Source organism: Kineosporiaceae bacterium (genome assembly GCA_016713225.1).
GTDB lineage: Bacteria > Actinomycetota > Actinomycetes > Actinomycetales > Kineosporiaceae > JADJPO01.
Genome location: JADJPO010000006.1, coordinates 170,966 through 228,636, shown reverse-complemented (window position 1 = coordinate 228,636; position 57,671 = coordinate 170,966). Strand labels below are relative to the sequence as shown.

The 57,671-nt window shown below is 70.3% G+C and carries 47 protein-coding genes, 1 tRNA gene and 1 riboswitch (1 of these 49 cut by a window edge); of the genes, 10 read left to right on the top strand and 38 right to left on the bottom strand.

All coding sequences use genetic code 11. The features are described 5' to 3' along the window. Nucleotides 1–61: 61 nt before the first annotated feature. From IPK24_21425 to IPK24_21410, 4 genes are read right to left on the bottom strand one after another with little or no spacing between them, the layout of a single operon-like run. Nucleotides 62–1,129, bottom strand: a complete 1,068-nt coding sequence (locus tag IPK24_21425; protein MBK8078050.1) for a DegT/DnrJ/EryC1/StrS family aminotransferase — start codon at nt 1,127–1,129, stop codon at nt 62–64. Next, nucleotides 1,116–2,912 (bottom strand): AAA family ATPase, encoded by a 1,797-nt coding sequence (locus IPK24_21420; protein MBK8078049.1) that lies wholly within the window; start codon nt 2,910–2,912, stop codon nt 1,116–1,118. The genes IPK24_21425 and IPK24_21420 overlap by 14 nt, the downstream gene beginning before the upstream one ends. Next, nucleotides 2,909–3,649, bottom strand: a complete 741-nt coding sequence (locus IPK24_21415; protein MBK8078048.1) for a hypothetical protein — start codon at nt 3,647–3,649, stop codon at nt 2,909–2,911. Before IPK24_21415 ends, IPK24_21420 begins: the two co-directional genes overlap by 4 nt. Nucleotides 3,650–3,672: 23 nt before the next feature. Next, nucleotides 3,673–5,160 (bottom strand): hypothetical protein, encoded by a 1,488-nt coding sequence (locus tag IPK24_21410; GenBank protein MBK8078047.1) that lies wholly within the window; start codon nt 5,158–5,160, stop codon nt 3,673–3,675. Between the two features lie 143 nt (nt 5,161–5,303). Between IPK24_21410 and IPK24_21405 the strand changes: the two genes are divergently transcribed. Next, the gene (locus tag IPK24_21405) at nt 5,304–5,450 is read left to right on the top strand and encodes a hypothetical protein (protein ID MBK8078046.1); all 147 of its coding nucleotides are present in this window, start codon (nt 5,304–5,306) and stop codon (nt 5,448–5,450) included. Between the two features lie 86 nt (nt 5,451–5,536). Here IPK24_21405 and IPK24_21400 read toward each other — a convergent pair whose 3' ends face one another. From IPK24_21400 to IPK24_21390, 3 genes are all read right to left on the bottom strand, one after another. After that, a complete protein-coding gene (locus tag IPK24_21400) occupies nt 5,537–5,704 on the bottom strand; it encodes a hypothetical protein (GenBank protein ID MBK8078045.1) in 168 nt (55 codons plus the stop codon). Between the two features lie 926 nt (nt 5,705–6,630). Next, complete coding sequence (locus IPK24_21395) at nt 6,631–7,032, bottom strand: hypothetical protein (protein ID MBK8078044.1); 402 nt, start codon at nt 7,030–7,032, stop codon at nt 6,631–6,633. A gap of 604 nt (nt 7,033–7,636) precedes the next feature. Next, a complete protein-coding gene (locus IPK24_21390; GenBank protein ID MBK8078043.1) occupies nt 7,637–8,311 on the bottom strand; it encodes a hypothetical protein in 675 nt (224 codons plus the stop codon). A 547-nt stretch (nt 8,312–8,858) separates the two neighbouring features. Between IPK24_21390 and IPK24_21385 the strand changes: the two genes are divergently transcribed. Then, complete coding sequence (locus IPK24_21385; GenBank protein MBK8078042.1) at nt 8,859–9,158, top strand: transposase; 300 nt, start codon at nt 8,859–8,861, stop codon at nt 9,156–9,158. A 207-nt stretch (nt 9,159–9,365) separates the two neighbouring features. Further along, nucleotides 9,366–9,872, top strand: a complete 507-nt coding sequence (locus tag IPK24_21380) for an IS3 family transposase (GenBank protein ID MBK8078041.1) — start codon at nt 9,366–9,368, stop codon at nt 9,870–9,872. Here IPK24_21380 and IPK24_21375 read toward each other — a convergent pair. The 6 genes from IPK24_21375 to IPK24_21350 all read right to left on the bottom strand — a co-directional run bounded on the left by IPK24_21375 (nt 9,795) and on the right by IPK24_21350 (nt 16,259). After that, on the bottom strand, nt 9,795–10,403 hold the full coding sequence (locus tag IPK24_21375; GenBank protein MBK8078040.1) for an IS110 family transposase: 609 nt from the start codon (nt 10,401–10,403) through the stop codon (nt 9,795–9,797). The genes IPK24_21380 and IPK24_21375 overlap by 78 nt on opposite strands. A gap of 727 nt (nt 10,404–11,130) precedes the next feature. Beyond that, nucleotides 11,131–11,868, bottom strand: coding sequence for a CHAP domain-containing protein (locus IPK24_21370; GenBank protein ID MBK8078039.1), 738 nt, complete (start codon nt 11,866–11,868; stop codon nt 11,131–11,133). Nucleotides 11,869–11,973: 105 nt separating this feature from the next. Then, nucleotides 11,974–12,663: a response regulator transcription factor gene (locus IPK24_21365; GenBank protein MBK8078038.1), complete on the bottom strand. Its 690-nt coding sequence runs from the start codon at nt 12,661–12,663 to the stop codon at nt 11,974–11,976. 161 nt (nt 12,664–12,824) lie between these two features. After that, nucleotides 12,825–14,117, bottom strand: coding sequence for a hypothetical protein (locus IPK24_21360; protein MBK8078037.1), 1,293 nt, complete (start codon nt 14,115–14,117; stop codon nt 12,825–12,827). 1,017 nt (nt 14,118–15,134) lie between these two features. After that, nucleotides 15,135–15,225: transfer RNA gene (locus IPK24_21355), tRNA-Ser, on the bottom strand. Nucleotides 15,226–15,353: 128 nt separating this feature from the next. Continuing rightward, nucleotides 15,354–16,259, bottom strand: a complete 906-nt coding sequence (locus IPK24_21350; protein ID MBK8078036.1) for an NAD(P)-dependent oxidoreductase — start codon at nt 16,257–16,259, stop codon at nt 15,354–15,356. Nucleotides 16,260–16,411: 152 nt separating this feature from the next. Here IPK24_21350 and IPK24_21345 point away from each other — a divergent pair, with 152 nt between their 5' ends. Next, entirely contained in the window at nt 16,412–18,718 is a 2,307-nt protein-coding gene (locus IPK24_21345) for a bifunctional diguanylate cyclase/phosphodiesterase (protein ID MBK8078035.1), read from the top strand. Here the strand turns inward: IPK24_21345 and IPK24_21340 are convergent. The 7 genes from IPK24_21340 to IPK24_21310 form a co-directional block, all read right to left on the bottom strand. After that, nucleotides 18,700–19,872: a glycosyltransferase family 39 protein gene (locus tag IPK24_21340; protein MBK8078034.1), complete on the bottom strand. Its 1,173-nt coding sequence runs from the start codon at nt 19,870–19,872 to the stop codon at nt 18,700–18,702. The genes IPK24_21345 and IPK24_21340 overlap by 19 nt on opposite strands. Nucleotides 19,873–19,899: 27 nt before the next feature. Further along, nucleotides 19,900–20,169, bottom strand: coding sequence for a hypothetical protein (locus IPK24_21335; GenBank protein MBK8078033.1), 270 nt, complete (start codon nt 20,167–20,169; stop codon nt 19,900–19,902). 129 nt (nt 20,170–20,298) lie between these two features. Further along, nucleotides 20,299–20,925 carry a serine O-acetyltransferase gene (gene cysE, locus IPK24_21330; GenBank protein MBK8078032.1) on the bottom strand — a complete coding sequence of 209 codons (627 nt, stop codon included), beginning with the start codon at nt 20,923–20,925 and terminating at the stop codon, nt 20,299–20,301. A 38-nt stretch (nt 20,926–20,963) separates the two neighbouring features. Beyond that, on the bottom strand, nt 20,964–21,893 hold the full coding sequence (gene cysK, locus IPK24_21325) for a cysteine synthase A (GenBank protein ID MBK8078031.1): 930 nt from the start codon (nt 21,891–21,893) through the stop codon (nt 20,964–20,966). A 100-nt stretch (nt 21,894–21,993) separates the two neighbouring features. Further along, nucleotides 21,994–22,881 (bottom strand): hypothetical protein, encoded by an 888-nt coding sequence (locus IPK24_21320; protein MBK8078030.1) that lies wholly within the window; start codon nt 22,879–22,881, stop codon nt 21,994–21,996. A 57-nt stretch (nt 22,882–22,938) separates the two neighbouring features. After that, the gene (locus tag IPK24_21315; protein MBK8078029.1) at nt 22,939–23,922 is read right to left on the bottom strand and encodes a hypothetical protein; all 984 of its coding nucleotides are present in this window, start codon (nt 23,920–23,922) and stop codon (nt 22,939–22,941) included. A gap of 125 nt (nt 23,923–24,047) precedes the next feature. Next, a complete protein-coding gene (locus IPK24_21310; GenBank protein MBK8078028.1) occupies nt 24,048–24,953 on the bottom strand; it encodes an alpha/beta hydrolase in 906 nt (301 codons plus the stop codon). 115 nt (nt 24,954–25,068) lie between these two features. Between IPK24_21310 and IPK24_21305 the strand changes: the two genes are divergently transcribed. Continuing rightward, nucleotides 25,069–27,438 (top strand): patatin-like phospholipase family protein, encoded by a 2,370-nt coding sequence (locus IPK24_21305; protein ID MBK8078027.1) that lies wholly within the window; start codon nt 25,069–25,071, stop codon nt 27,436–27,438. 31 nt (nt 27,439–27,469) lie between these two features. Here IPK24_21305 and IPK24_21300 read toward each other — a convergent pair whose 3' ends face one another. From IPK24_21300 to IPK24_21290, 3 genes are all read right to left on the bottom strand, one after another. Continuing rightward, nucleotides 27,470–29,038: an NAD(P)/FAD-dependent oxidoreductase gene (locus IPK24_21300; GenBank protein ID MBK8078026.1), complete on the bottom strand. Its 1,569-nt coding sequence runs from the start codon at nt 29,036–29,038 to the stop codon at nt 27,470–27,472. Nucleotides 29,039–29,167: 129 nt separating this feature from the next. Further along, a complete protein-coding gene (locus IPK24_21295; GenBank protein MBK8078025.1) occupies nt 29,168–30,037 on the bottom strand; it encodes a DUF559 domain-containing protein in 870 nt (289 codons plus the stop codon). Nucleotides 30,038–30,192: 155 nt separating this feature from the next. Beyond that, complete coding sequence (locus IPK24_21290) at nt 30,193–30,711, bottom strand: methylated-DNA--[protein]-cysteine S-methyltransferase (protein ID MBK8078024.1); 519 nt, start codon at nt 30,709–30,711, stop codon at nt 30,193–30,195. Nucleotides 30,712–30,809: 98 nt separating this feature from the next. Between IPK24_21290 and IPK24_21285 the strand changes: the two genes are divergently transcribed. From IPK24_21285 to IPK24_21275, 3 genes are all read left to right on the top strand, one after another. Continuing rightward, on the top strand, nt 30,810–32,012 hold the full coding sequence (locus IPK24_21285; protein ID MBK8078023.1) for an FUSC family protein: 1,203 nt from the start codon (nt 30,810–30,812) through the stop codon (nt 32,010–32,012). Next, entirely contained in the window at nt 31,978–33,117 is a 1,140-nt protein-coding gene (locus IPK24_21280; GenBank protein ID MBK8078022.1) for a hypothetical protein, read from the top strand. The genes IPK24_21285 and IPK24_21280 overlap by 35 nt, the downstream gene beginning before the upstream one ends. Before the next feature lie 155 nt (nt 33,118–33,272). Continuing rightward, the gene (locus tag IPK24_21275) at nt 33,273–36,824 is read left to right on the top strand and encodes an ABC transporter ATP-binding protein (protein ID MBK8078021.1); all 3,552 of its coding nucleotides are present in this window, start codon (nt 33,273–33,275) and stop codon (nt 36,822–36,824) included. 11 nt (nt 36,825–36,835) lie between these two features. Here the strand turns inward: IPK24_21275 and IPK24_21270 are convergent, their stop codons facing one another. From IPK24_21270 to IPK24_21245, 6 genes are all read right to left on the bottom strand, one after another. Continuing rightward, complete coding sequence (locus tag IPK24_21270; GenBank protein ID MBK8078020.1) at nt 36,836–37,285, bottom strand: GNAT family N-acetyltransferase; 450 nt, start codon at nt 37,283–37,285, stop codon at nt 36,836–36,838. Nucleotides 37,286–37,322: 37 nt separating this feature from the next. Beyond that, nucleotides 37,323–38,750, bottom strand: a complete 1,428-nt coding sequence (locus IPK24_21265; protein ID MBK8078019.1) for an MFS transporter — start codon at nt 38,748–38,750, stop codon at nt 37,323–37,325. Between the two features lie 73 nt (nt 38,751–38,823). Further along, nucleotides 38,824–40,500 (bottom strand): adenosylcobinamide amidohydrolase, encoded by a 1,677-nt coding sequence (locus IPK24_21260; GenBank protein ID MBK8078018.1) that lies wholly within the window; start codon nt 40,498–40,500, stop codon nt 38,824–38,826. 18 nt (nt 40,501–40,518) lie between these two features. Next, a complete protein-coding gene (locus IPK24_21255; GenBank protein MBK8078017.1) occupies nt 40,519–41,544 on the bottom strand; it encodes an iron ABC transporter permease in 1,026 nt (341 codons plus the stop codon). A 45-nt stretch (nt 41,545–41,589) separates the two neighbouring features. After that, nucleotides 41,590–42,555 carry an ABC transporter substrate-binding protein gene (locus IPK24_21250; GenBank protein MBK8078016.1) on the bottom strand — a complete coding sequence of 322 codons (966 nt, stop codon included), beginning with the start codon at nt 42,553–42,555 and terminating at the stop codon, nt 41,590–41,592. A 99-nt stretch (nt 42,556–42,654) separates the two neighbouring features. Continuing rightward, a riboswitch (cobalamin riboswitch) is annotated at nt 42,655–42,735 on the bottom strand. Between the two features lie 152 nt (nt 42,736–42,887). Continuing rightward, a complete protein-coding gene (locus IPK24_21245; GenBank protein MBK8078015.1) occupies nt 42,888–43,289 on the bottom strand; it encodes a YjbQ family protein in 402 nt (133 codons plus the stop codon). Nucleotides 43,290–43,411: 122 nt separating this feature from the next. On the opposite strand from IPK24_21245, the gene IPK24_21240 reads away from it, so the two are divergent. Together IPK24_21240 and IPK24_21235 are read left to right on the top strand one after the other, a co-directional pair. Further along, complete coding sequence (locus IPK24_21240) at nt 43,412–47,749, top strand: hypothetical protein (protein ID MBK8078014.1); 4,338 nt, start codon at nt 43,412–43,414, stop codon at nt 47,747–47,749. Between the two features lie 142 nt (nt 47,750–47,891). After that, nucleotides 47,892–48,467, top strand: a complete 576-nt coding sequence (locus IPK24_21235) for a DUF4291 domain-containing protein (GenBank protein MBK8078013.1) — start codon at nt 47,892–47,894, stop codon at nt 48,465–48,467. A 9-nt stretch (nt 48,468–48,476) separates the two neighbouring features. Here the strand turns inward: IPK24_21235 and IPK24_21230 are convergent, their stop codons facing one another. The 9 genes from IPK24_21230 to IPK24_21190 form a co-directional block, all read right to left on the bottom strand. Continuing rightward, a complete protein-coding gene (locus IPK24_21230; protein ID MBK8078012.1) occupies nt 48,477–48,770 on the bottom strand; it encodes a hypothetical protein in 294 nt (97 codons plus the stop codon). Nucleotides 48,771–48,786: 16 nt separating this feature from the next. Beyond that, nucleotides 48,787–53,319, bottom strand: a complete 4,533-nt coding sequence (locus IPK24_21225; protein MBK8078011.1) for an RHS domain-containing protein — start codon at nt 53,317–53,319, stop codon at nt 48,787–48,789. Between the two features lie 5 nt (nt 53,320–53,324). Beyond that, nucleotides 53,325–53,615 (bottom strand): WXG100 family type VII secretion target, encoded by a 291-nt coding sequence (locus tag IPK24_21220; protein MBK8078010.1) that lies wholly within the window; start codon nt 53,613–53,615, stop codon nt 53,325–53,327. 71 nt (nt 53,616–53,686) lie between these two features. After that, on the bottom strand, nt 53,687–54,256 hold the full coding sequence (locus IPK24_21215; GenBank protein MBK8078009.1) for a hypothetical protein: 570 nt from the start codon (nt 54,254–54,256) through the stop codon (nt 53,687–53,689). Continuing rightward, nucleotides 54,253–54,534, bottom strand: a complete 282-nt coding sequence (locus IPK24_21210) for a hypothetical protein (GenBank protein ID MBK8078008.1) — start codon at nt 54,532–54,534, stop codon at nt 54,253–54,255. Before IPK24_21210 ends, IPK24_21215 begins: the two co-directional genes overlap by 4 nt. Before the next feature lie 119 nt (nt 54,535–54,653). Then, entirely contained in the window at nt 54,654–55,241 is a 588-nt protein-coding gene (locus tag IPK24_21205; protein ID MBK8078007.1) for an ATP/GTP-binding protein, read from the bottom strand. A gap of 55 nt (nt 55,242–55,296) precedes the next feature. Then, nucleotides 55,297–55,677 carry a DUF742 domain-containing protein gene (locus IPK24_21200; protein ID MBK8078006.1) on the bottom strand — a complete coding sequence of 127 codons (381 nt, stop codon included), beginning with the start codon at nt 55,675–55,677 and terminating at the stop codon, nt 55,297–55,299. A 7-nt stretch (nt 55,678–55,684) separates the two neighbouring features. Then, the gene (locus IPK24_21195; protein MBK8078005.1) at nt 55,685–56,125 is read right to left on the bottom strand and encodes a roadblock/LC7 domain-containing protein; all 441 of its coding nucleotides are present in this window, start codon (nt 56,123–56,125) and stop codon (nt 55,685–55,687) included. A gap of 5 nt (nt 56,126–56,130) precedes the next feature. Next, nucleotides 56,131–57,671, bottom strand: partial view of a nitrate- and nitrite sensing domain-containing protein gene (locus IPK24_21190; protein ID MBK8078004.1) — the 3' portion only. 1,540 nt of this gene lie beyond the right edge of the window; only the last 1,541 of its 3,081 coding nucleotides appear in the window; its start codon lies off the right edge, out of view; the stop codon is at nt 56,131–56,133.

The following is a 57,671-nucleotide window of genomic DNA, read 5'->3' as shown; positions in this document are numbered from 1 at the left end:
GGCTTCGGGCTGTGGGCCACCTCCTCGGTGCCGATATCCCTGATCACGGCTCGTATGGTAGTCATGATCGCGCGGATTCAAGGGTTACTCTCGAGGACTCAATGACCGGAAGCAGCCGGACTTGGCGGAGAAGGTCAGCCGCGACGGCGCTCGCACCAGGAAGCACCTGTGCGCCGCTGCTGGCGCCGGACAGGGGCTGCATCGAGACAGGTCCGCACATGACCGTCGGCAATTGCCCGGAGGCGTTGCCGCGCCGCCCGTCGGCCCCCAGGACCCGCTGCGCCGGTTCTTTGCTGGGAGTCAGCCTGGCAGCGGACGCATGGTCCTCCCGGCGTCTGTCAAGGTCGGCGGATGCCAGCGCGTGCACGAGTAGGACGGCGGTCAGCCGAGCGGGCCGAACTGACAACCCGTAAGGATCTGGCGACAGGCCCGCCAGCACCTGACGGATCGGGTGGCACACGAGCGACACGGCCCGCGAGTGCAGGTCCGGGTTCGCGGCAACGAGCATGCCGCCCTCGTCGGTGGTGAGCGTCTTGCCCGGCCCGAAGCTGAAGACCGCGAGATCGCCGAGTACACCAGCTGGCACGCCGTCCAAGGTGCTGCCCAGGGCACCGGCACAGTCCTCCAGCACAGGCAGGCCGGGAAGTGCCTGTCGCAACCTCGGCACGTCGGCGCACACGCCGTGCAGGTGGCAGGCCACTACGCAGCGCGTTCGCGGGCCCGTGGACGCCGAGGCTGCGCGAGGGTCGATTGTCAGCGTCTCAGCGTCGACGGGCACTGGAACGGGTACGGCTCCGAGCGAGAGGACTGCGGCTCGCGTCGCTGGCCAATCGATCTCCGGGACGAGCACCTCGTCACCTTGGCCTACGCCGATCACTTGAAGAGCTACTCGCAGGCCGGATGTTGCGTTCGGGAGCAGCAATGCGGGCCGGCCCCGTACCAGCGCCGAGAAGCGTCGCTCCGCCTCGGCGATTGCACCACCACCGGTGATCGCGCTGGTGGGTGAGGCACTGTTAATCGAGAGCCAGTAGTCCAGAGCGGCGCGGACCCCGTCCGCCCAGACCTGGTCGGGATGGTCTGCGCGCTGTGTCACCGGTAACTCAGGAAGTGACCCCTCAGCGATAGACACCCGCAGTCTCCAATTCGTGGATTCTCGTCTGGACGGCGCCGATGTCCACCGCGCCAGAGGGCGTCAGGTATGCCTGCAGCCTTGCCGGTGGGTCATAGCTCTCGCCGAGCAACTGTGCGGCGATCCAAGGCAACACGCTCGCGTCCGGTGCCATGCTCAGCGCACTCAGCGTGGAGTACTCGGTGGCTGCGTTCCAGTCCTGGTTGGCACGCAGGGCCAAGGCGGTCTCGATGTCCTCGGGGCGGACCACGCGCTCCCCCGCCCGCAAGGCGTTCCGCCACGCTGACTCCAGAACGGACTGAGCGCTCCGGCCAGATAGCACTCCGCCCGCCGCAACGAACCGGGTGAGCACGCCTACGTGGTCGCCGTCGATCGGGATGGCCTCCGGCTGCCGCCGAGCGTGCATGGCCATGATCTTCGCGAGTTCGGGGCCGGAGCCGAACAGGACCGGCAGGAACGCAGAGAAGCGGGAACGTGCCGCCGGGTCCAGTCGCTGTGGCACGTTGGTCGTTGCGACCACTGAGATCCCGTCGTCGGCGTTTGGGTCGCTGAGAAACTCGAACAGCATGGCGCGCAGTGCCAGGTGTGCCTCATTGCCGGTCCGGCCGGACCCGTCCCTGGCTCCGAGCGGCCCTTGGTCGGCTTCGTCGATCAGCACGGTTACCGGAGCCATTGAGCACAGCAGGCTGAGCGCGCGCCGCATGTTGGATTCGGACTCGCCCAGCAGCGAACCGTGCACTTGGCCGAACCGCACCAGGGGCACGCCGAGGAACCCGGCGATCCTCTGCGCTGCGTATGTCTTACCGGTCCCGGGCGGCCCGGCGAGGCAGATCCGGACCGAGCCACGTCCGGCGAGGCGTAGGTCGCTCAGATACAGTCTGAGGCCCGGAAGGCCGGCGATGTCATCCATCACGCCCGCGCAGTTGAGCAGTTCCAGCGCGCCGCCGCTTCTCTCCTGGATCCTGCTTGCCTTCAGCGCCGCCAGTGTGTGTACCGTCACCGGATTTGCGTTGCTGCTCACGGCCAGCTCATGCAGATCGCGTAGCAGCAGCCCACCGGTGACTCGCGCCGCTCGCTCGACCGTCACGTCCCCGTCCAGGCGAAGTGCATGAACGCGCCGCGACTCCGTGCGCCGGCGCACGAACAGCACCCGTTCGGTCTGGTCCGGTGGGTCGACGGTGATCGTTCGGTAGCCGGGCTGGTTCCGCAACTGCGCTGGCAGGCTGTCGGATCGGTCCACCAGAACCGCCTGGAGGCCGTGACGCTGCCAGCCCTTGGCGTCGGCAGTCAGGCACCTGAGGTTCTCGAGGAGACTCGCCCGGCCGTGGTCGGCGGCGGCCAAGCCTTCGGCAGGGAGGACCGAGTCGAGGTAGTCGAGCAACAGTACGGACGGCACCGCTGCGGACCGCAGGTCCTGGATCACCCGGGTGATCGTCTCGTCAGGCAGCTCCTCGGCTGGACCTGGTCGCAGCGCCACACTGCCACCGTCGCGGAGGGTGGGCAGCGACTGGGCACCCACGCCCAGGCGGTAAAACACGAGACCGAGCCCACGTCGGGCGCAGTGGCTGCGGATGGCATCCACGAGCCACAGCGCTCGCCCCTGGGCGTCGATCAGCAAGTCGTGTACACCTGGACCGGTGAGCAGCACTTGACTGCTGGCCGCGCGGGCCTGGTCCAGGGCCGTCTCCAGCGCCGCCGTGCGGCCGCGCATCCCGTGCGGAGTGCGTGCGCTGACGCTCCCGCCGTTCGGGGTGACAGCGCGGACTTGAGCGACGCCGTTCACGCCGCCCCACCACTAACCCGTCGCCGGCTCGCCGGGGCCGCGTCTGCGCGGCGCCGCACCCGGCGTTCATCCGCGTTCAATGCTCCGCCGCGGGCCGGGCACATGGGATCTCGGTGTGACGCGGCGACAAGCAAGCGCAACCCGTCGTTCCGACCGTCGTGCCGGTCCTCGTACGTGGTCTCGAGCGCGATCCCCGCGGCGGCCAGCGTGTGCACCAGGTCGGCGTCCACAGCCTGGCAGGAGTTTCCGGCCAGGCCCGCGTACTCTCGCTCGACGCTGCCGTCGTCGCGCACCTCGACATACATGACCTCGTCCCCCCGGCGCAAGTCGAGCACGGTAGCTGTCTTGCCCTCGCAGATCGTCGTCGCGAATCCTTGGGCCGGGGAGGCGCCGAAGTCCCGGATCGCGTCGGCGACCACGCGCCGGGAGGCCCCAGCCATTGCAGCCTGGGCCGTCGCGACGGCCCGCTCGGCGTTGCGGCGCATCTCTGCCATGCCCGCCGTGCCGGATGCTCTCGAATTGAGCACCCCGACCCATGCCTCGGGCGCCAGGGCCTGCAGCACCCCAGCGGACTGCTGCAGCGCAGCATTCAGTGCCTCCGTTTGGGTGTGCATTTCGACCGCCCGGCGTGCCTGAGCGACGAGCTCTACGCAGTCGGTGCTGACGGCCAGTAGGGCACAGGCTTGCTCGGCGGCACGGGCCACGATCCGGGAACGAGCGGAGACAAAGGTACTCATGGTGTGTCCTTCCGGCTGGAGGGTCAACGCGCGTTGTCGAGGTAGTCGAGTTCGTCGGCGGGCCGTGGCTCGGGAACATGGCCGACGGCCTGCTCGACGGGGCATACCGCAGGGGACTCAGCGGGCGAGTCCAGCGAGTCCAGCGCATCGGTCAGGTCGACGACCTCGGCCGGCCGTGCGGGCGGCCGCGCCCGTTCAGGGACCGCGATGCCAGGTCTGTCTTGCTCCGCGGCCGGCGTCGCGGTGTCCGGGATGCCGGGCGGCGGCGGCCCAGCACGATCCGCTGCTGGATTCGTCCCGGCGTCCAGAGCCGGCTTGGGACCGTGGCTTCCCGATGGCTCCCCTTCCGTGATCCTGATGAGCATCTCGGCAGCCACCCGTGGCAGCTGCACCCGCGCCATCGCCTGCTGGATGACGCCCTCAGGGTCGGGCACGCGGTACGAGACGAGCGTGTCGTAGAGGGCGGCACACATCTGCGCGACGCAGGCGCGCAGTTCCTCTTGCGCCGCGGCTTTGTGGTCCGCGAGCACAAGCGTCTTGTCCTGCGCCGCCTCGAGCCGGCGCCGAGCAGTTCGCCAGGGAAGCATGGCGGAGGCCCAGAGTCCCCCCTCGACCAGCGGCAGTTCGGCGATCGTCATGATCAGCACGAACAGCCGGTCCGTTTCGGCTGCGGCCTTGGCCTCGGCGTTTGCCTTGCTCAGCTTGGCCTGTGCTGCCGTCAGTGTCTGGTTCGCACCCGCTACTCCTGATGCCATCTGCGCCTTCGCCAGGTCGACCTCCGCCTGCGCATTTAGGGACGCCGTGCGGTGTTCCGGGGCGGAGCGGTTCGGTGCCAGGTAAGCCAGGAACAGCACGCCCAGTGCCAGCGCCGCCGCGCTCAGCAGTAGCACGTTGGTACGAACGAATGTCCGGTCGGCGAGCGCCCCGTGAAGCCCGAGTCCCAAGCTGAGGCCGACGCCGCAGACCGCCACATACAGCACGCTCACGGGAGCGAAGAAGGCCGCGAGCAACTGCCCCTGCACCGGCGCAAAGATCTGGAAGTCGAGCAGACAGGCTACGATCCCGAATGGGACGAGCAGTGCAGCAGCAAACACCACAATGCTGCGGCCCGCGCCGCTGCGCAGCCAGGTAGGCAGGCGATCAAGCGCTTCATCGGCGCTGGCACGGAGTGTGTCAACGCTCTCTCGTGCGACCTGCGCGTGCCAATCGGCCCGCTGCCCCCTCTCGATCAGTCCCGAGAGCCTGCCTGCGAAGCCGTGCAACACCGCCGTGGCGGCGTTCTCGACCGGCAACGCTCGCCAGTTCTGAGCGGTTTCCCCAGCCAGGGCAAGCGCTGTCCGCTGCGCAAGCGCCTCCCTCTCGCGGAGATCCTGCTCGGCCACTGCTGCAAGCTGACGTTCGGCTGCCAGTTCCTCAGACCGCCGCTCCGCGCGCCGGACGTAGCCGGCATACAGGCTGGCCATGGCGATACAGGCAGGAACGGCCAACAGAACAAGGACCACTGTGGTCACGGGGCTACCTCCTCGGAGGGGCGGTAGGCCCAGTTCACCGGGGCGCGGCCCCGTGGGAGTTCAGGCCGGAATCCGCCCAGGCGCGCTGGAGTCGACACTCAACTCACCGTGGCAGGCGCGACACCAAGACGGAGGTATGGCCGATGGCCGGGAACAAGAGCCAACAGGCAAAGGCGCAGAGCACCGCTCGCAAGGCTGCGCAACAGGACCGCGGATCGAACAAGTTCAAGAACAACAGCAACAAGCACAACGGCGGCAGCCGCGGCCAAAGCGGTCAACCTAAGCACTGAGCTTGCGTAGACGCCGACAGCGAGCAACGGGTTTCAGTATCGGCCCACTTCGCCCAGCTATGGGCCTTGGTCGTGCCACTGGCACCTCAGCATCGAACATCAATCGACGCCTTCACACCGACGAAATCGATGAATGCCTCGACAGCAGCTGAACTTTGAGCGATCATCATGGCTGCCGTCAGTGTCCAGTCGAGATCAACTCCATGATCAAGGCCCCCGGCATCAGAGGAAGGAACCCAGCGTGGCTTGTGCATGCGAGAAGGACCGCGGGAAGGGTAATATTTGCGCTCACTGCAAGGAGGGCAACCATAAGGCATGCTCTTCATTCGGACGTTGCTCCTAACCCTGAGCAATGGAGCGGTGGAGTGTCAGGCGGTCGTACTCGAAGCCGCCTGACACCCACGAGCAACAGCACCAGAAACGTAAGGCATGCTTCATTTGGGGACGTTCAGCCAGCAAGTGGCAAGTGACCAAGCTTATGGCCCGGGAGTCTTCAATACTGTTCCCTGACGTCTGCCTCAAGAGCCTCCATTCCATTCCTGCGCAAGCCGGCGACCGAGCACAATGGTCAATGCAGTCGGGATGCTGACCACTCCGAAAGGAAACGGAAGAATGACCGGATATGACCCGTCATGCGGGAACTGTCACCGGTGCCCGAAGTGCGGTGGTGACGGCACTGTGACGAATGTCAAGTACGAAAAGAATTGGAAGGGTGAACAGGTTCGAGTCGAGCGGCGGGAGACGTGCCCGTCCTGCCGTGGTGTCGGCGGTCGCGTCGGTGTCGGCCCCCACAAGCACCGCTAGCCGCGGCGACAAGTACGTCACCGTGATCATCGCTCTGACCCGATCCGAGATGGAAACGGCACCGCGCGGTTACTGGACATGGCCGAACGCCGCTAGAAGCGGGCGCTCACGATCAAGCTCACCGATCGGACGAGACCTGGCGCCAAGGGCTAGAAATCGTTGCGATGGAGGGTTCACCGGGCTCAAGACCGCCACCACCGAGGAGCTACCCAACGCGCAGGGGTGTGTCCACCAGCGAATGATCGCCGTTTACCGCGAACCCGACCGCGGGCAGTGACGCCGGCTGATGGCGGCGCTGATCGACTCCGCCCCGACACAGGGGGTGAACATCCACAATACCCGACCGTGAACGCAGGCTCACCTCACCCGTGAATGATCAAGATGAGTGATAGAAACCGGCAGCCATGCCGAGGGCCAATGCCGTCTGCACGACATCGGCCGGATCAACGTCTGGAAGTGGCCACGACTCCTGATACATCACGGGGAAGGGTTCCTTCTCGTGTATCACGACACCGCCGCGCAGCATCCCCGCCATCGAGCAGGCCAGGGGGAGATTCACGTGTTCCAGCGACCCCAATATGACCTTCATCTCTAGATGGAAATGGCTGGACCAAATGCGTGTCCCCACCGAAACCATGAGCAGGATCACTTGATCCTGCTTCGAACCGGGGACTTGAAACATCTCGAAATTCTGTGATTCCGGCCCTCTGGGATAAGCGGCTTCAAGGGCGTTCAGGGCACTCGAGTAGGCCTCGAAGTCCGCCTCGGTTGGTTCCACGTCCTTCATCATTTCCTTTCAACTTCGGTTGATGCTCCCGTGGGCGCTTGACTCGCCCCAGCGGTCGTTCTCTGGCCACAAGCCCGCGAGGTTAGTGCTTGGTCACACTCAGCGAGGAGTCGATCTGGCGGAGGCCAGCTTCGACGCGCTGCATCGCGGGACGTATGAACCGTGCGTCAGAGGTGAACCCCACCCGTCTTCCGGACTGGGCGAGGTGCATCCGGCAAATGGTCCGTCCATCTCCACTGGGTTGGGTCCGGAACTCGACCTTGCTTCCCACGGCAGAGTCTTCTTCCGGGCCGCCCTGACCGGTCAGCGCTGTCAGGGCGCCGATAGCGCCGCCCCGGCCCTGATATACGGCATCCGCGCCGCCGCCGAAAGGGACGACCTTCCAGGACGACGCCGTCAGGCTGAACTTCGACCCCCCCGTCATAGCCTGGGCGAATGCAGTGATGCAATCGCTGGCGGGAGCGTTCACATGGAACTCCCAGCTGGCCCTGTGGTCCATCAGACCCATGGTGATCAAACCTCTCTGTTGTGTTTCTCGATGCCGATCAAGGTTGCGTGCCCGTAGACCGAGGGTGTCCCCGCCGGACCAGGGTGGTCAGGGAGTGAAGTTCGGGAGGTCCAGCGGGATGAACGCCTTGAGCTGTTGCTCGCACCATGGCGGCTCACAGCGCATGGCCTCTGCTACCTCGACATAGAGCCCATACAGGTCCGGGGCGCTCTGCCAGGGCCGTCGCACGGCATCGGCCCAGCTCGCCCCTGGGGTGACAACGATGGCCTGGAACGCACCTGGCGCTGCGAACACATAGATGTCGTTGTTGTTGCCGTCTGGCCCCATGTGCGCCAACCGACGGCGTTCACCTGGGGCTAGTGGCGTCACCGACCCCTCCCGCGGTGGCCGAGGTGCCCGACGCGTCAGGTAGTCCTCACCGGGGTGGTGGGCGACCCACCAGTCGATCTCCCTCATCGACAGGTACACGAAGTTGATGTTGCGTGAGCGGAGGAAAGCGAAGGCGAGATCGCTCACCTCGTCGAAGACCGCCTGGATCTCCCCGGGTCCCAGCAAGGAGTTCAGCAGCCGCATCCCCCCATAGGACACCCAACCACCACGGTGACGGGCCGCCGTCATGACCTCCTGCGCAAACCGGGTCGGTCCCGCGATGGCTTGCCGGTAATACTTGAGTTCGATCTGAGGGCCGACAGCACGCGCCCGATCAGGAGCCTTCAGGGGCCGGACCTCATACAGCCCGAACTGATACAGGTCCTCCTCCAACTCACCCCACCCGCGGGTGACTGTTCCCGCGCCCTGGCGGCCACGGCCGAACCTGTCAAGCAACCCCATGTACCCTCCGCCCTCCGATCCCCCTATTGCACGAGCAAACGGCTCTCCACAGGTCAGCGACCTTCATCGGAACCCGCGCGCTGGCCTTGCCTGCATGGCCTTCCCTCAAACTCAGGCGCCCCCAGGCAACCCAGCCAGCTGGTGCACCACCGTGTCGCCCACGACAGACCCCTCCCCTGCCCGGCGCTCGTGTCGTTGACTGCGGGGCTAGCCAATGCTACGGATCAACAGCGGCCAAGTGTTCTCGTTCGCCCATTTCAGTGCCCCGCACCGAGGTACCCGCTGTTCACAGGTGGGCCGAAGTCCTTGCGGTGTCGACCACAGACGATGACCGTGGGTCCGGGCATCTGGAACATCAGGAAGGAAGGGGCGAAGCGAGGACTTCCCCACATTGGTAGCAGGTAGAGTTCGGAGCTTGACCCGGTTTCCCGGACACCTGATCTGAGATGATGATCTTCATCTTGGGAAGGAGTCCTGTATGCCTGCAGCACACCCACCGGAGTTCCGTCGCCGAGCGGTCGAGTTGGCCCGCCTCGGGGACAAACCGATCGCGGCGATCGCGAAGGATCTGGGGATCAGTGAGTCGTGCCTGCGGAACTGGATGGCCAAGGACGATGTCGACGCCGGCCGCGCCGAGGGCCTGAGCAGCCCGGAGCGGGCCGAGCTGGTCCGGTTGCGCCGCGAGGTCCGGGTCCAGGCCATGGAGATCGAGATCCTCAAACGGGCCAGTGCCTACTTCGCGCGGGAGAACATCCTGCCCAAGAGCGACCCAAAATGACGTACCGGTTGGTCCGTGAACTCGCCGACGACAGCGACCTGGAGGTCGATGTCGCGGTGGCCTGCCGGGTGCTCGAGGTCTCACGCTCGGGCTACTACGAGTGGCGCGACCGGCCCGATTCGGCTCGTGCGGTGGCCGACGCCGAGCTGGTGGAGACCATCACCGCCGGTCCACGAAGGCTCCCGCGGCACCTACGGGTCCCCGCGGGTGCACGCCGAACTCCGGCTCGGCCTGGACCACCGGTGCGGCCGCAAACGGGTGGCACGGTTGATGCGCGCGAACGGTCTGGTCGGGGTCGGCGGGAAACGCAAGACGCGCCGACGCCCCGACACCGCCACCCACGACGACCTGGTGCAGCGCCGGTTCGTCGCCGACGCCCCGGACCGGTTGTGGTGCACCGATGTCACCGAACACCCCACGGGTGAGGGGAAGGTGTACTGCTGCGCGGTGCTGGACGTGTTCTCCCGCACCGTGGTGGGCTGGTCGATCGCTGATCACATGCGCTCGGACCTGGTCGTGGACGCCCTGGAGATGGCCCGCTGGCGGCGCCGCCCCGAACCCGGCGTGATCGTGCACTCCGACCGCGGAAGCCAATACACCAGTTGGGTTTTCGGTCACCGACTCCGCACCGCGGCGCTACTCGGATCCATGGGACGGGTCGCCTCGAGCGTGGACAACGGCATGATCGAACTTGGGAGGAGCGCAGGCCGCTGAGTGGAGTTGATGCTTGCCGCCGCGTTCGAAAGCCGCCAACGCGGCCGGGAAGAACGACTTGAGCAGCGCACGGATCCGATTGCACAGCTCGGTGCGTTCCCAGATCGCGTCCTGCTGCGCCCGCGTCAGCACCCGCAGGGCCTGCACCTGCGCCGTGTCCTGGGGCAGCGGCCGGTGCGCCGACCGATCGGTGCGCAGCACATCGGCCAACACCATCGCGTCGAACGCGTCGGACTTGCCGCCGCTGGAACGGTACCGGTCCCGGTACCGCGAGACCGCCAACGGGTTGATCGCGAACACCATGCGGCCCGCGGCCCGCAACCCAGCCACCAGCAGGCCACCACTGGTCTCGATCGCCACCGGCAACGCTCTCGGAGCCCGATCATGAGCAGCGAGCAGCTCCAGCAGCCGGGTCAACCCCGCCGCATCATGAGTGATCCGCTCCGCCACCACCACGGCACCGGTCTCGTCGACGATCGCCACATCATGGTGATCCTCGGCCCAGTCGATCCCGCAGGCCACACCCGTCATCGGTCAGGCTCCCCTCTGCTGCATCGAATTCACCCGGGGGTCACAGCGCCCTAATGGACAGTGCTCCAGGCACGACATCCCACGAGCCGTTACCCCCGCTGCCTGCGGCGCCTGCACCCGAGCAAGACTCTGCGGTCTACGAACAATCGATGACTGAACCCCGCCGGCCAACCCTGCCAGCCTTCAGCGAACAATGATCAACGCCGTGCAGACACGCCGCCCGACTGAACCGAACAGCCGGACGGCGAGCCGCGCGGGCGCCCCTCTCGATCTCAGACCTGACCGGCCAAGCGTTCTACAGGCGTCCCTACAGATGCCATTAAGGGTTCTACAACCGCACCCGCCGCCACTCCGCCCTGGGCTGGATCAGCCCCCTACAGTTCGAGAACACCCACCACCAACGAACCCTCGACTCCTCAGCCCCGTGTCAGTAGAACCGGGGCAACATCAAGGTGTCCGGGAAACCGGGTCAAGCTCCATGCCCTCCCCCATCGAACTCATTCCCCGTAGCCGATTCTGAACGAGATGGACCGAGAATGCAGGAGAGTCGGCAAATCCCACCGAACGTTCTCTTCTCGCCACCACCGCATCAGAACTCACGATGAGCTTCAATCAGGACATTTCATATCGTTTGTGGAAAATGACGGCGAGTAGCGGGCGCCGCGGAAACGCAGACGCGAGCCGGGCAGGCCCTCGGGGGCCTGCCCGGCTCGCGTGCTGTCGGAGATCACCGATCGCCGTAGATGTACTTCGTTCCCGCGGGGACGGTCACCCAGTGGTCGGTCATGACGGCGCCTTTGAAGTTCCAGTTGTAATCCTGGATCCGCACGGAGGTCGCGTTGTAGTCGATCACCCAGGCGACGTGGCCGACACTCGAGCCGAAGGCTCCGGCAGGGAAGACCGCGACCGAGCTCAACGCCGGGGCGCTGCTGACGTGCCAGCCGGCTGCGGCCGCCTGCGAGGCCCACTGGTAGGCGTTCCCGTACACGGGCATGTAGAGCCCGGTGAAACCCTTCATGCGTTGCTCGGCGTAGTAGGTGCACTGATTGGAGTAGTTGGCCGCGAAGGGGTTGTAGCCGATGGACTGTGCGGACGAGGGTCGCCCGCACCCGGGGATGCGGCGGTCGAACTGGGCGTATGGCGTCTCCTGCACGAACAGATCGGAGATGTAGCCACCCCAGGCCGGCACACGGTCCCACACCGGCGAGGTGCCGAAACCTGACTGTGTGACGGTCTGCCCCGGCGTCTGGCAGGCGATGTCGATCGCCGTGCCTGAGGCGGTGATGGTGTTCACCTGGGTGGTGGCAGTGGAGGCTCCACTGCGCACCCGAACACCGGCGGCGCTGGTGTGGTAGCCCGCCACCGCTTGAGCCATGGGGGCGAGAGCGACGAGACCGGCCGTGGCCAGGCTCGCGCCGGTGATCAGTAGCCGCGGCCTGCGGACGGTGCGGGTCGTGGGCATCATGCTGGCACTACCTCCTCATCTGCGGCCGCTCGGCCGCATGAGGAGACCCTCCCGCCGCCGCGGAGTCGATCACATCCGGCAGATCACCCAACTTGCGCGGCATGCTCAGCTCAGGCGTCGACGGCGCCGTCGCGGCAAGTGCCTCGGGTCGACGAGGTCGCCGTCCTCGAGACCGAGGTCATGCAGCAGTTGCCCCGTCCCATGCTCACGCAGGTAGTCGGCGTAGACGAGCCCGACCGCCGCGATATGGGATTCAACCGTCTTGGTCGAGAGGCTGAGCCGCGAAGCAATGCGTTGGCGGTCGAATCCGCTCGCCCTCAGCTTGAGGACATCGATCTGACGGTCGGTCAGTGCAAGACCATTGCTGCGCAAGGCATTCAGTCGGGCGAGCAGACCGGCGGCAGCAGGCGTTACGAACGTGGCGCCCTCCCCGACCTGAAGCAGCCCCTCCACTAGGTCCTCGAGCGAGTCCGCCTTGAAGACCAGACCTTTGGCTCCGATGGCCATGCATGCCGCCAAGACCTCGAGGCGCTGCTCGTTGGTGTAGATCAGGATCGGCAGCCCGAAGCGCAGCGCGTACAGCACTGCCGCGGTGCCCTGGACGACGTCCTGGTCGGGACTCGAGGCGGTCCGCAGCCGCAGATCGACAACGATGGCCGAACAGTCCGTCGCGACCGTGGCGGGGAGGTGTTCCACCCTGGGCACGACGGCCACGGCCCTGACACGCGGATCGATGCCGTCCAGAAATGCCCTGCGCATCAACGTGTCGTCGTCCACTACCGCGATAGCGATCACTGTCGTGTCCTTCCCCGGGTTCGCACCCAGGGCGGCGCGAACTACCTGGCGGGCGAGCTACCGGTCGTCAGCCATGGCGCCCCATGATGATCCAACGCTGCGGCTTTCGCATCCGGCAGATGCCCCAAGCGCACACGGTGCGAGCAGCACGCCTGCGGACATCAGCTCGACGGCGGACCGCCGCTCGGTGGCCCGGACAGTTCGACACTCACGCCTTGCCGCGGCACCGCATCGATCACCACCTGTCCGCCGACCTGGCGAATGGCCTGAACGACTTGAGCCGACAGACCGTGACCGTAGGAGGTGCGCCTCGGATCGAAGCCTGGCCCTCGATCGGTGACCCGAACGGTCCACTGCCCTGGGCCGACCTCGGCGAAAACGTCGACGGGCGTTCCCCGCCCGGCGTAGCGCAGCGTATTGGCGAAGACCGTCCGCACGGCCGACTCGATGGCGATGAGAACGCGCGATTCCATGGCGCCATGCAACTCTCCCAAGACGAGATGGATGGGCAGATCGGGGAACTGGTCACGAAGACGCACGAGCACGTCCTCGAGGTCACCGACGGCGCGGGCGCGGCCCTGGAGGAACGTCCGGAAGTCAGAGGCGCTGTGGCGCGCCCGGACGACCTCGTCCTGCAATCGACGACACAACACCAACCCGGTCTCGGACTGGGCCGCCTCGGCTGACGTGGCCGGGGGTGTCGATGCCTGCAGCAGGTGTTGCAGCTGAAGACCGACCCCCTGGGCAAGGTCGGCGAGCCGTTCTAGCGTGCCGGCCGGATCGTGTACCAGGTCCCGCGCCCGGGCCTTCTCCAGCTCGGCGGAGGCCCGAACCGCCTGGTCGTGCGCGTGTTCGGCCTCCAGGGCGATCTGCCGCACGAAGCGAATCACGAACCAGCCCGCCACGGCCAAACCGCCGAGTCCGCCGGGGTTCTGCACCAGCCAGGCCAGGGACGTATCGGGCTGCAGGGCAACGGCGGTCAGGGTTGCGGCGAGCAGCGTTGTCCCAACCACGACGAGAACCACGCTGCGCGCCAACGGAAGTGCAGCGACGACGTTCACTGCCATCGGTTGAAACCAGCCGCGGATGCGGTAACGATCAGTGCTCGTCGTCGCCAGGTGTGAGGCGACCATCAGAGCTGCCTGCACGCACGCGTCTAGGGCCAGCAGCCACCACTGATCCAGCCGTCGCCGACGGACGATGAGGACGGTCAGGGCCAGATTCTCCACCAGGCTCACCACCACACAGACTGTGGCCAGCCCCCGACTGTCCAGATGCCGGTACTCGGATGCCAGCGAGGCGACGGCCACGATCAGAGTGGGCACCCTGACCGCCAGGAACAGGCGTGACATCGCCAGCTCCACCCGCGCTCTCAGGTCGAGACCATGGCCGTTGCCGAGGTCGTCGTTGCCCTCCGGTCGGAGCTTCTGGCCACTGACCGTTTCGATGGTCACGTTCACGGGTCTACCAGATGGAGGCATTCGGACGCCGCTCCCCGAGGTGCTTCGTCCCATTCCTGCCACCACGCCCGGGTTGGTCAGCCGGGCTGCCCTGCAATGCGGAGCGTTGAGAGAGGATGCCCCACAGTTCGTCCTTCACGCCACAACCAAGCCGCACATGACAGTGCGGGCACGCTGTGCGAGCCGCCGCCGACGAAAACGTCGATGGGGCTTGGTACGCGGGTCTGATTCCGCGGCGCTCGCAGGTGGCGCCGTTCGTCAACGAGACGACCCTGGTTCCGGTGATGCCGTTGGCACAGGCAAGAACCTTCGCGAGCGGTTCCCGTCGCGCTCGCAGAGGTTCTGAGGCGCTCGGGACGCCCGGGTGGTTCATCCACGTGGAATCTTCCGAGATGGCCGCGTTCACACTGGCCAAGACCGTCAACCGCAGCGCCGTAGCAAGTTGACCCGAGTTCGGATTCCTCGCCGACGCCTACCGAAAGGTATCGGCACGCGGACGCCGGACCCGCCAGCGCTCGCTCTCCCTCTGGTCCACATTCCATGCTGGCCGCCGTAGGCAGGTCTCCCCGACCGCGCACTGCGGGGCCCCATCTCGTCGAACACCTGCCGTCCGCCGCATCGCCTGATCCACCCACGAACGCGAATAGGCGACGGACACGGAACTAAGCTCACGACATTCATCGCCGACCTGCGGTGCCCGCCACGGACCCGGCTTCTCCCCGTCGGATACCCCTCCGGGTACCTGACGCCGGGCTGATCAGACCACAAATGGGCCACTGGCACGACCACTCACTAGTCGATCAGTCACCTTCCATGATCGGCGTCACCGTGAGCCATCGGGGCGCTGACCAGCACGAACGCATTTCGAACACCTCCTGCGGACGTGCCTTCCGGCCACATGGGGCCGTGACCAGCGGTTTCGCACGGCGCTATCGCGCCCACACTCTCAAGATCTTTTATTGATCTTGAAAAGCCGCATAACTGCACGTCAAAGGCATGATCATAAGTCAGCGGAGGGCGAGGGATTCGAACCCCCGAGCACGGATGGTTACGCGCTAGCGGTTTTCAAGACCGCCACCATAGGCCTCTCGGTCAGCCCTCCTCGGTGCGACCCCATTCTGCCGCCCACGGGCCGAGTGCTGTCCAATCGACTCACCCCCACTCTGGCCCACGAACTCGATGCGTTGTCGACCGCCCGGTTCACACAGCAAACGTGCACGGATTACATGATCACCGAGGGGTGGCGTGGTCGCGCCACGAGTGCTGCGGCTCGTACCCCAGCACCCGCCGCGCCTTGTCGATGCCCAGCAATGTCTCGTGCTCGCCCAGCTCGCGACGCACCTCCACCCCGGGGAACACCTCGGCCATCAGCGAGGCACTCGACCGCGACATCACGGTGTCGGCATTGGCGATGATGAACACCTCGCACCCCCGCCCGTCCCACTCCAGGCCCCGGCGCACCGCCTGGGCGCCGTCCCGGGCATCGATGTACCCCCACAGATTCCACTTGCGCGCCAACGGATCTGCATCGAACGCGGGGAACGCCGCATAGTCCTCGACGTCCATCACGTTCGAGAACCGCAACCCCACCATGGTTCGCTCCGGATCCCACCGGCACAGCTGGCGGGCCATCTCCTCCTCGAGCACCTTGGTCAGCGAGTACGTCGACTCCGGGCGCGGCCAGTACTCCTCGTCCACCGGCGCATACGGCGGCGGCACCTCGAACGGCAACCCCAGCACCGTCTCGCTCGATGCCCACACCACCCGCTGCACCCCACACACCCGCGCCGCCTCGAACACGTTCCACGTCGCCACCGCGTTGTTCGCGAAGACCGCCGAGTTCGGCACCAGCCCGGGCGCCGGCACCGCGGCCAGGTGCACCACGGCGTCCGCCCGCGGCCCGCGCTCGTCGACCGTCCCGCCGATCACCGACACCACTTGGCCGTAATCGGTCAGATCGGTCACCACCCAGCTCACCGACCCACCCCCAGCCGCGCCCCCCGCCGCCCCGGCCGCGACGTCCGCGCCCCGCACCCGGTCGACCGCCAAAACGTCCCAGCCGGACGACGCCAGCTCGGCCACCACCGCCCGGCCCAGCTTGCCCGCCGCCCCGGTCACCACCACTCGTCTGTTCACGCCCCCGACCCCACGCCCCCGCCCCCGCCGTGTCAAGCCCACCACCCCGTTACGCCGAACGGGTCTGCTTCTCGTGCCGCTCCCACAGACGGGTTCGCCGCCTACCGATGCCGAGAGGAGAACTTGACTCGACTCGTGGGGGGCCAAGACCCGTGGCACCGCAGGCCAGCCGGCGCTCTGCGCTCGACGCTGTCCTGGCGCTGAGTGGCTGGCTGGGGCTGCTCGGGCCGTTCGTGCTCGCGGCGGTGCTGTCCCCCGCCCCTCGCGACCTGCTCCTCACCGGTACCGGCCCCGCCGCCGAGCGCGACCGCGCCCTGTTCCTGATGGGCCCGGTCATGGCCCTGATCCTGTTCCGACTGGTCCGGCTGATCGTGGTCACGCCCGAACGTCGCGCCGCGTTGATCCTGCTGCTGATCACCCATGTGCAGTGGATGGCCGCGGTGGTGTACACCACCGCCACCCAGGGCTCTCCCCAGCCGACCACCTTCCCGAGCGCGTCCGACGCCATGTTCACCGCCGGGCTCGGCAGCCTGGTCGCCTACCTCGCCGTGGACCGACGACGCAACAGCGACACCTCGCTGACCGTCTGGCTCGACACCGCCATCGCCAGCGGCGGCATGATCTCGCTCACCAGCCTGATCCTCTCCTCGCCGCTGGCCTCCAGCGCGGCCTCGATGCAGCCGCTGTTCGCGGTCATCGACACGATGACCTTGTGCCTCGTGCTGGTTCAGCTGGTCCGGCGACAGCGCGCCGTCCGACCGAGCGGCCTGCTGCTCCTGCTCAGCATCAGCTGCATGATCTTCTCCGACAGCGCCCTGACCTGGTACGTCGTTCAAGAACACCACCACTACCCGGTGACCCTCGACGTCCTCTGGGGCGTCGCGATGCTGGTCCTGGGCTCCGCCGCCGCCCGCACCCTGCCGGCACCGATGCCCGCGCCCACGGGCTCGACGCCCCCACCGGACGGTGACGCCCAAGGATCGGTGGCCACCCTCGTCATGCTGCTGGCGGCCACCCTGGTGCTCGCCTTCGTTCCCCCCGGCCCGAGTCGACTGATCGCCGTCGGCCCCGCGCTGGTCACCCTGTCCGCGGCCATCGCCCGGCTGATCCTCGGGCTGCGCACCGCCCGCGAGGCCGCCGACGCCTTCCGGCAGTCCCTGACGGACGACGTCACCGGGCTGCCGAATCGTCGCTCCGTCCTGACCACGCTGGACGACGCCCTGGCCACCGGCCCCCCGATCGGCCTGCTGTTGCTCGACCTCAACGGCTTCGCCGAGGTGAACGACACCTTGGGCCACGTCGCCGGGGACGACATGCTGCGCGTCATCGGAACGCGGCTGCGCGCGGCGGCACCTGCCTCGGTGACCGTGGCACGGCTCGGCGCCGACGAGTTCTGCCTGGCCTACCCCGACGTCACCGCCGACGACCTCACCGCCATCGCCGCGCGGCTGCGCACCGTCGTCCGGCAGTCGGTGGTCGTCGCCGGGCTCTCGCTCACCCTGGACGCCACATTCGGCGGGGTCGCCCCCGACGCCGAGATCCACGACGGCGGTGACCTGCTGCGTCGCGGCGACATCGCGCTGACCCAGGCCCGATCCACTCACCTGCCCTACGCCGCCTACGACCCCGAGCAGGACATCTTCTCGCGCGATCGGCTCCGCCTCGGGGACCAGTTACGCGAGGCCATCGCCGGCGACCAACTCGAGCTCTGGTATCAGCCTCAGGTCGACCTGCCCACCGACACCATCGCGTCGGTCGAGGCCCTGGTGCGGTGGCGGCACCCGGAGCGCGGCCTGATCCCGCCCGGCGAGTTCCTCGACCTGGCACGGCGTTTCGGCCTGATGCCGGCCCTCACCGAGACCACCATGCGGCTGGCCGTCACGGACGCCGGCCGCTGGCACACGGCGGGTCTCGACCTCAAGGTCGCCATGAACGTCGCGCCCGCCGAACTGCTGACCGGCGGCTCGATGGCGCTGTTGCGCGAGCTGGTCACCGCGGCCGGACTCCCCGGGGAACTGTTCGTCGTCGAGGTCACCGAGGACAGCTTCCTGGCCGACCGTAAACGCGCCCAACAGGTCATCGAAGAACTCCACCAGGCCGGGTTCGAGGTCTCGGTCGACGACTACGGCACCGGTTTCTCCTCCCTGGCCTACCTGCGGGACCTGCCGCTGCGCGAGCTCAAGATCGACCGTAAGTTCGTCGCGCAGATCGACACCGACGAGCGCAGCGCCGCCATCGTCTCCACCACCACCGACATGGCCCATGCCCTCGGCATGCGCATCGTGGCCGAGGGCGTCGAGACCGCCGCAGTGGTCGACGCCCTGCGCACCCTGGGCATCGACCTGGCGCAGGGCTACTTCATCGCCCGGCCGATGCCCGCCCGCGAGGTGGACGACTGGATCGCCGCCTACCACTCCCGAGCCGCTCGAGCCGAGGTGGATCAGGCCACCCAGAGGTGAGCCGCCAGCGCGATCGCGATCGCGCCCATGACCGGCAGGCTCAGCCCGATCACCACCACCGACGGCCAGATCCCGGGGCGCCGATCGCGCAGCCACACCAGCCCCTCGGCCAGCACCAGGTAGGCCGGAAACCACGTCAGTGCATAGCGCGGCGACGACTGCACCGTGGTCGAACAGAGCAGGACGGCGACACTCGCCGCGACATAGACCGTCTCGGCCCAGCGCCGCCGCCAGAGCAACACCAGCACCAACCCGACCCCGGCCAGCGCGAAGCCGACGTCCGCGACGTAGGCGACGAACAGGTCCGGCGTGGTGGCATGGCCGATGGCGTGCCACCCTCCCTGAATCCCCTGCCACGGCCAGGCGGTCCGCCGTCCCCAGCCGATCACCTGCGCGTCCGTCCACGCCGTCCAGGACCCCGTGCGCGCGTGCAGGTACGCGACGAAGCCACCGACCGCGATCGCCGGGCTGAGCAACGCGAGGGCGTCGACCCGCGGCCGCCGCCACCCGCCGTCCCACCCCGCCGTGCCGGCCGGGCGCAACTGCAACAGATACATCAGCGCCAGCCCAGCAGCCAGGAACACCCCGTTCACCCGGACGACGGTCGCCAGCCCGGCCAGCATCCCGGCCCACCACCAGCGGCGTTCCACCCCCGCCAGCCACGCCCCCAGCGACAACGCCAGGAACAACGCCTCGGTGAACACCGCCGACAGGAACACCCCGTACGGGGTGACCGCCAGCAGCAGCACGGCGAGCACCCCCACCCGGGCATCACCGGTGAGCCGGACGGCCAGACGCCACAGCAGGACGGCAGCCACCGCCGCGGCGACGTGGCTGATCAGCAGCCCGGCCAGCGTGGGCCGGCCACCGAGCAGCGGGGTCAGGAACCGGATCGCCAGCGGATACCCGGGGAAGAAGGCCTGGTCACAGCACGGCAGGCCGGGCGGCAGGTAGCCCTTGTCGGCGATGCGCAGATAGTGGAAGGAATCGGCCCACGAGAACCGGCCGGCCCACCAGGCCCACGGGTCGGCCCGGCGTTGATCGCGATCGAATCCGATGAGATACCCGGTCAGGCCCACCAGGACGACCAGGGCGAGGCGACTGATCAGCCAGCCCACCACGATGTGCCGTGCCCGCAGCCGCCCGAGTTCCACGCCGCACAGTCTGACGTGCCGGGCGGGTCAGTCGTCGAACGGGTCGTCGTTGGCGGCGTCACCGTGCGTGCGACCCAGCTCGTCCTCGATCGCCGCGTCGGGTGAGCCCTCGGGGACGTAGCGCCACGGGGTGCCCTCCGGCGGACGTCGTTGCCTGGCCAGCACGTACACCACCTCGCGCCGGCCCCCGAGATCGAGGGTGAGCAAACCCAACGGAGCCCAGTGCGGCTCGTCCAACTGAATCAGCGTTCCGCTGGCCGGCCCCCCATCCAGGAGCCCCAGCGCCCGTTTGGCCATGTCCCGATAGTGACTCGAAGCCCCACGAACCACCAGGTCAGACGGGCTCCCGGACGATCATCTCGGGCAGCTGGGCCGCTCAACGGACCGTGCCCGACGCCCACCGGGCGTCGCAACGCCCATCGGAGGTCAGATCCAGATGGCCGGGTCGACCGCGATCTCACCCGGACCGGGGATCTCCGAGGCCGGCGTGGGTGACTCGGGCAACGTCTCGCCCCCAGGGATCCGTGCCCTACCGGGGATGCCCACCACGACCGCACCGGCCGGCACATCCCGGACGACGACCGCGTTGGCCCCGATCTGCGCTCCCGCACCGATCACGATCGGACCCAGGACGCGGGCTCCCGCCCCGATGGTCACGCCGTCCTCGACGGTGGGGTGGCGCTTCACCTTGGCCAGGCTGCGACCACCCAGGGTGACGTCGTGGTAGATCATCACGTCGTTGCCCACCTCGGCGGTCTCGCCGATCACCACACCGTTGCCGTGATCGATGAAGAACCGCCGTCCGATCGTGGCCCCGGGGTGGATCTCGATCCCGGTCCGACCCCGCATCCACTGCGAGACCAGCCGCGCCGCCAACCGGTGCCCCCGGACCCACAGCGGGTGACTGACCCCGTGGTGAACCCAGATCGAGTGCAACCCCGGGTAGGCCAGCACCACCTCGACCCTGCTGCGGACCGCGGGGTCGCGGGCGATGGCCGCATCGACGTCCTCGCGCAGCCGCAGCCGCCAGCCGATCCGTTCCTCGGCCGCCATCGCGAGCCCCCTCGTGCCGTCCTGGCGCGCCCGGAACATCAATCCATCAGATCCGAGTAGAGCAGGGTCGACAGGTAGCGCTCGCCATAGCTGGGGATGATCACGACGATGATCTTCCCGGCGAATTCCTCGCGCCGCGCAACCTGGGCTGCCGCCCACAACGCGGCTCCCGAGGAGATGCCGACCAGCAGGCCCTCCTCCTTGGCTGCGCGCCGCGCGTAGGCCACGGCCTCCTCGGTCGGGGCGTCCAGCACCTCGTCGTAGACCGACCGGTCGAGGATGTCGGGGACGAAGTTCGCGCCGATGCCCTGGATCGGGTGACCGGCCGGCTGACCGCCGTTGAGGATCGGCGACGCCGCGGGCTCGACGGCGACAACCCTGATGTCCGCGTTGCGCTTCTTGAGCTCCTGGCCGACGCCGGTGATGGTGCCGCCGGTGCCGATCCCCGACACCAGCGCGGCGACCTGGCCGTCGGTGTCGGCCCAGATCTCCTCGAACGTGGTGCGGCGGTGGACCTCGGGGTTGGCCTGGTTGGCGAACTGACGCACCAGGACGGCGCCCGACTCGGCACCGATCGCCTCGGCCCGGGCCACAGCACCCTTCATGCCCTCGGCCGCGGGGGTCAGCACCAGCTCGGCGCCGTAGGCCCGCAGCAGCGCCCGACGTTCCTTGCTCATCGACTCGGGCATGGTCAGCACGACCTTGTAGCCCTTGGCCGCGCCGACCATGGCCAACGCGATGCCGGTGTTGCCCGAGGTGGCCTCGACGATCGTGCCGCCCTGCTTCAGCTCACCGGAGGCCTCGGCGGCCTCGATCATCGAGACGCCGATCCGGTCCTTGACGCTGCTGGCCGGGTTGTAGAACTCGAGCTTGGCCACGACCGTGGCGGCAGCGCCGTCCATGATTCGGTTCAACCGGACCAGGGGGGTACGGCCGACGAGTGTGGTCACGTCGTCGTAGATCTGCATGGAACAGGTCACCGCCTCGTCTGTGGGGGCTCGTCCGCGAGCCGTGCAGGCGAGAACCTATCGCGAGCCGTGCTTGTTCCGGATTCCTCGAGGTTCCGTCTCAGGGCAGGCTGCAGGTGCCGGGGTCGATGACCAACCCGAGGCTCGTCGCCTCGACACTCGGCCCGGCCGCCACCCCGAGGTTGGCCGTCCACTGCGCGGCCCCGCCGATCGGGTCGAGGTGCTGATAGCGCTTCACCGCACCCGACGGCGTGGTGGCGTAGAGCACGCCCCCGCCCGCCGAGACGATCGAGGTCATCACCCAGCCGCCCCCGCCGACCTGCGACTGGGTCCAGGACAGCGGCCCCGCGGTGGGGTCGGAGTGTCGGTACCAGAACAGCCGGGCGTCACGCTGCAGGTAGACCGACCCGTCCCCGACGGGCACGATCACGTCGTCCGGCTTCCACCCGCTGCCGACCAGCTCCCCCTGGGCCTCCTCCCAGGTGGCGCTGCCGTTCTGCCATCCGGTGTGGTGGAACTCGACGAGCTTGCCCGTCGGACGCACCACGTAGAAGCGACCCTCGACACCGAGCCCGATGTTGACGATGCCCCGGCCGGGAGTGAACCCGACACCCACGACCCGCCCACTCGCGGCGTCCCACCGCGCGGCGGTGTCGTCGTACTTGAACCACTTGATCTGTCCGGCCCAGGTGAGCCCGTAGAGCACGCCGTCGCCGCCGGCACCCATCCACGCGAACTGGGCCGACGTCCACCCGCCACCCACACGATCGCCGACGGCCAGTGAGGCGTTGGACGACGCCACGTCGGGGTCACTGACCCGGTAGAGCTTGCCGGTGGCCCCCGCCACGAAACCCTGGGCGGTGCGACAGGTCGGGGAGGCGGCCGCGACCGAGGCCGCCCGGGCGGCGGGCACCTGCACCGTCAGGGCGGCGGCCAGGCCGGTGACCGTGGCAGCCAGACCCAGCCTTCCGAGAACGAGCCTGCGCACAACACGGGGGCGCGCCGAACGGCGGTGGAACACGGGTGTCTCCGATCGTGAGCGAGGTCAGACGATGCTGCAGGCGAGCGGGTCGATCCCGATGCCGAAGGAATCCGGACGGGCGGTCAGCTTCAGGACGCCCTGACTGGTGGCCCAGACTCCCGTGCCCCCCACCGGGTCGGCGTGGCGGTACACACGCACCTGGCCGGTCCCGCCCTCGGTGGCGTAGAGCACGCCGGCGCCCGCGGACAGCACGTCGTAGAACTTCCAGCCCGAGCCGATCGCGGTCTTGCGCTGCCAGGTCACCGCACCCAGGGCCGGGTCGGAGTGCCGGTACCAGTAGAGGACACCCTGGTACTGCCGGTACACCGTGCCGTCGCCGTTGGGAATGATGATCTCGCTGCCGGTCCAGCCGGAGCCGATCTTCCAACCCGCCGCGGAGGCCCAGGTGGCTGCCCCGGTCAGCCGGCCGGTGTGCTGGAAGAGGTAGAGGTCACCGGTGGCGAACACGACGTAGAACTTGCCGTCACCACCCAGCGAGATGTTGATGATCTTCTTCTTGGGAATGAAGCCCTTGCCCACGATGGACCCGGCCCCGGTGCGCCAGCTGGAGGTGCCGGCGTTGTAGCGGTACCACTTGAGCTCGCCGGCCCAGGTGAGGCCGTAGAACGCACCGTCACCGCCCGCCGCGGTCCAGGCGAAGTTGCTGCCGGTCCAGCCGTTGCCGACCTGAGCGAGTTCCGTCATGGTGTTGGCCCCCCCGAGCGGGGCGCTGTCGGAGAGACGGAAGAGCGGGCCACTGGTGATGCGGCTGAACCCCTCGGCGGCGCGGCAGGTCACCGAGGGCAGTGCCTGGGCCGTCACGGTCGAGAGCCGCGGCACCCCGGAGGCGCCCACCGAGCCGATCGAGGTCCGGCCGGTGCGGTTCGTGGCATCGGGGCCGGGTGTCGCGCCGGCGGACCCGGCCGTGGCCAGGGCCACCGCGGCGGCTGCGGCGGTTGCCACGGCCATCCCCAGGGCTCGCGCCACTCGTCGTGTCGTCGGGGTCATTCGCACCCAGCTCCTCGCGCGCCAGTCACTTTCGGTATTCGATCAACAGCAGAGAGTACACATGCGGCCTCGGGGAACCACGGCAGCACGCCGGGGAGGAGCTCCCGGGCGACGGATGGCGCCACCTACGCCGAGGTCGCGAGCAACCCGTGGTCGCGGATCCACCGATCGAAGTGCTCCGCCGTCCAGTCGGGCACCTCGAGCATCGGCAGGTGACCGGCATCCGGGGCCACCGCGTAGCGCCAGGTCGGGTTGGCCGCCGCCAACTCGGACGCCGCGCCCACCGGTACCAGCCGGTCCCGCCCGCCGTGCAGCACCAGCACCGGCATCGACAGCCCGGCGGCCAGTGCCGCCAGGCGTCGCCGCCGCGCGATCACACTCAGCACCGAGCGCGCCGCGACCTCGAACTCGAGCGCCAGGCCCGGCACCTCCGCCCGCTGCTGCGTCAGGCGGACATGGGCCGCCACCACGTCGGGCGCCACCCGCGCCGGATCGGCACAGCAGAACGTCAGCATGTCGTGCACCGACTGCTCCGCCGTGCGGGCGCGGCGGCGTCCGGCCACCACCGCGCGACCCAGCCCGGGGGTGAAGTAGGCGGCAAACACGGCGGACGACAACAGGTTCGGCCGGTGACGCACCCGCGGGAACCACGCCGGATCGAGCAGAGCGGCGCCCGTCACCAGCTCGGGCCGTTCCGCCGCCGCCAGCAGGGTGATCAGCCCGCCCATCGAGTTGCCCACCCAGAGCGCAGGGCCGCCGCCGACCTCGGCGACGAAGCGTCGCACCAGCTCACCGTTGGCCTGCACGGTGGTCGAGCGGCCCGCTGCGCGGGTGAGGCCGAACCCCGGCAGATCGAGGGCCAACACCCGGTAGCGATCGGCCAGCAACGGCCCCAGGGCGAGCCAGTTCACGGCGGCCCCGCCCAGACCGTGCACGCAGACCACCAACGGCCCGGACGCCGGGCCGCCGAAGTCGAGGTAGTGCACGGGACCACCGAGGTCGGCCCATCGCGAGAGTGCCCCGGTGTCCATTCCCGTCAGGCTCGGCGTCCGCAGGGGTGGGTGTCAACCACCGCAGCCCCCCGTTCCGGTCACGACCTGGCACAATCCTCGCGGGCCGGATGGCCCCCGAGGGGAGGATCCGCGCGTGACCGAGAACCCGTGGCGCGCCGTGATCCGGTTGCAGGATCGTCACCGGTACCTGCGGATGCTCGAACCCCACCCCCCACTGATGCTCGACCTGGACGCCGCGCTGCCCCGGGCCGATCACCACCTGCTGCACTCGCCGGCAGCCATGACGCGGACGGCGACCAACTTCCCCGATCCCGATCACGTCAGTGACTACCTGGCCCACTCGGCCGACCTCACGATGCGCGGCGGGACGGCGGCGGCGGTGACCTACCCGCTCGGGGTCTGCGCCCTGGCCGAGCACTACATCTTTCGTCGCGTGGGCGGGTCCTCGGCCGGCGCCGTGACCGCTGCGCTCACCGCCGCCGCCGAGCTGGGACGCACCACCCCGTGCGTGCAGCCGGCCGCCGTCCCCGGCAATCCCGGCGGCGACGCAGCGCCCGCCGTCCAGTCGGGGTTCGCCGGGCTCGCCGAGATGATCGGTTGGCTCGCCGGGCAGGACGTCGCCGGGCCCGCCCTGGCCGACGGCGCCACCCACCCCGATGCACCCGCCTGGCCCGAGCGCCACCGGCTGACCCGGATGTTCCAGCCCGCCCCCGGCACCCGGGATGCCTACCGCGTCCTGATCGCCCTGATGCGCCTGCCGCTGGGGCACACGGCCCGCGAGCGCGCCGTCCCCCTGATCGCCGCGGTGCTGGCCGCCCTGCGCCGCGGGCCGCGGCTGATCGTCGTCCTGGTGTGGCTGGGAGCCCTGCTGGCCTGGCTCGGTGGTACGGCCGCCGTCGTGCGCGGCGCGTCGTTGCCGTTGCCGCTGACCGGCCTGATCTCACTCACCCTGGGGGTGACCACGGCGCTGGCCGCGCTGGCGGCCACCGCGATCACCTGCGCGATCGCGGTGCGCTCGGTGCTGGTCCGGCGCCCCGAGGCGGAACACTTCGGGTTGGTTCCCGGGGTGCAGCTGCCCGACATGGACGCCGCGCCGCGTGGCCTGCTGTCCCGCCGGCTCGACCGCCTGATCGGCGTCCCGGCGGTGGGTGACGTGCCGGCCGTGGTGGACTGGCTCACCGACCGGATCGACGACCTGGCCGGAATCCCGTTGGGGGACAACGGCTCCAGCGACTCGCGCCCCGCCTTGACGTTCGGTGAACTGTGGCTCGGTCGACTCGGCGCACCGAGCGCCGCCGAGACCCACCAGCTGCGCCGAGCCGCGGACGACGCCCAGGTGCGGTGCATCGACCTGGCCGTGGTCACCACCAACCTCGCCCAGAGTCGCCCCTACACGCTGCCGTTCCTGACCGCCGAGCGGGCCGAGCGCGAGGGTGCGAGCCGATTCCTGTTCTGCCGCAGCTGTCTCGCCGGCGTCCTGCCGGTTCGCGTTGTCGCCCAGATGATCCTGGCCTCACCGGCGCAGGCCAGGGAATCCACCTGTCCCCGACACGACGGCGAGATCCTGCACGAGGTTCCCGACCCCTGGGACATGCCGGTGGCTGCCGCCGTGCGGATGAGCATGGCGATGCCCGGTCTGGTGCGGGCCGTCCCGCTGTACACCCTGGACGTCGAGTCCCCCGGCCCGCTACAGGACCCGTACGGGCGCGTCGTGGCCCCCACGCCGCCGCCCCCGGCCGTGTTCGTGCCTCGGGTGCAGTGGTTCAGCGACGGCGGTGTGACCAGCAACTTCCCGATCCACAGCTTCGATGCCCTGCTGCCACGCTGGCCCACGTTCGGCTTCAACCTGGCGCACCTGCCGACCACCCCGCAGGGTGAGGAGCAGCTCGCCGAGTGGGTGAGCGTGCCCGCCCAGGACGCCGCGCCCCGGGCCCGCACCTGGCGCCGGGTGGCCACGCCGAGCGCCTTCGTCGGAGCCCTGACCGGCACCGCCCTGACCTGGCGCGATGCGATGCAGGCGGACCTGCCCGGGGTCCGCGGTCGTATCGCGGTGGTACGTCACGGGACGGGCGAGACCGACAGTGCCCTGTTCCTGCCGCAGCAGACGATCCTCGCCCTGGCCCTGCGCGGGTTCCATGCGGGACAGGCTCTGCGGCAACGGTTCACCGGCCCGGACGGCGAACTCACCGACCAGACCCAGACCGACCGGCATCGCTGGATCCGGCTACGCATGGCGCTGCGGGCCTATCGCGAGCTGAGCCTGGACATCAGCGCCCGGTTGCCGTTGTACAGCGACCTCGCAGCCTCCTACCGGGTGCCGGAATCGCTGACGACCTGGTTCACGCCGCCGATCGCGCCCGGCACCACCGACCCGGCCTGGCCGGACGCGGCCGCCGCGGTGACACACCTGCGGGCGCTCTCGGCCGGTGGCGTGCTGGACTGGGACACCGACTACGGGGCACCACCGATCGACCCGGACCTGCGGATCACGCCACTCGAATAGTCGTCGTCGACAGACCGGCCGGTCGGTCGACTCAGCCGGCCAGGGCGCGGGCGATGCACCCCTGCACCGCGGCGGCCCACGTGCCGTCGGGCGCCTCGACGTCCAGCAAAGACGCCGCCGGGATGCCCGCGTTGAGCGCCAGCACCAGCTGGCCGACGGCTTCGCTGGCCCCCGGGCCGCGCAACAGCGCGCCGACCACCGAGCGGCCGGTGCCGCCACCGAGCGGCGCCAGCACCGAGAACACTCCCCGACCACCGGTGGTGCCGACCACGACCCGAACCGACGAGTCCGGGTGCGGGCCCTCGGCCTCGGCGACCGCGTCACCCGGCTGCGGTTCGCACTGGCCCAAGGCCACCACCTCGGGGTCGGTGCGGGTCACCAGCGCCGGCACCGGCGCCGTCCACCGCATTCCGGAGCGCCGACCCACGACGTTGGCCGCCACCACCCGGGCCATCGGCCCCGGGGCAGCGCCGTAGACCGTCATGCCGGTCACCTCGCCGCAGGCCAGCACCGTGCTGGTGGCCGTGCGCAGACGCTCGTCGACCTCGATCACACCTCGCCCGGACACCGTCACGCCGCCCGCCGGCAGGTCCATGCCCGTGGTCCGGGGCCGACGTCCGGTGGCCAGGATCAGGGCCTCGGCCGCGACATCCCCACCGCCGTCGGTGCCCACCCAGGCGCCGCCGTCCAGGGTGGGGGCGACCTTGGCCAGAGGCGCCCCGCAGATCATGCGCACCCCCTCGGCGGCCAGGGCTCGGATCACGGGCTCGGCGGCCCGGTCCGGCAGGTCCGGCAGCGGACGTTCGGCGCTGTCGACCAGGGTGACCGTGACGCCGAGGCGAACCAGCCCCTGGGCCACCTCGCACCCATGGGAACCGGCACCGACGATCACCACCGAGGCCGGCAGCGCGGGCAGGTCGAACAGGTCGGAGGCGGTGTACCAGTCGGTCTCGAGGATGCCGGGCACGTCGGGCACCCGGGGGCCGGCGCCGGTGGCGAGCACGATGCGATGCGGTGACAGCACATGGGATTCCGCGGGCGGACCGGGTGTCTCGACGGCGATTCGGCCTCGCGAGAGGAGTGCCACGGCTCCCGTGGCCATCAGGGCGCCGCTGCCGTGCAGCGCACCGACCCCGAAGGACCGATCGAGGTGAGCCCGGAGCGAGACGAGCTCGGCGTGGGCTGCGGGCCGATCGAGGCCGCGGGCAGCCCAGCCGCGCAGCAGCGGGCCGGCCCAGTGGGCGGGGATCGGCACGCTCATCTCGTCGCTGGCGAGCAGCTCGGCGTGCCAGCGCACCGGAGCGTGGGCCAGCACCACGACGCGGCCGGGGCGATCGTCCTCGAGCCGGGTGGAGATCTCGCGCGCCACGGCGACGGCATCCGGGCCGGGGTAGGGACCCGAGGCGACCACGACCACCTCGGCCGCCATCAGCTGCTCGTCCGTCAGCCGGTGGATCGCCGGCACCGTGGGTGGGTCCGGCTCGCCGCGCGAGATCGACCCGATCAGGCCGGCCATGGGCGTCCGGCTCAGCGTCGCGGCGATGAGATCCCCCGGGCTGCGCGGTCCGGGCACGCCGGTACGTACCGAGGGCTGCGACATGCCTCCCTATCGACCGCTAGCCCGCCTCACTTGACCCACGGTCGGCCGAATCCGCACCAGATTCGTCACAACTGGCCCCACCTTGCTCGTCCAGCCCCGCTCGGGCTGGTTGTGACGAATCTGGTGCGATCAGGCGGCCCGCTTCACGACATCGCGGACCACGGCCACCAACCAGGCGCCGTCGAACATCACCTGTTCCCACGAGAAGCGCAGCACCGTCCATCCGGCACGCACCAACTCGTCGTACCGGCGGCAATCGCGATCGAGCGCGGCCCGATCGCCGTGCCAGCTGAAGCTGTCCGCCTCGATGACGATGCGCCGCTGTTCATCGGCCAGGTCCACGCGGAACTGCCCACCTGGGGTGTCGATCACCACCTGGGGTCGGAACCCGTCGATCCCGGCGTCGATCAACACGCCGCGCACCGCGGACTCGAAAGGATTCGCGGCCAACGGGCTGACATGTCGAGCCACAGCAGCTCGACGAGCCCGTCCCCGGCCCGGCCGCCCCGCCGCGACGAGGAGCTGATCGAGCAGGTCGGGATCCAGGCGAAGTGCCCCGTCGGCCACGGCCAACGCCTGTGGGAAGGGCAGACTCTCGCAACAGTCGAGCACCGTCTGGAGCAGCGAGGTCACATCCCCGCGCACAGCCGTGTCGGGCAGCCGACGCTGGTGAAACACGACGCCCTTGCGGACTGGTGGCCGGGCGCCCCGGGGGATCGTCACGTGCACGGTCTTCGGCGGGAAGACCAGTTCGATCCCCCACAACACCGCAGCAGATTCGTGCGAGACCACTCCGCGCCCGGCGGCTGCCTGGATGCGGGCCTGGCTGAGACCCGGTAGGACATAGATGCCATCGGCCGCCCGCACCACCTCGCCCGCCGCCAGAGCACGGCGGAGCTCATGGCCCGTGGTCATGGCCAGCAGGTCGGCACGAGCTGCGCGACCGCCCAGGCGATGCACCGCCTCTGCCGCCGTGAACCTGGCCGTCGATCTCGCCACGCGCACCAGGATGGCGATCTCGAGGGGCCGGATTCGAGTTATCCACAGCCCAATCTCGACCCTCTCGATCGGTCATTCGCACCAGGTTCGTCACAACTGGCTGCCAGAGGTGCAAGCGACGCCACCGCGGCTGGTTGTGACGAATCTGGTGCGGATCAGAACAGCTGATCGCCCTCCAGATCGAGCAGGAACTGCTTGCGCTCCAGCCCGCCGCCGTACCCGGTGAGGGTGCCGTTCGCCCCGATCACCCGGTGGCAGGGCACCACGATCGAGATCGGGTTGGCGCCATTGGCCAACCCCACAGCGCGCGAGGACGCCGGGCCGAGCCCCAGGCGGCGCGCGATGTCGCCATAGCTCGCGGTCCGGCCGTAGGGGATCTGGCGCAATGCCTGCCACACGCGGTGTTGGAAAGCCGTCCCGACCGCGGCCAGCGGCAGGTCGAATTGGGTCCGGGTGCCGGCGAAGTACTCCGCCAGCTGAGCCGCCGCGGCTGCCAGCACCGCGTGGCCCTCGTCCCGCCGGCCCAGCCGTTCGGTGCTCGCCCGGGTGTCGGCACCGCCGCGGTGATCCTGGAAGTAGATCCCCGTCAGGGCCGCACCGGACGCCCCGTCGATCGGCACATCGGTGGCGGTGAGCAGCAGCACCCCCACCGGGGTGTCGAGGGGTCGCCACACGTCCACGCCGCCATGCCTACCATCCCCGCCGCGCCGTGCCACCCCGATCTCGCTCGGCGGCGGCGATCCGGGACCCTGGGGGCGTGGATTCCTCCCAGATCAGCGAGCGGCTGCGCGCCGAGATCTCCTTCGACGACCTGGTCGAACGGGCCAGGGTGCGCGGACGCCGCTCCCTGCGGGTACGCGGTGCGCGGCTGCGCAGCAAGAGCTGGCACGTCGGCCAGGCCGCGATCGCCGCCGCCGTCGCCTGGTTCATCGCCCACCGCGTGATCGGGCACCCGGCCCCGGTGTTCGCGCCCATCGTGGCCGTGGTCTGTCTGGGCATGAGCTATCGGCAACGGTTGCGCCGCGTCGCCGAGGTCACCGTGGGGGTCGCCGTCGGTGTGTTGGTGGCCGACGTGTTCGTCTCGGTCGCCGGTGGCGGGGTGTGGCAGGTCGCCCTGGTGGTGGCGACCTCGATGGCCATCGCCCTACTGATGGATGCGAGCGATCTGCTGATCCTGCAGTCGGCGGTGCAGAGCATCTTCGTGGTCACCCTGGCCCCGGCGCCCGGGCAGACCTTCACCCGCTGGCTCGACGCCCTGGTCGGCGGCGCCGTCGCGCTGGTGGCCGCGGCTATCGTGCCGTCGGCACCGCTGCGCAGCCCCCGGGTCCAGGCCGGTGGTGTGGCCCGGGCCACCGCCGAGCTGCTGCGGGGCACGGCTCAGGCGGCTCGCGAGCACGACGCGGCCCTGGCCGCCGAGGTGTTGGGACGCGCCCGTGCCACCGAGGTGCTGGTGCGCGAGCTGCAGCAGGCGGCCGACGAGGGCCTGTCCGTCATCGCCTCCTCACCCCTGCGCCGAGGTCAGCGCGCGGGGGTGACCCGGGTCAGCGACCTGGTCGAACCGCTCGACCGGGCGCTGCGCAGCACCCGGGTGCTGACCCGCCGCATGGTTGCCGCGATCTCACGCGAGCAGGTGCCGGCGTCCTACCTGGTCGTGCTGGACGATCTGGCGCGCGCGGTCGAGATCCTTTCCGAGGCCCTCACCGACAATGCCGCACCCGAGGTCGGGCGCTCGGCCTTGCTGGCCGTCGGGCGCGCCACGGGTGACCTCGAGCGCATCGGGGGTCTGTCGACCGAAGTGGTACTGGCTCAGGTCAGATCTGTCGTGGTCGACTTGTTGCAGGTCACCGGCCTGGATACTGGCGAGGCACTCGCGGCCTTGCCGCCGGTGCAGCCAGTTCGGACAAGGCAATCAGGGCAATCGGTGGGAGGCCCGGCAGACGATGAGTCGCGCGACGGAGATCCGAGCCGGGGGTGAGCTGGCGATCGAGGCCACCCGCAGCATGATCGGCCTGGCCCGTGACGTGCACCTGTCCGTGGCCCACAACGTCGAACGGTTCCTGCCGCCGCCGCTACGCCAGATCGTCGGCTTCCACATCCGCCTGGTGAACCTGACCTACTCGGCCGTCGAGACGGTCAACGTGATCGGCCTGCGCACGGTCGCCGAGCTGCTCGCGGTCCTGCCCGGACCGCTGCCGTCCCAGACCAAGGCCGGTCGCGTCGTCCAGCCGGTGGTCAACGGTATCTGGGGCGACACCGTCCAGGACCGCGCCGCCGACCTCGCCGTCCTGATGGCCCTGCGGGTGCACCACGAGGACGTCGAGGCGGACGACGAGGGGCTGGGGGAGGCCTACCCCACCCCCAGCGGGCACCTGGTGGTGTTCGCCCACGGCTTGGTCGAGAGCGACGAATCCTGGTTCGGGCTGCGCGCGGGCGGGCACACCTCGTTCGGTGAACGGCTGCGCGAGGACCTCGGCGTCACGCCGCTCTACCTGCGCTACAACTCCGGACTGGTGATCACCGACAACGGCGCCCTGCTCGATGACCTGCTGGACGCCGTCCACGCGGCGTGGCCGGTGCCCGTGGAGCGCATCGACCTGGTCGGTCACTCGATGGGCGGCCTGGTGGCCCGCGAGGCGGTGCACTCCGGGGCGCGCCGCGACGCGGCCTGGGTGGGCGCCGTCCGCAGCCTCACCGCGCTCGGCACCCCCCACCAGGGGGCGCCGCTGGCCAGCCTGGTGCCGTACGGAGAGTGGCTGCTGACGATGACGGCTCAGAGCGCGCCGTTCGCGCGTTTGTTCGCCGGTCGCAGCGCCGGCATCCGCGACCTGACCCGCGAGGCCAGCGGACGACGCTCCGGCGACTCCCTGCCGGGGCACATCGCCCAGCACAGCATGGCCGGGTCGCTGACCCGCTCACCGCTGATCGGGTGGCTGATCGGCGACGGTATGGTGCGGGCTGCCAGCGCCCTGTTACCGGTGCCCGAGGGCGCCGGGTTCCTCGACCGGCTGGACGGCGTGGGGCACCAGGGGCTGCTGCGTCACGACTCGGTGTACGAACGGCTCGTCCGCTGGCTCCAGTGACTCGAGGCGCGAGGACGCCGCCGGATGGTCCGCGGCGGCGCCCTCGGCCTCGGTGTGCCGGCGACTGATTCAGCCGGCGACTAATTCAGTTGAGCCCCGGCCGATCGAGGAGCAGGCTCGAACACCATCCCCTGTCCATCGACGGAGCTCGGCACATGATGCTGCTACGTGATCTGTGGGCCACCTCGCCACGGCGGGTGGCCCTGCTCGTGGTGCTCATCGTGCTGGGCGCCGGCGGCCAGGCGGTGGCCGCACCCTTCGCCGGGCAGCTGCTCACCTCCCGCTCGACGCGGGTGCTGGTGGCCCTCGCCGTCGCCCTGACGATCAAGGTGGTGGCCGACCTGGTGGTCGGCCTGGCCGTCGCCGGCCTCACCGCCGACTGGGCGGCCCGGGTGCGGCGGCGGCTGTGTGCCGTGGCGTTCGGGCAGGACCTGCAGACCCTGGAGGCGACCCCGGTCGGTGAGTTGCTCGACCGGATCGACCAGGACGTCTATCAGGTGGCCTCCGAGCTGCGCGGCTCCGGGGTACGGATCATCCAGTCGATGACCCTCAGCGTCGCCGCCGTGGTCACGGCATTCGTCGTCTGGTGGCCCGCCGGCGTGGGCATGCTGGCCGCGCTGGGCCTGATGGCCCTGAGTCTGCGCGGCCGCGTCGGGCGGATCTCACAGGCCCGCATGGCCGAGGAGGAGGCCTGGTCGGCGCTCGCCGCGGTCATGGAGGAATCGATCCACGGCCAGGACGACGTGCGCACCACCCTGGGCCGGCCCTACGTGTTGCGGCTGTTCGCCGAACGGTCGAGTGCGGTGTTGCGGTTCGGTCGCCGGGTCTGGGCGATGTCGGCCAACGTCACGGTCATCGCGGCCGGCTTGACCCGGGCCTCGATCGGCGTGGTCGTGGTGGGCGGCGCCTGGGGGTTGGCCACCGGCCGGGTGGACGCCGCCCAACTCACCGCCGTCTGGTTGCTGGCGGTGTCCTTCGGCCTGACCGTCGAGCACATCAGCCGCATGATCCCCGAACTGCAGTACGCCCTGGGCGCGTGGGGCCGGGTGGTGCTGCTGGCCGCATCGCCACAGGAACCCGTTGGTGGCCGGGCGATCTCGGCCGGTGATCTGCAGGTGCGGGGTCTGACGTTTCGGTATGACGGCGAGGGGCCGGCGCGGCGTCCACCGGCGCTGCGCGACGTCGACCTGACGTTTCGGCGTGGTCGGTCCTATGCCCTGATCGGGCGCACCGGATCGGGCAAGTCGACGCTGGCCAAGGCCGTGATCCGAGCGGTGGAGCCGCCCCGGGGCACGGTGTTCCTCGATGGCGTCGATCTGCTCGACCTCGACCTCGAGGCGTTGCGCCGATGGGTTGCCGTGGTGCCTCAGCGCACCGAGATCCTGGCCGGGACGCTGGCCGAGAACGTGGCCCTGTTCGAGCCCGAACTCCTGCCGCACGCGGCCGAGGCCATGGCCGAACTCGGCCTGGAGCCATGGGTTCGCGATCTGCCGGACGGCATCGAGACCCGGCTGGGGGATGGCGGATACGTGCTGTCCGCCGGGCAGGAACAGCTGGTCGCCTTCGCGCGCATCCTGGTGCGCGATCCCCACGTGGTGATCCTGGACGAGGCCACCGCTCGGCTCGACCCGGTGACCGAGGCGCGCGTCCACGCTGCGACCCAACGGTTGCTGACCGGGCGGATCGGCATTCTGATCGCCCACCGACTGTCGTCCGTGCGCCAGTGCGACGAGGTCGTGGTCCTCGCCGATGGACGCGTCGTGGAAGCCGGCCCACTCAGCACCTCCCAACGGTTCGCCGACCTGTTGTCGGCGGGTCGAACAGGCTCTGCGGCAACAGCTCTCGGTGCCCCGTCGGGCGCCCTGCCCGGAGGTTCCGGTCTCGCCGTCGCCGATGCTCCCGTCACCACCGAGGCCTGGGACGACGCCCTGGTGGACGACGGGGTGCCGCAGGTCGCTGCCGCGCTGCTCGCACCGGCACAGCCCGAACGTGTCGAGGCGCCACCGCTACCCCCGGCGCCACCGGCACGCACCCTGCGCGAGGTGGGCCGACTGGCGTTGAACGACAAGCGGTTCGGGCTCGGGGCGCTCGCACTGTTCCTGCCGTACATGCTGTTCGCGTTGGACGGCAGCGTGCTGCCCTGGTTGTGGAGCCGGCTGATCGCCGGCGAGCCGGGCAGTCGCAGCGACGTGCTCTGGCCCGCCGCCGGGTTGGTCGCCGTCCTGCTGGTCACCGTGCCGGTCAACTACTTCACCGGGCGCTGGTTCCCCGAGTGGTGGGTGCGCCAGATGCTGCGGATCAGCCTGCGCCTGGTGCACGGCCAGACCGGCCCCCGCCGGGTGAGCGCCCACACGCCGGCCGAGGTGGTGGCCCAGGGCGGCGACACCGAGCGGGTGGTGATCCTGGCCGACAACATGATCGATCAGGTGGCGATCATGGTGATCGTGCTGGGCATGACCGTGATCTCGGGTTCACCGGTGCCGGCGCTGTTCTTCCTGGCCACGGTGGTGATCTCGGCCCTGGCTGCGTCGGCGTTCGGGCCGCGGCTGGCCAAGCGGGCCGCGACCACGGTCGCCACCCGGGCGGCGTTCGCCACGGCGCTGGTCTCGTCGCTGTCGGCGGCCCGCACGGTGAAGCTGTCGGGCGCCGTCCGCGGGGTACTCGATCACCTGGCCCGACTGGACCGGGTGCGCAGCGACCGCCAGCGGCGCGAGATCGTGGTTCAGGTGTGGGCTCGCTCGACGCCGTCCATGGTCGCGGGCCTGGCACCGATCGGCATCTGGGCGCTGTACGTGCGGGGGTCGATCGACGCCACCGCGGCTCTGGTCGCGGTGGCCACCGTAGGGTCGGCGCACTGGTTCGCCTGGACCACGGCCTCGCTCATCTCGGCGCTGCCGTCGGCCCGGGTCTGGACCCGGCGCACCGTGGCGATGTCCGGCGAGGCGGCGTACTCGTCGTCCGTGCCGGGGGTCGACATCTCGGCCGGCACCGCGCCGGCACCGGTTCCGGCTCAGCGGCAACGACTCTCACGGCTCGAGCTGCGCGGCTTCACCGCGGTTCACGAGGACGGCACGGTGGGGGCCCGCGACGTCGACCTGACCGTCGAGCGCGGCGAGCTGGTGTTGGTGGTCGGCCCGGTGGGCTCGGGCAAGTCCTCACTGCTGCGCGCGCTGGCGGGCATCGTGCACCACACCGGTGACCTGCTGTGGAACGGGCGCGAGGTGGCCGACCCGACCGAGTTCCTGCGGCCGAACCAGGTGGCCTACGTGGCGCAGTTGCCCCGCGTGCTGTCCGGCACCATTGCCGAGAACATCACGCTGGGGCACTCGGTCGACCCCGGGCACGCGGTGCACACGGCGCAGCTCGAGCACGACCTGTCCGGTGCGGGCGGCGGGCTCGGGTTGATGATCGGCCACAAGGGCACCCGATTGTCCGGCGGACAGTTACAGCGGGTGGCCCTGGCACGTGCCCTGGCGCCACGGACCGAACTGCTGATCGCGGACGACGTGTCCTCGGCGATCGATGTGACCACCGAGCTCGACCTGTGGCGAGCGCTGCGCGAGCGTGGCATCACCGTGATCGGTGCGACGTCCAAGCGGGCCGCGTTGGAGCAGGCCGACAAGGTGTTGGTCCTCGCCGGTGGCACGGTGCTCGACCAGGGCCTGTGGGCCGACCTGCAGCAGCAGTGGGGCCACCTGGCCGGCTGAGGTGTCAGCGGTCAGTCCAACCGCTTGGCGAGGTACACCCGGTGATACCCGTTGCTCACGGCCCGACCGGTCTCCACGTAGCCGATGCGGTGGTAGAGCCGAAGGTTCTCGGTCATGGCCTCGTTGGTGTAGAGCCTGACCTCCGTCAGCCGCAGCTCACGGGCTCGATTCTCCGCCCACTGCAACAGCTCTCGCCCTACACCCGTACCGTGCCGAGGGGGGTCGACGGCGATGGTGTCGAGCAGCAGGTGGGATCGATCGTCGGCCGGTTTCAGGACGACGAATCCCACGAGGGCACCGGCCGCCACGGCCACCCACACCTCGGATTCGGCGATCTCGACCCGGTAGTCCAGCAGCATCGGCTGGGGTGCCCGACCGATCCGCTCCACGAACGGCGCATACGCACGGCGGGCGATGGCCGCCAGTGCATCCGCATCACGATCAGCATGCGCCCGCCGCAGTTCGACCACGCGTGGCAGGCTAACGCTCACGTTCGCGTCAGGCGCCGTCCGGCAGCTGCACGTGGGCCCCGCTCGACCGTCCCACTCGCACCGCCCGGCCGAGGACGACGACCAGCGCCGCCGCAGCCGTCAGCGCGCAGGTGACCGCGAACGCCCTGGGGGCACCCGCCGCCCCGACCAGTCGGCCGACCAGCGGCGAGACCACCGCCTGCGCCACGGTGAGCAGTCCCATCAACAGTCCGAAACTGGCCGCCCGCCGACCGGGGTCGAGCCGGGGGGCGATCACCGTCTGGGCCAGCACGATCGGGACGAAGAAGGCGCCGGTCACCACCAGCGCTGCCCCGACCGCGAGCGGCCGGCCGAGCAGGCACAGCAGGCCTGCGGCCACACCGGTCACGATCGCCAGCCGACCCGCCAGCCGCAGGGTGGCGTCCGCCCGTGGCCGGGGCCGCACCATCACGGTGAGGACCAGGCACACGCCGGTGGACGCCGCGAGCACCACGCCGGGAACCCAGGGCCGGCCCGGCACGGCGGTGTCCGCCCAGGCCACGCTCTGCGCGCCGAGAGCGGTGCCCCCCGCGATCGGGATCACCCCGAGCAGTGCAGCAGCCCGCAGCGTGGGCTCGCGCCACAGCGCGGCGCCGGCCACCAGGACGGCGCGTACCGCGGACTCCGAGGCGGATTCCGAGGCCGATTCCGATGGGGATTCCGAGGCCGGTGCCGACTCGTGCGCGGACGGGGTGATCCCCTGCCGCGGCAGGCCGATCAGTAGCAGGGCAGAGATCACGAAGGTGGCGGCATTGAGCAGGCACGCCGAGGCGGGCGAGGCGACGGCCAGCAACACGCCCCCGGCGGCGTACCCGATGAGCGTGCCGGCGTCGTAGGTCGTGGCCGAGAGCCGGATGGCCGCCTCGACGCGATCCTCACTGGTGTACTCCACCAACCCGGCCGAGCGGGCTGCCTCGAACGGTGCGGTCGCCAGCCCGGCCAGCGCGACGAGCGCCAGAACGGCACCGGACGGCATCGGGACCAGGGCGATGATCAGAAAGGCCACGGCCCGGACGACGTCCGCCGCGATCATCACGCCCCGTCGGCCGTACCGGTCGGCCATCGCCGCCAGGAGTTGGCCCGGGCCGAGCCACGGCAGCAGCCCGGCGACGAACGCCGCTGCCGCCATCGTCGGGGACGCGGTGCGCTCGTAGACCAGGGCGGTCACCGCGATGCGTGCCGCCCAGTCACCGAGCTCGCTGACCAGTTGACTGCCCCACAGCAAGCGCACCGGACGCTCCGCCAGCGGCTCGAGCAGCTCCCGGACGCCGTCAGGCACCCAGCCTGCGCCGCGCCGGGCCCGCCGCGAGGGCTCCGCGACAACGACCGCCAACTCGGCCAACTCGACCTGGTCGGCCTGGTCGGCCTGGTCGACCTCGGACACGTCGACGACACCGTGGGGGTCGGACGCGGACATGCCGCGAAGGTATGCGAACAACACCGCCCCCGCCCAGGAACCGGCCGATCGATACCCGAATGCGGGTGAGCGGTCAGCGTGACGCGGGCGGCTCCGGCCAGGGCGTGCCCCAGCGGCAGTGCGGGTCGCCGGGTGGGTGCTGAGTGGTCCAGTCGGTCGTGCCGTCGGCGACCGCGCGGTGCACGGCGCGGGCGATGCGTGCCCCCCAGATCGATCGCGGGCCACCGTAGAGTCCCTCGTCGCCCACGGTCCCCACCGGGCAGGCGATGCAGACCGCGTCGGACGACGTCCCGGTACCGGGCACGCCCGCCTCGACCAGCGCCTGGGTCTTCGCCTCGGTCGCGGTCATCACGGCGTTGACCAGCGCCGCATCGCTCAGCGCGACCGGCACGGTGACCACCACGTTGATCGTGCCCGGCGCGGGGTGCACCTCGGGCGGGGAGTAGTCCTCGAGGGCCATGGCCTGCGGCGTCGCCGCCGCCGTGATCGGCAGCCCGAGACCGACCGTCACCACCGCCTCGACCCCCTCGGACTCGGCCAGCGTGAACCGCGAGGCATCGGCCGCGGTCAGCATCGCCACCCCCGGACCGGCCAGCCCGAACGACGCGGCGAGTTCGCCGGCATGCGCCACCGGATCGGGGTGGTGGTAGTTCTTCGACACCTGGGCGTTCAGCCACCAGCCGGACGGGCCGAGGCCGCCGCCGAGTACCGCCGACGAGATCGCCCGCCACCCGTCGGGCAGCGCGCGCACCAGCACCGGACGACGCACGCCCGCGTCGTCCCAGTACTGCAGCAGCCCGGCCCGGCGGGACCCCGTGGTCACGGTGTCTTCCCCCCTCCCACCCTCCATGATCGCCGTTGGATCGCCGTTTGCTCCGGCCGAAGCGGTGGACACTGCGATCTGACGGTGATCATGGGACGGGGACGGCGACGGGGATGAGGACGAGGACGGCGACCCCGGCCGCACCGGGTGCACCCGCACCCCGGTCGGGCCGGCCTCGACCTCGGCGCTGACCCCGTAGTGCTCGGCCAGCGCCTGCGCGGTCAACACCTCGGCGGGCGCGCCGTCCGCGACCACCCGGCCACCGGTCAGCAACACCACGCGGTCGGCGTACTGCCCGGCCAGCACCAGGTCGTGCAGCGTGCTCAGCACCGTCAGGCCCTCTTCGCGACGCAACCCGTCGACCAGCTCCAGCAATTGCTGGGCATGGCCGAGGTCGAGCGCCGCGGTGGGCTCGTCGAGCAACAGCAATCGGGGACGCTGCGCCAGCGCCCGCGCCAGCACGGCCCGTTGCCGTTCCCCACCCGACAACGTGCGCAGCATCCGGTCGGCCAGGTGGTCGAGGTCGAGCCGGGTCAGCGCCCGGGCGACCGTCTCGTGGTCGGCGCCACGCGGCGAGGCCAGCAGCGCCCGATACGGCGTGCGGCCGAGCATCACGTACTCGCGCACCGGCATCGACTCGGGGATCAGCGGCGTCTGCGGCGCATAGGCGATGCGTTGTGCCCGCTCACGGGCGGCCATCCGGGCGGCGTCGAGGCCGCCGATCAGTACCTGGCCGCGATAGGCCACCAGCGAGGCCACCGCCCGCAACAACGTCGACTTGCCGGCGCCGTTCGGGCCGACCACCGCCGACCAGCCGCCCTCGGTGACCGAGAGGTCCACCCCGTCGAGCACCGGGCTGCGGCCGAGCGTCACCGACACCCCTCGCACCTCGAGCACCGGGACGCCGCCGGACACCGGCTCGCTCACCACTCGCTCACCATGCGCTCACGACGAGCCGCCGCCGACCCGCAGCAACGCCGCGAAGAACGGCGCCCCGACGAACGCGGTCACCACCCCGATGGGCAGTTCGGCGGGCGAGAGCACGGTGCGCGCGACCAGGTCGGCGAGCACCAGGAACGCCCCGCCGGTCAGCAGCGACAGCGGCAGCACGCTGCGGTAGGAGCTACCGGCCAACCGCCGCACGATGTGCGGCACCACCAGCCCGACGAACCCGATCAGGCCGCTGACCGCCACCGCGGACGCCGTCCCCAGCGAGGCGGCGAGCAGGACGACGAACCGCACCCGGCGCGGGTGCACGCCCAGGGTGATGGCCTCGTCGTCCCCGACCGCGAGGACGTCGAGCGCGCGCCCGGCGAACAACAGCACCAGGGTCGAGCCGACCATGTAGGGCAGCACCAGGCGCACCTCGTCCCAATGGCCGGCGCCGAGCTGACCGAGGATCCACGAGTAGACCTGCCGCAGACTCTCGGATTTGGCTTGTTGCACCAGGGTCTGGATCGCGGTGAGAAACGCGGTGACCGCAACCCCCGCCAGCAACAGCGTCGCGCTGCCACCGCCGTGTCGAGCCGCCACGGCACCCAGGGCATACGACAACCCGACACCGGTCAGCGCTCCGACGAAGGCCGCCATCGGCAACGTCGCAATCGGCCCGATCCCGCTGGGCGAGTAGGCGATCACCACGGTGGCGCCCAATCCCGCACCCGCCGCCGCCCCCAACAGATAGGGGTCGGCCAGCGGGTTGCGGAACACCCCTTGATACGAGGCCCCGGCCAGCGCGAGCATGCCGCCGACCATGGCGGCCAGCACCACCCGTGGCATGCGGATCTGCATCAGCAGGTTGAACTCGGTGTCGGGCAACGGGTTACCGACCCGAATCCCGAGCGAGTGCAGCACCGACGAGACGATGCCGGAGGGCGACAAGGCGATCGCCCCCAGGCTGGTGCCGATCAACAGGGCGACGAACAGCAGCGCCCCGGCGGCGGCCAGGGCCACCGGGCGGCGCTGCTGCATCAGGCCCATCGGACCCTCCGTTGTCGGTCGTTTCTCAGCTACGGATCAGGTGAGTTTCTGCACTTCGGCGGCCACGGCCTCGGCGAAGTCGGCGATCCGCGGCCCCCAGCGCGAGGCGATGTCGTCGTCCGCGGCCAGCACGGCGCCCTTCGTCACCGCGGGCAACGCGGCGAACCCGGGACGCTTCGCCACCGTGGCGGCGTCCTGCTGGCAACACTTGGTGTCCGCCAACACGATCAGGTCCGGCGCGGCGGTCACGACGTACTCGGGCGACAGCTTCGGGTAGCCACCCGAGGCCGCGGCGTCCTTGGCGGCGTCCGCGATGTTGGTCAGGCCCAACTGCGCGTACACCGTGCCGATGAACGTGGTGCTGGTGACGCTGTAGAACGTCTGATCGAGCTCGTGGTAGACCTTCTTGCCCTTGGCCGAGGCAGGCACCGAGGCGACGGCCTTGGCGATGCGCTCCTTGGTGGTCGTGACGACCTTCTCGGCGTCGTCCGCGTGGCCGGTGGCCTTACCCAGGGTGCGCATCTGCTCGTAGGCCTCGTCGAGGTTCTTCGGAGCGGGCAGCACCAGGGCGGGGATCTTCAGCTTGGTCAGCGAGGCGACCAGACCGTTGGCGTCGTTGCTGACCACGACCAGGTCGGGCTTGTAGGCCGCGACCGCCTCGGCGTTCGGCTGGAACGCCGACAGCTTGGTCTTGGGCGCCTCCGCCGGGTAGGTGGACTGGTCGTCGACGGCCTCGACCTGAGTGCCGGCGCCGATGGCGAACAGGGTCTCGGTGGCGCTCGGGCCCATGACCACGATCTGCTCGGGGGCCGCCTGCAGGGTGACCGGTCCGTTGGCGCCGGTGACCGTCACCGGGAAGGCCGCCGCAGCGCTGGACGACGCGCTGGCCGACGGCGCCTCCGCAACACCGGTCGAGGTGGTGCCCACACAACCGGCCAGAGCCAGCACTGCGGGGGCGATGAGAGCGAGGCCGATCCGGCTCCGCCGAGAACTGGGACGCATGAAGATCTCCGTCTATCTGGGGCGGGGACGCACTCGGGTCCCTCGCCCGACGCGCGACCCATCACCTCGGGGTCGAGGACGTCGACACAGGGCAGGCGACCTGGCTCGCCGTCCGGATGACGCGGGGATCGCGCCGCCGGGCGGCTCACAGTTGCGGGACAGCGCCGGAATCACACCGGCTTCGCTGCTGCTGTGCCATCGAGGTCCGGGTGCGCAGGCGGCAGCCGAACTCCGACAGCGGCGAGGTTACCAGCGCAAACGCCCCTCGGCAGGGCCGCCGGCGTGCGCCAACCCACACCTCCCCACCTTCCTCGGCCGGGCGGGCAGGTTTCTCAGCCGGGCAGGAACGACAGCCGCACCTGCCGGATGGCATTGTCGACGTTCGGGTCGATCACCACGATGCTCTGCCACGTACCCAGGGCCGGCACCCCGTCGTCCACCGGCACACTCAGCGACGGCGCCACGAAGGCCGGCATCACGTGATCACCACCGTGACCCAGCGAGCCGTGGCGGTGCCGGTAGATGTCCTCGCGGGGCAGCAACCGGGCGAGGGCGTCGGCCAGGTCGGACTCGCTGCCCGAGCCGGTCTCGATCAGTGCGACCCCGGCGGTGGCGTGCGGCACGAAGACGTGCACCAACCCGTCGCCCCGCCCTCGGCAGAATGTGGTGACCTCGTCGGTCACGTCGGTGACCAGTCGTCGTCCAGTGCTGATGCGTAGTTCAGCGCGCTCCACTCACCCAGGCTAACGGGGTTTGTCCACAGGCTGGGTCGAGCCGGACATATCCCCCGTGATCGGCTCGTAGACTGGCGGCCGTTTCGAACGGGCCGGGGGGGTGAGCGGTGCCAACGTGCCAGATCACGAGCGTCACCCTGTGGGACCCGGCGGCCCGCCGCGTGGTGGGCCACGTCGAGCTCGAGGCCGCACCGGCGAGTTCGATCGCCGAGCTGCTGCAGGCGCTGCCGCCGGGCGAGGGCCACCGTGGTGCGCCAGCGCCGAGCTGGTTCGTCGGCGAGGTCCCACTCGACCCCCGGACGACGTTCGCCGACTCCCCCCTCACACCGGGCTGCCACCTGTCGCGCGGCGCACCCGGGCCTCGGCCCGCACACGAGCGAGCCGGCGCCGTCGGCACGCTGCGCGCCGTCCGGGGGCCGGCCGCGGGGGCCTCGTTCCGGCTGCGCCCGGGTGAGTACACCGTGGGACGCCCTCCGCAGGCGACGCTGCCGCTGCCGGGTGACCCCGAGGCGGCTCGACACCGGCCGGTGCGAGTGTCGGTGAGCCCGGCCGGCGAGTTGACGGTCGCACCCGGCAGCTCGGACGACGCCCGACGCCTCGCGCCCGGCGAGGACCTGCTCGTCGGCGCCACCACCCTGATCTGGTCACCACGCCACGAGGGACGCCGCGCCGCTCGGCGCGAGGACGGCCGGCTCTACTTCGACCGCTCGTTCGCCCCCACGCCGGGCATCGCACCGCTCGTCGTCCGGCTACCGGCGGCTGAGCAGCACGTGCGGGCGGTCTGGGCGACGGTGCTGACCTTCATGTTGCCGATGCTGGCAGCCGGGGCGCTGGCGTTGCTGATGCACCAGGTGTTCTTCCTGCTGATGGCGGTGCTCGGGCCGATCGGTGGGGTGGGCCACCTGCTGCTCGAGCGTCGCCAACGGCAGGCGCGCGAGGCCGACGTGGCCGCCCGGCGGGCCGAGGCGGCACGGCAGATCACCGGTCACGTCACCCGTGAGGGCGAGCTGCGTCGACGCGCCGCTCCGGGGGTGAGCGAGGTGATGGATCTCGCGGACGGCACCAGCGCCGGTCTGTGGCCCCGGACGGTCGACTCCGACGATGCGCTGGTGCTGCGGGTCGGCACCGCCGATCAGCCCGCCCAGATCCAGCTGGACGGCGAGGCGTGGCCACTGCTGCCCGAGCCGATCGTGCCGCAGGCGCCGGTCACGGTCGACCTGCGAGCGGCGGGGGTGCTCAGCCTGGTCGGAGCACCGGCGCCGACGGCGGCGATGGCGCGCTGGCTGGTGCTGCAGCTGGCCACGCTGCGTTCGCCGGAGGACCTGCAGCTCGTGCTGATCACGGCGGACGACGGCGCCGCCTGGGAGTGGGTCCGCTGGTTGCCGCACCTGAACGCCGGGGACGACGGCGGGTCGCTGCAGGTGGGCACCACCGCCGACACCCGGCTGCGGCGGGCGGCGGAGCTGCGCGAGCTGGTCGAGCAGCGGCGGCGCCGGCGGGACGACGCGGCGTCCGGCGGGGTGCGGTTCGACGACGTCGTGGTGGTGCTGATCGGGGCGCTGAACCTGCGCGAGCTCAGCGGCATGAAGGAGGTGCTGCGCGACGGGCCGGGCGTGGGCGTCTACACCCTGTGCACGGACGTCGGCTCGCTGCACGAGGCGCGGGCGCAGTGTCGGCTCGAGGCCGCCACGGCGATCCCGGGGCTGTCCGGCGGGCGGGGGGCGCTGTCGCGGGTGAGCGTCACCCGCGCCCGCAGTGAGGCGCCGATCATCGCGCTGGCCGAGGGGTGTACGCCGCTGCAGGCCGAGCAGGTGGCGCGGGCGTTGTGTCCGCTGCGCGACCGGCTGCTGTTGGCCACGGCAGGGCGAGCGGTGCCGTTCCCGGTGCGGTTCACCGACCTGGTCGATCTGCCGGCGTCGTTCACTCCGGGGCACGTTCTCTCGTTGTGGCGCAAGGAGTCCGGGCCGACGACGCGGGTTCCCCTGGGGGCGGATGCCGAGGGCGTGGTGTACGTCGACCTCGCGCGCCAGGGGCCGCACACGATGCTGGGTGGGGCCACCGGGGCGGGCAAGAGCATTCTGCTGCAGACATTCGTGACCTCGCTGTTGCTGGCCAATGCGCCCGACGAACTGAACCTGGTGTTGGTGGACTTCAAGGGCGGCAGCGCGTTCCTGCCGTTCGAGCGGTGTCCGCACGTGGTGTCGCTGATCCGATCGACCGGGCGCACCGCGGCCGAGGTCTTCGATCAGGCGGCGGCGCAGCGGGTGCTGGCGTCGGTGCGCACCGAGGTCGCTCGGCGCGAGTCGATCCTGGCCCCGTTCGGGGGCGAGATCGATGACTACTGGACGGCGCGCCACGCGAACGGCGGTGAGTCGTCATCGACGCTGCCGGCGATGCCAGCGCTGCCTCGGTTGGTGGTCGTCTTCGACGAGTTCGCCCGGGTGCTCGAGGTGGACGGCGACTTCCTGAAGGAGCTGGTGAACGTCGCCGCCAAGGGGCGCTCACTGGGGATGCACCTGGTGCTGGCCACCCAGTCGCTGCAGGGCAAGCTGTCGCCCGAGCTGAGGAACAACATCACACTGCGGATCTCGTTGCGCCAGAACGAGGCGGCCGACAGCGTCGAGGTGCTGGACTCACCCGAGGCGGCGGGCATCCCGGGGCGGCTGCGGGGGCGCGGGCTGATCTTGTGCACCACGGACGAGGTGCGATTGCCCCGGACCTTCCAGTCCGGCTACCTCGGTGGATCGGCCCGCGACCAGGGGCCGCCGCCGGTGAGCGTGCGCCAGGTGGCGTGGTCGGTGGTCGGGCTGCCGCGCGCCCAGGTGGTCGAGTCGACGTCGGGGCCAACGGATCAGGACCTGGTGATCGCCGCGATCGAGCGGGCGGCGCAGGGGTTCGTGGCCCCGTTCCGTCCGGTGTTGCCGCCCCTGGCCGACCGGATCGAGCTGGCCGAGATCATCGGTACCGCACCCGGGGATACGCCGTCAGCCGTTCCGTTCGGGGTGGTCGACGAGCCGGAGCGCCAGCGCCAGCCACGCGCCGTCCTCGATCTGGCGGGGACGGATCGGGTGCTGGTGTGCGGTGGCTCGCAGACCGGCCGGACGACGTTCGCTCGCACTCTGATCACGGCTCTGGCGCAACGGTTTCGGCCCGATCAGGTGCACCTGTACGTCGTCGAGCGGGTGCCGTCGGGGTTGGCGGCCTGGGCCCGGCTGCCGCAGTGCGGGGCTGTGATCTCGGCCGCCGAGCCGGACCGGGTGCGGCGTTTGGTGCAGTGGCTCGCGGGCGAGGTGGAACGCCGGCGCTGGGTTCGGCTGTCCGACAACGGGACCGGGCTGGCGGTGGGGCCACCGATCGTGGTCGTGATCGACGGCTGGGAGGTGTTCGAGAACCGGGCCGACCCGGCGTTCGTCGAGACCAGCCTGCTCACCACGTTGCGCGAGGTGATCGCGGTCGGGGTGACCGTGGGGGTGCACGTGGTGGCCATCGGCGGGCCGGCCCTGGCGAGCAGCAAGGTGGCCGAGCAGTACCAGCGGCGCCTGGTGCTGCCCTTCCCGCGGGAGGAGGACCGGCGTGCCTGCGTGGCGTCCGGCACGACGCTGCCGCCGGTGCTGCCGGGGCGGGCCGTGGACGCCGCGACCGGGCACCACGTGCAGCTCTGCCTGACGGAAGTGTCGGCCGAGGACCTGGTGACGGAGTCGTTGCAGGCGATGTCGTGGACCGGCTCGACCGTGACGCCGATTCCGGCGCTGCCGGCGCAGGTTGACCTGACCGAGCTGAAGGCTGACACCGATGGCACTCCGGGCAGCGTGGTCGTGGGTGTCGGCGGACCGTCGGTCGAGCCGGTCTCGGTGCAGCTGTTCGACGAGGGGCCGTCGGTGATGATGATCTCCGGGCCGCCCCGGTCGGGCCGCTCGACCACGCTGCGCACCCTGCTCGAGGGCCTGGTGAGAGTGGGGATTCCGGTGCTGCTGATCGCGTCGGCCCGCTCACCGTTGGCCGACGTCGCGGCGTCCGGGTTGGTCGAGGTGGTGCGCGGGCCGGCCGTGGACGACGCCGCCCTGCGGTGCGCTGCCGAACGCCTGGGCGCCCGCTACGCCGTGCTGGTGGACGACGTGCATCAGGTGTCCGTGAAGCCCACCGCGCAGGGCTTCGAGGACCTGCCGAGCCTGCTGGAGGAGATCGCGGACGAGGCCCTGGGGCGGCGCTGTCTGGTGATGGCCGGCGACGGGCTGGCCGTGCTCAACCGCCGGCGGCGCGGCATCACACCACTGGTGGAGCGGGCGATCGAGTCCGGCCACCGGCTGCTGCTCACCCCGACCCGGCTCCAGGATGCCCGCGAGCACGGCCTGACGTTGGAGGCAGACCAGCTCGTCGCCGCTCCGCCCGGTCGGGGCTATCTCGCCTCGGGGCGCAGCGCAACCCTGATCCAGGTGGCCCAGGCACCCGCCGACTGCTGACCACCCACTGACGTCGACCCGCCTCAGCCCACTCGAGTCCTCGCCCAAAGACCCGAATCGGCTGCTGTGGCGGCCGGATAGCGGCCATTTCGGGTCTTTGGGCGATCGGCTGGCTAGGTTTGGCCTCGTGATCACCCCGCCGATGCGCCAGGTTCGGGCCCTGTTCGACGAGGACACGGTGCGGGTGTACCAGGCCTATTCACCCTCGATCGCGGGGGCGGCGGTGGCCGCTGGGCGGTTCGTGGCGCCGTTCAAGCGCGATCGCATGACGTGGATCAAACCCTCGTTCCTGTGGATGATGTACCGCTGCGGATGGGGTACCAAGCCGGGGCAGGAACGCATCCTGGCCATCGACATCACCCGGGCGGGATTCGAGTCGGCGCTGTCGCAGGCCTGCCTGAGCCACTTCGATGCCGAGGTCTACCCCGACGACGAGACCTGGCAGCACCGCAAGGCCCTCAGCCCGGTGCGGGTCCAGTGGGATCCGGAGCGCACGGCCACCTTCGAGCCACTCCCCTGGCGCTCGCTCCAGGTCGGACTCGGCGAGGCGGTGGTGCCGGCCTACGTGGACGACTGGATCGTGCGCCTCACCGACATCACCGAGCAGGCGCGCGAGGTGCAGCATGCTGTCACCGACAACCCCGCCCTCCTCCCCGCCGAGCGGCCCTATCCGCTGCCTTCCGAGATCGCCCGGACCATCGGCGCCTCGAGCGAGTGATCAGACCCCCTACGACGGGCTGGGGTCGAGCCCCATGGCCGCAGCGTCCAAAGGCGAGTCGTCATTCTTTTGCGTGATGTAGACGACAACTTGGTGTTCGGGCAGCTCGGGCCGAGTGAGATCGCCGTCATCCTCGACGAAGTTGCGCTGCACGCTGATGCGCAAGTGGTCGGACTTGGCCAAGTAATAGTCACCGCCAAAGAAGAAGCTGTCGTGCAAGGCAAAGGTGACTCCCAAGGCTGCCGCGATGCGACGTTGTGTCGTGTCCATGTCATCACGGGAACCGAACGCCAGGGTGCGCATCAGACCTCACTCCGTCTCATCGTGGTACGACGATTCCGGGCCCTCGACCCAAGGCATTCTCGATCGACCGGTAGGCCATGAAGTGCACATCTCGACCGGCCAATCTCTCCAGCCCCTGCCAGGTGTCAGCGAGCCCGAGATCCCCCAAGATTGCCTCCGTGAGGGGCGCCGTCCTCATACCCCTGGATCGGGTCGCCGATCCGAGGTCGACGGCCCGCTCCAGGAGTGGACGACCGACCAGGCTGATGTCGAAGTCACTGAGCCGTCCCACGTCGAAGGGCTCACCCGTCGTGAACTTGAATCCCGTCACCGAGCTGCCCTGGAAGACCGCCGTCGTCCCGGCATGACCAGCTTGGTCGAGCCCGGCATACAACTGCCGCCCGAAGTTCTCGAATTCCTCGGCGCTGGCGAACCCCAATGGCCGGCACGGGGTCAGTCCGAGCGGATCGGTCCACGTGGTGGGGTTGGGGACGTAGCTGTGAGGGTTCGGCCCCGGCTGCAGCCCCAGCGGATCAGGGCTGAGGAACGCACCGACCAGCGGGTCGTAGTAGCGGTGCAGGGTGTAGTCGAGGCCGGTCTCGGTGTCGCGGTACTGGCCCGGGAATCTCAACGGGCACAACGGCTCCGACTCGTCGTCGGCCGAAGCACCCCAGAGCGTGGTGCGGCTGTGCCAGACCACCTGACCGGCGTCGTCCACCAGCTCGGTCGGGGTGCCGATCAGGTCGGTGACGATGGCGTAGAACTCGACGTCGAACCAGTCCTGCTCGTCCGCGTCGCCACTGACGTCCCCGCTGGGACGTCCCCCGGACGGCTCGCGCTGCACCTGGGTCACGGGCTGGTGCCGATCGGGGTGCCAGTCCCACGTCGTCACCCGCCCGTCGGACGCCACGTGCTCGGCGAGGCGCACGCCGTCCCAGACGAACGTCTCCTCGGCGAGCACGGTGTCGTCCTCGCCGAGACGCTGCTTGGCCACGCGCCGGCCGAGTCCGTCGTAGCGGTAGCGCCACCGCCCGCCGTCCGGATCGAGCACGGCAACCAGACGATCCTCGGCGTCCCAGGCGTAGCGCCACACCCGGTCCTCACCGGACGCGCCGGCCACCCGCCGCGTCGTCACCCGGCCGGCCCGATCGTGGTGGCACCGGACGTCGCCCGCCCGCCGGATCATCGTGCCCACCACCCGGCGTTCACCTCCCGGCGAGCCACCGTCCCGGCGGCCGGGCCACACGCCGAGCGCCAGAGTGCCGGCCGGGTCGTAGCCGTAGTCCTCACACCCGGCGTCGGAGGCGACAGCGATGACCCGATCGAGCGCATCCAGGGTGAACTCGCGCAGCCCACGAAGCCGATCGGTGACGCCCACGAGCCGCGACGCACCCGCGTACCGGTAGCTGCGCAGCTGAGCAGGCTCGCCGGCCGGCTCGTCACCGAGGTACTGCGCCACCAACTGCCCGGCCGCGTTCCACTCCTGGCCGAGCCGCAGGCCGCCCACCCGGCGCCCCACCTCGCGCCCGGCGGCGTCGTGCCGAAAGGCGACACTCCGTCCCGCCGTCGACAACTCCAGCGGCTGCCCGACCGCGTCGAACGACCACGTGCTCCGGGCGCCGCTGGGTGTCACCCGCGAGACCCTGTGGCCCGCCGCATCGAATGCGACGTCGACCCGCCGCCCGTCCCAGCTCTCGGCGACCACCCGGCCGAGCGCATCGAGTTCGATCGTCAACGCGGTGTCCGGACCGGTGCTCGACACCAGTCGACCCATCAGGTCGTAGCCGAACTCGGTGCGCACCCCGGCGACGTCCTTGACCACCAGCCGGCCCAGCACGTCCCAGCGGTAGCCGACCTGCTGGCCCAGCGGATTGATGCGTGACACCACCCGGCCCACCGCATCGCGCCGGTAGCGCAGTTCACGGCCGTTGACGTCCTGCTCGCGCACCAGGCGTCCCGCGGCGTCGTACGCGTAGGTCCACTCCCGCCCGAGCGGATCGACCAGGGCGGTCAGGCGCAACTCGCTGTCGTGCTGCACGCTCAGGCGTGATCCGTCGGGCCGAATCACCGCCGACGGCTGGTCGAACCACCCGTACTCGGTACGCGTCAGCCGCCCGGCGCCGTCCCGATGCTGCACGACGTTGCCCTCGCCGTCGTGAACCCAGGACTCCAGCTCGCCGCCGGGCGAACCGAGCGTGGTCAGCCACCCCTCCGGGGAGTACGTGGCGGTCTGGACGACGCCCGCCGGCCCCTCGACCGAGGTCAGGCGGCCGAAGGCATCGCGTCGCAACACCGTCCGGCCCACTCCCGCATCGATACGAGTCGGCAAGCCGGCTGGATTCGGCTCGATCTCGACGCGATGACCCAACGGATCGACCACGGTGACCACGCACCCGTCGTCCCGCCGGAGGTACTGCACCGAGGCCCCCGTCGGATCGATGACCTCGACCAGGTTGCCGCGTTCGTCGCGCCGGTACCGCCACACCAACCCGTCCGCCTCGACCACGTCCACCGGCAGATGCGCCTCGTAGGTGACCTGCACCCGGGCGCCATCGGCCCGCCGCACGCCGACCAGGTCGACGCCGCCCGGGGCATAGTCGTAGCGCGTGGTGGCACCGTGTGCGTCGGTGTGCGAGACGACCTGGTCGAACGCATCCCAGTCCGTGAGTTCCACCCCACCGAGCGGGTCGGTCACCGAGATCACCCGCCCGGCCTCGTTCATCCGGTAGGTGGTGACCTGGCCCAACGAGTCGGTGTACGTCGTCCGGCGCTGCCCAGGGTCGAACTCGAGGGTGCAGTCGAGCACCCCGCCGATCCCGCTGCCCTGCACACACCGGCCCAGCTCGTCGTAGGAGTAGGCATACCAATTGCCGTTGCGGTCCTCCCACCGGGTCATCCGCCCGGCGTCGTCGTACTCGAACCGCAGCGGCAGCCCCGAGGAGTTCACCACCGCGGCCAACCGCCCCGCCTCGTCGTAGCCGAAGGCCACCACCCGGAGGAGATCACCGCCGGCGCGCAACAGCGAGATGGCGTGCACCCGTTCGTCGGCGGTGTCGAGGACGACGTGATACCCACCGGAGTGCCGCAGCCCGAGCAGTTGACCGTCACCGCCGTAGTCGACGTCGATCCGGTGCCCGTTGCGATCGACGATCGCCATCAGGGCGGCGTCCGGCCCGTCCCCTGCCTGAGGGCGGCCGAACCAGGACGACACCCCGCTACGCGGGTCGGTCACCACATACCCGGCCTCGACGCGAGTCAACTCGAGCTGCTCACCCGCGACCGGACGCGACACCTCGCCCCGAGTCGGCAGGGGAAAGGTCAGCACGCTGCCGTCGGCCCGCGCGAAGTGCACCACGCCAGAGTCGATCTCGAGGTGTTCGTCCAGACTCGACGCCCAGTTCGGCCCGAACCAGCGCCCGCTGCGATACGACGACACGTGAGTCCGCTTCAGCAGCAACGGCAGCGCACCGGGCAGCGACAGGTCGACCTGGGTGAGCACCACCTCACCCGAGGCCAGGTCGATCGGGTCCTTGGTGACGGTGCGGCGCAGCGACGACAGCGTCGTCATCGCTCCTCGTCGCACCGAACCCCACGAGCGCCCCGCGCCGGTGCGGGCCATGGCCTGTAGTCGGCGCAGCGGCGCCACGAAGCGCGCAACCGGCCCGGCGGCCAACAGCAACCGCGCCCGGCCCAGCACGGCCCCGCCGGGGATCACCCCGAGCATCGACCACGCCAACTCACCGACGCCCGCCCGATGCTGGGCGACCTTCACCGCCGTCGCGGCCGCGAGCACCGCCGATACGGCGAACAACGCCCAGACCACCGGCCCGCCGAAGAACAGGGCGGCAATCGACAGCACGACGGCCAGTGCGCCGCAGGCGTCGACGAAGCCGTCCCACGACCGGAACGGGCTCGACACGACGTTCCAAGCCTGCTGCCAGAACGACGCGTCGCGCACTCCCTCGGCGGCATCGTCCAGGTCGCGTACCGCGCGGATCTCGGCGTCGCCCCGCACCTCGGCGGCTTGCAGTGCGAGCCGGCGCGCGGCGTCCTTCTCGGCCGTGGCCTGGCGTGCTCGTGCCGCGGCGACGCGAATCTGCCCCCGCAGCCCCTCGTCCAGGCCCACGGTCCCGGCCTCGACCGCCGGCGCCGCCAACCCGCGCGGGGACAGGTCCAGCGCGTGGGTCGGCGGCAGCACGGTGCGAATCCGGTGCAGCTCACCGTCGTAGGCGCACTGCGCATCAACGCCTCGACGAAGCGCGGTCCGGGCCAACGACTGGGCGTGGTCGAGTGATCCGGCGAACGTGGTCAGGGCGTGACCGCATCGTCGGTAGGAGCGTTCGACGGCGCTCAGCTCCCCCGGAAGGGTCGACAGTGCCTCCCGGAAGACGGGGGCGTAGTCACCGACCATGCCGATGCCGTCGGCTGCTCCCGAGGCGCCGCGCAGCCGGGCCACGGACCGCGCCGCGACATCGGCATCCGCCGCCCAACGTTGCCCCGCAGACCGCACCGCCGGCGTATCGCCCGGTGCCGGATCACCACCCAGGCCGAGGATCCCCCAGTCCGCCATGGTGATCAGGCACCCGTGCTCAGCTGAGCGTCGAGCGACTGGTGATCGGCGATGGCCTTGTTCAAGAACTGCGACATGCCGCTCAACCCGCCGATGACGTCGGTGGCGCCCTTGGTCCACTGGGCGTAGGACTCGTCGAAACTGCGGGATGCGCGGTCCGTGACGAAGCCCGACGCGACCAGGTTCTGCACCACCGAGTGGAGCTGCCGCAGCAGCCCCTCCAGCTCGGATTGACCGCTGGTCAACCGGCTCGCGGTCGAGCTCAACTCGGCATAGTCGACATGGATGTTGGGCATGGCGAAACTCCTTCGGGTGTGTTTGATCCACCTCCGACCCGGACGGGCGGAGGTTCTGGGGTGAGCCGCGATCAGCTGTCGGCGGACGGGCTCCACTGCACGGTCGAACTGACCGCGTCGAACAGGTCCAGCAGCGCGTCGGCCAATTCGACATGGGGGCTGCTCATGACGAAGTTCAGCACCCGTTGCTCACCCGGAACGGGCACCAACGTCTGCATGGTCACCGAGCGGTCCGCCTCATCCGACGGCTGCACCGCCGTCACCCGGACGCATCGCCCCGCCGGTATCTCCGTCATGGTCACGTGGCGTCCGGCCGTCGAGGTGATCTGGGCCGCGATCGTCTCGACATCCGGATCGCCGACCCCCTCCGGAACATCCTGGACTGCACCGAAAGCGCTGGCCAGCAACAGATTCCGATCGGTCAACGGCTCGACCATCGCCGCGGCGAACACCACTCCTGCCCGATCGGCCTGCACGGCGACGTCACGCAGCGAGCGCACGATCCTCCCGCGGAGCGGGGCCAAGGACGGCTGCTCCTCCAGGCGCCGGTCGACCAGGCGGGCCAGCTCGCCGGTATGGGTCGCCCGCCACCCGTCGAACTCGAACCAGCTGGGCGGCAACGTCACCGAGAAGTGAGTCATGCCAGCGTCGCCACCAACACGCCGTCCACCGCGGCGGATCCCTCGACGAGACCCTGCAGCCGTCCGGCCGCAGCATCGATCAGGACGATGGCCCGCTCACGATGGTCGGACGTCACCTCGACGAAGCGACGCAAGGCCTCGGACACCTGCCCCGAACCCGTTGCCGTGGAATCGATGACGGCCGTTCCGGCCACCGACAGCAGCTCGGCCGCGATCAACCGCAGGTCGCTCACCACGTCGGCGGCCGCCGTCGTATCGGCCCCAAATCCTTGCGCCACAATGCTCTCCGCTTCGCCCGAGATCAATCGAGATCGATCGAGATCGGTTCGACCGTATCCAGCCGATCCGGACGAGCGACAGAGCGAATCAGAAACTGTGGATAACTACCGAAAGAGACTCAGGTGCGCCGCATCGCGTACTGGACCAACGACACCAGCGCCTGCTTGGTCGCCGCCCGAGCCCGGGCGTCGGTGTACATCATGGGCACCTCGGGCGAGATCGACAGCGCGTCGCGGACGTCGTCCAGGGTGTGCTTGGCCACCCCGTTGAAGCAGTTCACCGCCACCACGAACGGGATGCCGCGGGACTCGACGTAGTCGACCGCCGGGAAGCACTGGTCCAGGCGGTCGGTGTCGACCAGCACCACACAACCGATCGCGCCGCGCATCAGGTCGTCCCACATGAACAGGAAGCGATCCTGCCCCGGGGTGCCGAACAGATAGAGCCACAGGTTGCCCGGTAACGCGATCCGGCCGAAGTCCATCGCGACCGTGGTGGTGGTCTTGGTGGCCGTCGCGGCCCCGGCGTGGTCGACCCCCACCGAGTGCTCGGTCATCGCAGCCTCGGTCGAGAGCGGGTCGATGTCCGAGATGGAGGAGATGAACGTGGTCTTGCCGACGGCGAATCCCCCGGCCACCACGATCTTCACCGTCGTCGGCGGGGCCGGCCGGGTGCTCCTCGCGTGACGGGGTGCGGGCACGGGCATCGGGGCCGGACGAGCCGGCTCCACCGAGGCTGCCGAGACGCCGTACCCGGTGAGGTCAGAGTGCGCAGATGCCATCGAGGACACTCTCCAGGAGGGTCGTGGCGGCGAGGGGTGAGGGCACCTCGTTCGCGGTGGACAGTCCGTGCACGTAGAGCAGGCCGGCGGCCTCGAGGTCACCGACCAGCACGCGCACCACACCCATCGGCAGTTTGGTGTGGGCCGACAGCTCGGCGATCGAGGTGTAGGAGCTGGTGGCCAAGGCGAGGATGTCGCGCTCCTCGGGGGTCCGTCCGGAGGGCACCGCCGCCAGCGATTCGACCAGCGTCTCCATCGGCAGCTCACCAGCGGTCGACCGGGTACGTCCGCCGGTCAGGGTGTAGGGCCGTACCTCGGAGGCGTGGTGTTCCTCCGGCGGCTCCGGCGTTCGCTTGATCATGTGCAGGTCACCCACCGATCACCGTGCGGACCGGCCCCGAGACCGGTAGCTGAGACCGCAGGTGCGAGACCAGCTGCGGCGTGAGCGAGCTCTCGGCCCGGGTCACCAGCAGGGCCATCTCGTAGCCGATCAAGCCGATGTCGCAGCCGCCGTCGGCCACCACGGCGAGCATCGACCCGTCCGAGATGCTCATCAGCACCAGGAATCGATCGTCCATCTCGACCACCGACTGCCGCACCTCCCCGGCCCGCAGATGACGGGCTGCGCCGCGGGTCAGGCTGGTCAGCCCGGCCACCACGGCGGCGAGCTGGTCGCCACTGGTGCGGTCGAGTTCGGTGGACATGGCCATCAGCAGGCCGTCGGCGGAGACCACCAGGGCATGCCGCGAGCCGGGAACGCTGCGGACGAAGTTGTCCAGCAACCAGGCGACGTCGGCGACGTCCTCCATCGGGTTCACATGTGCTCCTGCGGTGTCGGGGCGGGTGCGCCGTAGCCGGTGGTCGGGAGGGGGGAGCCATAACCGAGGGACGCCGCGGATGGCGCCTGCCGCGGGCTGATGCCGCCGAGTCCGCGACCCTCGCTCGCGCCGCGCAGGAAGCCGGACATCGTGCTGCGAACCGCCTCGGCGGTGCGCGGCCGGGAGTCCGGTTCGGGCACGCCGAGTACGTCGGCCTCGGGCAACACCGGGGACGGCGCCACCTCGGCGGCCGGCATGGGCGCGGGGGTCCGCTTGGTGAGGGTGGCGGGCGAACCGCCGCCGACCTCCGGGCGGTACGAGGCCAGCATGCTGAGCTCGGACAACGCCGTCGAGGCCAGTTCCGCACGCTCCGACGGCCCGGACGACGACGCCGGCTCGGTCGGCGGCAACGGGACCGACGGGGCCACGCCCTGGGCGCGACGGGATCCCTGGTCCACCTCGCTGACCGTGGCGATCGGTGGCAGGAGCGGCGCAATCGGCTCGGGGTGCTCGTCCTCGAACCGCTGCGCGCGACCGCGCCGTCCGAACCGGCCGAGCGAGAAGCCGCTCTGCTGACGCTGTGGCAGCACGTCCATCGTGACCGGCATCGTCGAGGCCAGCGGAGCGGGTGGGGAGGGCGCGGGTGGGGAGGGCGCGGCTGGTGAGGGCATCGCGGGCGGCGCTGCCGGCGGGAAGGGGTCACTCGGCGGCAGGACCTCTGCCACCTCGGCCGGCGGAGGCGGCACCACGACGGAGGCCGGCGGCACCTGACCGGAGGTCAGTTCGTAGCCGTACTGCCCCGGCGGAGGCGGCACCTGGAAGCCCTGGTTGGCGGTGCCTTCGGGCAGCTCGGCCCCGTACTGGCTGCCGTACCCGGCGGCGGGCAGGGGCGCGGTGAGCGGCGGCGGCGCCGCAGACGTGGCCGGACGACGCCGAGGCAGCGGCGGGACGGTGTCGGCCGACTCCCCCGGTTCTTCCGGCGCGATCGGCCCCGGCATCACCAGGGGTTCGGGCATCGCCAGGGGTTCGGGCATCGCCAGCGGTTCGGGCATGGTGATCGGTTCGGGCTTGGCGATTGGTTCGGGCACGACCGGTTCGGGCATCACCGGTTCCGGGTCGTCGGCCACTGGCTCCTGGGTGCGCCGCAGGATCACGGGGGGAGGGTTCTCCGCGCCGGCGACGTCGATGTGATCGATGATCCCGGTGGAGGCCGGTGTCGAGCCCTCGACGAACACCACCCCGGGCAGCTCGACCATCGCGACGGTGCCACTGCCGGAGGCATTCTGCAGCCACACCCGTGCACCGAGACGTGCCGCCAGACGCGCGACGACGTACAGGCCGAGCCGCTGCACCCCGGAGGTGTTGACGGGCACCAGCACCGTGGAGTCGACGTCCGCGAGCCGCTGGTTGGCGGCCGCCAGATCCTCTGGTGACAGCCCCAGCCCCTGGTCGATCACGCTGATCTGGACGCCGTGAGGCGAGCCCTGGGTCGAGACCACCACCGGCGTACTCGGCTCGGAGAAGTTGGTGGCGTTCT

Bases quoted from the DNA above. Each gene is read 5' to 3' on its own strand.
- IPK24_21415 (MBK8078048.1), bottom strand. From the start codon at position 3,649: ATGAGTACCTTTGTCTCCGCTCGTTCCCGGATCGTGGCCCGTGCCGCC.
- IPK24_21405 (MBK8078046.1), top strand. From the start codon at position 5,304: ATGGCCGGGAACAAGAGCCAACAGGCAAAGGCGCAGAGCACCGCTCGC.
- IPK24_21400 (MBK8078045.1), bottom strand. From the start codon at position 5,704: ATGCACAAGCCACGCTGGGTTCCTTCCTCTGATGCCGGGGGCCTTGAT.
- IPK24_21385 (MBK8078042.1), top strand. From the start codon at position 8,859: ATGCCTGCAGCACACCCACCGGAGTTCCGTCGCCGAGCGGTCGAGTTG.
- IPK24_21375 (MBK8078040.1), bottom strand. From the start codon at position 10,403: ATGACGGGTGTGGCCTGCGGGATCGACTGGGCCGAGGATCACCATGAT.
- IPK24_21370 (MBK8078039.1), bottom strand. From the start codon at position 11,868: ATGATGCCCACGACCCGCACCGTCCGCAGGCCGCGGCTACTGATCACC.
- IPK24_21335 (MBK8078033.1), bottom strand. From the start codon at position 20,169: ATGGCCAAACGGGCGCTGGGGCTCCTGGATGGGGGGCCGGCCAGCGGA.
- cysE (MBK8078032.1), bottom strand. From the start codon at position 20,925: ATGGCGGCCGAGGAACGGATCGGCTGGCGGCTGCGGCTGCGCGAGGAC.
- cysK (MBK8078031.1), bottom strand. From the start codon at position 21,893: ATGCAGATCTACGACGACGTGACCACACTCGTCGGCCGTACCCCCCTG.
- IPK24_21315 (MBK8078029.1), bottom strand. From the start codon at position 23,922: ATGACCCCGACGACACGACGAGTGGCGCGAGCCCTGGGGATGGCCGTG.
- IPK24_21310 (MBK8078028.1), bottom strand. From the start codon at position 24,953: ATGGACACCGGGGCACTCTCGCGATGGGCCGACCTCGGTGGTCCCGTG.
- IPK24_21300 (MBK8078026.1), bottom strand. From the start codon at position 29,038: ATGTCGCAGCCCTCGGTACGTACCGGCGTGCCCGGACCGCGCAGCCCG.
- IPK24_21280 (MBK8078022.1), top strand. From the start codon at position 31,978: ATGAGTCGCGCGACGGAGATCCGAGCCGGGGGTGAGCTGGCGATCGAG.
- IPK24_21275 (MBK8078021.1), top strand. From the start codon at position 33,273: ATGATGCTGCTACGTGATCTGTGGGCCACCTCGCCACGGCGGGTGGCC.
- IPK24_21265 (MBK8078019.1), bottom strand. From the start codon at position 38,750: ATGTCCGCGTCCGACCCCCACGGTGTCGTCGACGTGTCCGAGGTCGAC.
- IPK24_21255 (MBK8078017.1), bottom strand. From the start codon at position 41,544: ATGCAGCAGCGCCGCCCGGTGGCCCTGGCCGCCGCCGGGGCGCTGCTG.
- IPK24_21250 (MBK8078016.1), bottom strand. From the start codon at position 42,555: ATGCGTCCCAGTTCTCGGCGGAGCCGGATCGGCCTCGCTCTCATCGCC.
- IPK24_21235 (MBK8078013.1), top strand. From the start codon at position 47,892: ATGCGCCAGGTTCGGGCCCTGTTCGACGAGGACACGGTGCGGGTGTAC.
- IPK24_21230 (MBK8078012.1), bottom strand. From the start codon at position 48,770: ATGCGCACCCTGGCGTTCGGTTCCCGTGATGACATGGACACGACACAA.
- IPK24_21225 (MBK8078011.1), bottom strand. From the start codon at position 53,319: ATGGCGGACTGGGGGATCCTCGGCCTGGGTGGTGATCCGGCACCGGGC.
- IPK24_21220 (MBK8078010.1), bottom strand. From the start codon at position 53,615: ATGCCCAACATCCATGTCGACTATGCCGAGTTGAGCTCGACCGCGAGC.
- IPK24_21215 (MBK8078009.1), bottom strand. From the start codon at position 54,256: ATGACTCACTTCTCGGTGACGTTGCCGCCCAGCTGGTTCGAGTTCGAC.
- IPK24_21205 (MBK8078007.1), bottom strand. From the start codon at position 55,241: ATGCCCGTGCCCGCACCCCGTCACGCGAGGAGCACCCGGCCGGCCCCG.
- IPK24_21200 (MBK8078006.1), bottom strand. From the start codon at position 55,677: ATGATCAAGCGAACGCCGGAGCCGCCGGAGGAACACCACGCCTCCGAG.
- IPK24_21195 (MBK8078005.1), bottom strand. From the start codon at position 56,125: ATGGAGGACGTCGCCGACGTCGCCTGGTTGCTGGACAACTTCGTCCGC.